General features: G+C 33.1%; 48 protein-coding genes (2 of these 48 running past the window's edge). 20 read left to right on the plus strand and 28 right to left on the minus strand.

All coding sequences use genetic code 11. The features are described from left to right. From C1X07_RS01035 to C1X07_RS01045, 3 genes are all read left to right on the plus strand, one after another. Positions 1 to 316 carry the 3' portion of a carboxypeptidase-like regulatory domain-containing protein gene (locus C1X07_RS01035; RefSeq protein WP_103068120.1) on the plus strand. It extends 2,522 nt beyond the left edge of the window, so 316 of the gene's 2,838 nt are visible here — the last part of the coding sequence; its start codon lies beyond the left edge, outside the window; it ends in the stop codon at positions 314 to 316. 4 nt (positions 317 to 320) lie between these two features. After that, positions 321 to 4,892 carry a TonB-dependent receptor plug domain-containing protein gene (locus tag C1X07_RS01040; protein WP_103068121.1) on the plus strand — a complete coding sequence of 1,524 codons (4,572 nt, stop codon included), beginning with the start codon at positions 321 to 323 and terminating at the stop codon, positions 4,890 to 4,892. Between the two features lie 180 nt (positions 4,893 to 5,072). Further along, a complete protein-coding gene (locus C1X07_RS01045; protein ID WP_103068122.1) occupies positions 5,073 to 5,318 on the plus strand; it encodes a hypothetical protein in 246 nt (81 codons plus the stop codon). Positions 5,319 to 5,390: 72 nt separating this feature from the next. Here the strand turns inward: C1X07_RS01045 and C1X07_RS01050 are convergent, their stop codons facing one another. The 4 genes from C1X07_RS01050 to rlmF form a co-directional block, all read right to left on the minus strand. After that, entirely contained in the window at positions 5,391 to 6,137 is a 747-nt protein-coding gene (locus C1X07_RS01050) for a hypothetical protein (RefSeq protein WP_103068123.1), read from the minus strand. Next, on the minus strand, positions 6,137 to 6,910 hold the full coding sequence (locus tag C1X07_RS01055; protein WP_103068124.1) for a hypothetical protein: 774 nt from the start codon (positions 6,908 to 6,910) through the stop codon (positions 6,137 to 6,139). Before C1X07_RS01055 ends, C1X07_RS01050 begins: the two co-directional genes overlap by 1 nt. A 299-nt stretch (positions 6,911 to 7,209) precedes the next feature. Further along, the gene (locus C1X07_RS01060) at positions 7,210 to 7,695 is read right to left on the minus strand and encodes a YdcF family protein (RefSeq protein ID WP_103068125.1); all 486 of its coding nucleotides are present in this window, start codon (positions 7,693 to 7,695) and stop codon (positions 7,210 to 7,212) included. Beyond that, positions 7,683 to 8,537, minus strand: a complete 855-nt coding sequence (gene rlmF / locus C1X07_RS01065; RefSeq protein ID WP_103068126.1) for a 23S rRNA (adenine(1618)-N(6))-methyltransferase RlmF — start codon at positions 8,535 to 8,537, stop codon at positions 7,683 to 7,685. The genes C1X07_RS01060 and rlmF overlap by 13 nt, the downstream gene beginning before the upstream one ends. 308 nt (positions 8,538 to 8,845) lie before the next feature. Between rlmF and C1X07_RS01070 the strand changes: the two genes are divergently transcribed. Continuing rightward, positions 8,846 to 9,574, plus strand: a complete 729-nt coding sequence (locus C1X07_RS01070) for a hypothetical protein (protein ID WP_103068127.1) — start codon at positions 8,846 to 8,848, stop codon at positions 9,572 to 9,574. A gap of 278 nt (positions 9,575 to 9,852) precedes the next feature. Beyond that, entirely contained in the window at positions 9,853 to 10,302 is a 450-nt protein-coding gene (locus tag C1X07_RS01075; RefSeq protein ID WP_103068128.1) for a hypothetical protein, read from the plus strand. A 40-nt stretch (positions 10,303 to 10,342) separates the two neighbouring features. On the opposite strand, the gene C1X07_RS01080 is transcribed toward C1X07_RS01075, so the two are convergent. Next, positions 10,343 to 11,029, minus strand: coding sequence for a sterol desaturase family protein (locus tag C1X07_RS01080; protein ID WP_164914065.1), 687 nt, complete (start codon positions 11,027 to 11,029; stop codon positions 10,343 to 10,345). Between the two features lie 209 nt (positions 11,030 to 11,238). Here C1X07_RS01080 and C1X07_RS01085 point away from each other — a divergent pair, with 209 nt between their 5' ends. Genes C1X07_RS01085 through C1X07_RS01095 form a run of 3 tightly spaced genes read left to right on the plus strand, consistent with a single transcriptional unit; the run spans position 11,239 to position 14,758 of the window. Next, positions 11,239 to 11,631 carry a hypothetical protein gene (locus tag C1X07_RS01085; protein WP_103068130.1) on the plus strand — a complete coding sequence of 131 codons (393 nt, stop codon included), beginning with the start codon at positions 11,239 to 11,241 and terminating at the stop codon, positions 11,629 to 11,631. Positions 11,632 to 11,633: 2 nt separating this feature from the next. Continuing rightward, positions 11,634 to 14,240, plus strand: coding sequence for a DUF4132 domain-containing protein (locus C1X07_RS01090; RefSeq protein WP_103068131.1), 2,607 nt, complete (start codon positions 11,634 to 11,636; stop codon positions 14,238 to 14,240). Positions 14,241 to 14,251: 11 nt separating this feature from the next. Then, positions 14,252 to 14,758, plus strand: a complete 507-nt coding sequence (locus tag C1X07_RS01095; RefSeq protein WP_103068132.1) for a hypothetical protein — start codon at positions 14,252 to 14,254, stop codon at positions 14,756 to 14,758. Between the two features lie 261 nt (positions 14,759 to 15,019). Here C1X07_RS01095 and C1X07_RS01100 read toward each other — a convergent pair whose 3' ends face one another. The 4 genes from C1X07_RS01100 to C1X07_RS01115 form a co-directional block, all read right to left on the minus strand. After that, positions 15,020 to 15,550 (minus strand): hypothetical protein, encoded by a 531-nt coding sequence (locus C1X07_RS01100; protein WP_103068133.1) that lies wholly within the window; start codon positions 15,548 to 15,550, stop codon positions 15,020 to 15,022. 97 nt (positions 15,551 to 15,647) lie between these two features. Beyond that, positions 15,648 to 16,304: a CPBP family intramembrane glutamic endopeptidase gene (locus C1X07_RS01105; RefSeq protein WP_103068134.1), complete on the minus strand. Its 657-nt coding sequence runs from the start codon at positions 16,302 to 16,304 to the stop codon at positions 15,648 to 15,650. Between the two features lie 99 nt (positions 16,305 to 16,403). After that, positions 16,404 to 16,985: a leucine-rich repeat domain-containing protein gene (locus tag C1X07_RS01110; RefSeq protein WP_103068135.1), complete on the minus strand. Its 582-nt coding sequence runs from the start codon at positions 16,983 to 16,985 to the stop codon at positions 16,404 to 16,406. A 32-nt stretch (positions 16,986 to 17,017) separates the two neighbouring features. Next, positions 17,018 to 17,794: a hypothetical protein gene (locus C1X07_RS01115; protein ID WP_103068136.1), complete on the minus strand. Its 777-nt coding sequence runs from the start codon at positions 17,792 to 17,794 to the stop codon at positions 17,018 to 17,020. A gap of 466 nt (positions 17,795 to 18,260) precedes the next feature. Here C1X07_RS01115 and C1X07_RS01120 point away from each other — a divergent pair, with 466 nt between their 5' ends. Further along, the gene (locus C1X07_RS01120) at positions 18,261 to 18,794 is read left to right on the plus strand and encodes a hypothetical protein (RefSeq protein ID WP_103068137.1); all 534 of its coding nucleotides are present in this window, start codon (positions 18,261 to 18,263) and stop codon (positions 18,792 to 18,794) included. Positions 18,795 to 18,999: 205 nt separating this feature from the next. Here C1X07_RS01120 and C1X07_RS24735 read toward each other — a convergent pair whose 3' ends face one another. The 14 genes from C1X07_RS24735 to C1X07_RS24850 all read right to left on the minus strand — a co-directional run bounded on the left by C1X07_RS24735 (position 19,000) and on the right by C1X07_RS24850 (position 36,628). Further along, on the minus strand, positions 19,000 to 19,284 hold the full coding sequence (locus tag C1X07_RS24735; RefSeq protein ID WP_128755166.1) for a hypothetical protein: 285 nt from the start codon (positions 19,282 to 19,284) through the stop codon (positions 19,000 to 19,002). A 30-nt stretch (positions 19,285 to 19,314) separates the two neighbouring features. Beyond that, entirely contained in the window at positions 19,315 to 19,821 is a 507-nt protein-coding gene (locus C1X07_RS01125; RefSeq protein WP_103068138.1) for a thermonuclease family protein, read from the minus strand. A 41-nt stretch (positions 19,822 to 19,862) separates the two neighbouring features. Next, positions 19,863 to 20,258 carry a hypothetical protein gene (locus C1X07_RS01130; protein WP_103068139.1) on the minus strand — a complete coding sequence of 132 codons (396 nt, stop codon included), beginning with the start codon at positions 20,256 to 20,258 and terminating at the stop codon, positions 19,863 to 19,865. After that, positions 20,255 to 21,331 (minus strand): type I restriction endonuclease, encoded by a 1,077-nt coding sequence (locus tag C1X07_RS01135; RefSeq protein ID WP_103068140.1) that lies wholly within the window; start codon positions 21,329 to 21,331, stop codon positions 20,255 to 20,257. Before C1X07_RS01135 ends, C1X07_RS01130 begins: the two co-directional genes overlap by 4 nt. Before the next feature lie 23 nt (positions 21,332 to 21,354). Beyond that, positions 21,355 to 21,726, minus strand: a complete 372-nt coding sequence (locus C1X07_RS01140) for a GIY-YIG nuclease family protein (protein WP_103068141.1) — start codon at positions 21,724 to 21,726, stop codon at positions 21,355 to 21,357. 4 nt (positions 21,727 to 21,730) lie between these two features. Further along, positions 21,731 to 22,336, minus strand: a complete 606-nt coding sequence (locus C1X07_RS01145; RefSeq protein WP_103068142.1) for a PH domain-containing protein — start codon at positions 22,334 to 22,336, stop codon at positions 21,731 to 21,733. Between the two features lie 30 nt (positions 22,337 to 22,366). Beyond that, the gene (locus C1X07_RS01150; protein WP_103068143.1) at positions 22,367 to 22,591 is read right to left on the minus strand and encodes an NINE protein; all 225 of its coding nucleotides are present in this window, start codon (positions 22,589 to 22,591) and stop codon (positions 22,367 to 22,369) included. A 185-nt stretch (positions 22,592 to 22,776) separates the two neighbouring features. Further along, positions 22,777 to 23,022: a hypothetical protein gene (locus tag C1X07_RS01155; RefSeq protein ID WP_128755167.1), complete on the minus strand. Its 246-nt coding sequence runs from the start codon at positions 23,020 to 23,022 to the stop codon at positions 22,777 to 22,779. A 257-nt stretch (positions 23,023 to 23,279) separates the two neighbouring features. Continuing rightward, positions 23,280 to 23,819 (minus strand): hypothetical protein, encoded by a 540-nt coding sequence (locus C1X07_RS01160; RefSeq protein ID WP_103068145.1) that lies wholly within the window; start codon positions 23,817 to 23,819, stop codon positions 23,280 to 23,282. Further along, positions 23,812 to 29,847 (minus strand): DUF6443 domain-containing protein, encoded by a 6,036-nt coding sequence (locus C1X07_RS01165; RefSeq protein ID WP_164914066.1) that lies wholly within the window; start codon positions 29,845 to 29,847, stop codon positions 23,812 to 23,814. The genes C1X07_RS01160 and C1X07_RS01165 overlap by 8 nt, the downstream gene beginning before the upstream one ends. Before the next feature lie 4 nt (positions 29,848 to 29,851). Beyond that, the gene (locus tag C1X07_RS01170; RefSeq protein WP_128755168.1) at positions 29,852 to 33,256 is read right to left on the minus strand and encodes an RHS repeat domain-containing protein; all 3,405 of its coding nucleotides are present in this window, start codon (positions 33,254 to 33,256) and stop codon (positions 29,852 to 29,854) included. Positions 33,257 to 33,936: 680 nt separating this feature from the next. Further along, positions 33,937 to 34,605, minus strand: a complete 669-nt coding sequence (locus C1X07_RS01175) for a DNA-binding response regulator (protein WP_128755169.1) — start codon at positions 34,603 to 34,605, stop codon at positions 33,937 to 33,939. Between the two features lie 13 nt (positions 34,606 to 34,618). Continuing rightward, positions 34,619 to 36,433, minus strand: coding sequence for a tetratricopeptide repeat-containing sensor histidine kinase (locus C1X07_RS01180; RefSeq protein WP_103068149.1), 1,815 nt, complete (start codon positions 36,431 to 36,433; stop codon positions 34,619 to 34,621). Positions 36,434 to 36,475: 42 nt separating this feature from the next. Then, entirely contained in the window at positions 36,476 to 36,628 is a 153-nt protein-coding gene (locus C1X07_RS24850) for a hypothetical protein (protein ID WP_164914067.1), read from the minus strand. A gap of 381 nt (positions 36,629 to 37,009) precedes the next feature. Between C1X07_RS24850 and C1X07_RS01185 the strand changes: the two genes are divergently transcribed. Further along, entirely contained in the window at positions 37,010 to 37,675 is a 666-nt protein-coding gene (locus tag C1X07_RS01185; RefSeq protein ID WP_103068150.1) for a hypothetical protein, read from the plus strand. A 690-nt stretch (positions 37,676 to 38,365) separates the two neighbouring features. On the opposite strand, the gene C1X07_RS01190 is transcribed toward C1X07_RS01185, so the two are convergent. The 3 genes from C1X07_RS01190 to C1X07_RS01200 are packed head-to-tail and all read right to left on the minus strand — an operon-like array spanning position 38,366 to position 42,468. After that, a complete protein-coding gene (locus C1X07_RS01190; RefSeq protein ID WP_128755170.1) occupies positions 38,366 to 40,162 on the minus strand; it encodes an autotransporter outer membrane beta-barrel domain-containing protein in 1,797 nt (598 codons plus the stop codon). A 4-nt stretch (positions 40,163 to 40,166) separates the two neighbouring features. Beyond that, entirely contained in the window at positions 40,167 to 41,987 is a 1,821-nt protein-coding gene (locus C1X07_RS01195; protein ID WP_103068152.1) for a hypothetical protein, read from the minus strand. Positions 41,988 to 41,991: 4 nt separating this feature from the next. Continuing rightward, on the minus strand, positions 41,992 to 42,468 hold the full coding sequence (locus tag C1X07_RS01200) for a T9SS type A sorting domain-containing protein (RefSeq protein ID WP_103068153.1): 477 nt from the start codon (positions 42,466 to 42,468) through the stop codon (positions 41,992 to 41,994). A 258-nt stretch (positions 42,469 to 42,726) separates the two neighbouring features. Here C1X07_RS01200 and C1X07_RS01205 point away from each other — a divergent pair, with 258 nt between their 5' ends. From C1X07_RS01205 to C1X07_RS01240, 8 genes are all read left to right on the plus strand, one after another. Further along, positions 42,727 to 43,230 (plus strand): hypothetical protein, encoded by a 504-nt coding sequence (locus tag C1X07_RS01205; RefSeq protein WP_103068154.1) that lies wholly within the window; start codon positions 42,727 to 42,729, stop codon positions 43,228 to 43,230. A 16-nt stretch (positions 43,231 to 43,246) separates the two neighbouring features. Then, positions 43,247 to 44,845: a hypothetical protein gene (locus tag C1X07_RS01210; RefSeq protein ID WP_103068155.1), complete on the plus strand. Its 1,599-nt coding sequence runs from the start codon at positions 43,247 to 43,249 to the stop codon at positions 44,843 to 44,845. A 205-nt stretch (positions 44,846 to 45,050) separates the two neighbouring features. Next, the gene (locus C1X07_RS01215; protein ID WP_103068156.1) at positions 45,051 to 45,221 is read left to right on the plus strand and encodes a DUF1843 domain-containing protein; all 171 of its coding nucleotides are present in this window, start codon (positions 45,051 to 45,053) and stop codon (positions 45,219 to 45,221) included. Positions 45,222 to 45,283: 62 nt separating this feature from the next. After that, complete coding sequence (locus tag C1X07_RS01220) at positions 45,284 to 45,454, plus strand: DUF1843 domain-containing protein (RefSeq protein ID WP_103068157.1); 171 nt, start codon at positions 45,284 to 45,286, stop codon at positions 45,452 to 45,454. A gap of 21 nt (positions 45,455 to 45,475) precedes the next feature. Further along, entirely contained in the window at positions 45,476 to 45,655 is a 180-nt protein-coding gene (locus C1X07_RS01225) for a DUF1843 domain-containing protein (protein WP_103068158.1), read from the plus strand. A gap of 31 nt (positions 45,656 to 45,686) precedes the next feature. Further along, a complete protein-coding gene (locus C1X07_RS01230) occupies positions 45,687 to 45,857 on the plus strand; it encodes a DUF1843 domain-containing protein (RefSeq protein ID WP_103068159.1) in 171 nt (56 codons plus the stop codon). Between the two features lie 117 nt (positions 45,858 to 45,974). Next, the gene (locus tag C1X07_RS01235; protein ID WP_103068160.1) at positions 45,975 to 47,396 is read left to right on the plus strand and encodes a radical SAM/SPASM domain-containing protein; all 1,422 of its coding nucleotides are present in this window, start codon (positions 45,975 to 45,977) and stop codon (positions 47,394 to 47,396) included. Next, positions 47,393 to 47,974, plus strand: a complete 582-nt coding sequence (locus C1X07_RS01240) for a class I SAM-dependent methyltransferase (protein WP_103068161.1) — start codon at positions 47,393 to 47,395, stop codon at positions 47,972 to 47,974. Before C1X07_RS01235 ends, C1X07_RS01240 begins: the two co-directional genes overlap by 4 nt. 120 nt (positions 47,975 to 48,094) lie before the next feature. On the opposite strand, the gene C1X07_RS01245 is transcribed toward C1X07_RS01240, so the two are convergent. Beyond that, positions 48,095 to 49,246: a YCF48-related protein gene (locus tag C1X07_RS01245; protein WP_103068162.1), complete on the minus strand. Its 1,152-nt coding sequence runs from the start codon at positions 49,244 to 49,246 to the stop codon at positions 48,095 to 48,097. A 505-nt stretch (positions 49,247 to 49,751) separates the two neighbouring features. Between C1X07_RS01245 and C1X07_RS01250 the strand changes: the two genes are divergently transcribed. Then, positions 49,752 to 51,011 (plus strand): NADase-type glycan-binding domain-containing protein, encoded by a 1,260-nt coding sequence (locus C1X07_RS01250; RefSeq protein ID WP_103068163.1) that lies wholly within the window; start codon positions 49,752 to 49,754, stop codon positions 51,009 to 51,011. A 324-nt stretch (positions 51,012 to 51,335) separates the two neighbouring features. Further along, positions 51,336 to 55,592 carry a P-loop NTPase family protein gene (locus tag C1X07_RS01255; RefSeq protein WP_103068164.1) on the plus strand — a complete coding sequence of 1,419 codons (4,257 nt, stop codon included), beginning with the start codon at positions 51,336 to 51,338 and terminating at the stop codon, positions 55,590 to 55,592. Positions 55,593 to 56,091: 499 nt separating this feature from the next. Here the strand turns inward: C1X07_RS01255 and C1X07_RS01260 are convergent, their stop codons facing one another. Further along, positions 56,092 to 57,671: the 3' portion of a transthyretin-like family protein gene (locus tag C1X07_RS01260; protein ID WP_103068165.1), read on the minus strand. The gene runs 289 nt beyond the window's last position; 1,580 of the gene's 1,869 nt are visible here — the last part of the coding sequence; its start codon lies beyond the right edge, outside the window; the stop codon is at positions 56,092 to 56,094.

Genomic DNA, 57,671 nt, shown 5'->3' on the forward strand with positions numbered 1-57,671 from the left:
TCCAAACAATGGAATATCAGGTAACCGATTTGTTCGTTATGGGTTTGAAGGTGTTGCAGAAGAAGCGATAGTAGATGGAAGTTATATTAATCTAAAATCGATTAACCTTTCATACTCGATGAGACAATATGACGAAAATAATTTTATAAGAAAAATTGATGTAGGAGTGTATGCAAATAACTTGTTTACGTTCACCAAATATAAAGGAGCATCACCGTATAGCAGTATGTTTGATCAAGCATCAGGACAAGGGCTCCATTTTTTTAATACTCCAATTACCAGTGAAGTAGGATTACAAATTAAAGTAAAAATATAAGATTATGGCAACATATATTCATAAAACCAGCACGATACTATTCATAGTAACCTTAGGTATTATCTCGATTTCATTTACAGTGTCTACTATGAATCAAAAGATTATCGAGGATATCTATACTCAAACTGACAGACCCTTTTATTTTCCTGGAGAAACGATTTGGTTTAAATCTTATATTGTAGATGAGACACATAAGATTACAACGGTAAGTGATCTTATGTATGCAGAACTTATTTCGCCCAAAGGAACTGTAGTAAAGAAGTTAAAAATAGGAATACATCATGGATATGCCTATGGTAATTTTGATACCAAGAGCGATTGGGTCGGGGGTATCTACACCATAAAAATGTATACTCATTGGATGCATAACTACGGCGAAGAAGCATATTTTACCAAAAAAATTGTTATTCAAAAGGTTATACAACCAAAAGTGTTACTCAAATTAAAGTTTGAAAAAGAAGGATATGGAAAATCTTCTACGGTTACAGCTAATTTTGAAGCCAAAGATTTAAAAAATAATCCATTATCTGGTAGAGAAATATCTTATAACGTAGCGGTAAAAGGTAAAATAGTACATACAGAAAAAATAACAACAGATACTGAAGGAATAGCAAATCCAACTTTTATACTACCAAAGGATTTATCAACTATAGATGCCGTACTTACCGTTTTAATCCCTTATAATGGATCTACAGAATCTATATCAAGAAGTATTCCTATAGTATTGGATACCGTAGATCTTCAGTTTTTTCCTGAGAGCGGAAAGGTGATTGCAGGAACAGTCAATACAATCGCATTCAAAGCTCTAAATGAATTTGGAAAACCAGTAGATATTGCTGGAGATGTATTAGATGAAGAAGGAAAAATTATTACTAGTTATACTAGTTACCATGATGGTATGGGAGACTTTAAACTTTATGCAAAACCTGGAATGACCTATTATACCAGAATAACAGCACCTTTTACTTCAGAAAAAAGAATACAATTACCAAAAGTTTATGATCAAGGGGTAAATTTTTCTGCAACCATCGATAGTTCACACGTTACTATAGGGGTATTTTCTACTTTAAACCAAAAGCTCCAACTGGAAGTAGCAAATGCATCAACAATCCTTTTGAAAAAAGAAGTGGATAAGGACCAAAAAGTGTTGGTAATTCCTACCACTAATTTTCCTATTGGGATTACTCGCTTTACAATTTTTGATAGTCTCCACATACCATTAGCAGAACGATTAGTATTTCTAAATAACCATAAACAACTAAACATTCATATATCCACTGATAAAGAGAGTTATGAAACACGAGAAAAAGTAACAGTACATATCAAAACTACCGATGCGAATAAACAATCGATTCCTGCTAATCTTTCTATGGCAGTTGTAGACAATAAATTACTGTCATTTGCGGATGATAAGCAAGATGATATTCTTTCATATTTTTTAATGTCATCAGAGTTACAAGGAAAAATACATAAACCAGTATTCTATTTTGATCAAAAAGAACCAAAGGCAGCAAAAGCTTTGGATTATGTAATGCTTACACATGGATGGCGAACCTATCTAGATACCGATTTAATAACAAAGAATAATGCGGTATTTCTGCCAGAACAAAGGGTAATTCAAAAAGGTAAAGTGGTCGATAAAAAAGGAAGACCAGTTAAAGCGCATTTGATGTTATTTGATAAGGATGGAAATAAAGTATTAGTCTTTGATACAAACGATAATGGTGAATATGTTTATAAACTAGGGGAAAGAAGAAATTACATATTGATAGCCTATACGGATGATGACCAATCATTACATATTGTAGACACGTCAGATAAAAACAGATCAAGTGTAAACAATACGATAGGAAATGCTAGTGCTGATGATACTAAAGTAGAAGGTTTTAGAGGGATACAGCAGCCTTTAAAAAAAATAATTAAGAAAAAAGCCACAGCGTCTGTAACGTTAGATGAAAGTAGTGCACAATTAGAAGAATGTGTGGTAATGGCTTATGGTATACAAGAAAGAAAGATTAAATCGGGATCTGTTACATATCTTACAGAAAAAGAAATAAATACATCTACTGATATCGCTCAAATATTACAAGGAAGAGTAGGGGGAGTAAACATTATCAATGCTGACGGTATATATGGAAATACGGCTAAGATCAATATAAGAGGTAGTGCTAGTATATCAGGAGATAGTCAACCTCTTTATATCATCGATGGTATTCCTATATCTAGTGAAATTATGCAAAATATAGATACTGCTCGAATTGAATCAGTAACTGTCTTAAAGGGAGCTACAGCTACTTCGCTTTATGGTAGTCAGGGGCATAATGGAGTTGTTGTAATTGCCACTAAACAAAGGAAATATTTTAATGACTGGGGGATGAAAAAATTGAATAATGCCAAGTTTAATAACTATGCATACTATTTAATAGATAACTCCATACCACTAACTAATTACATTCAAAAGAGATTTTATACTCCCGTATATGATAGTAAAAGTATACCCGAAGAACGTATAGATTTTAGAAAAACAATCTATTGGAACCCTGTAGTACAAACAGATGGAAATGGAGAAGCAGCAGTTTCCTTTTATAACTCTGATGCAATAACTTCTTTTAAAATCACAACAGAAGGGGTAGGCTATAATGGGTTGATAGGACGTATGGATAAAGAGTATAGTACAAAAAAATCACTCCATATTGATTTTAAAGCACCAAACTATATGGCACTTAATGATACAGTAGTGCTACCGATCACAATACAAAATGAATCCAAAAAAACATTGGAAGTAGCGCTAGATGTTGAACTGCCAGAAGAAATACTATTATTAGAAAAAACAGCAAAAAAGATTAAGATAAACCCCAATGCTACGATATTAAAACATATCACAATTGTGCCTATAAATAAAGGAGAAAACAAAAGGATTATAGCCTCTGTTAATGCTGGGGCATATAGTGATACAGTAAATAAAGAAGTAGTAATAGTAAGCCCTTATTTTCCTACCCAAGTTTCAATTTCTGAGTGTAAAAATGAATCCTTTGATTTTGATGTGAATTCTGTAGTAAAACAAAGCCTAAAGGCTAATTTTACTGTATATACTGATATAATTGGGGATGTAATGAATGGTATTGAATCCCTAATTAGTCAACCGCATGGATGTTTTGAGCAGACTTCCTCCAGTACATATCCAAATATATTAGTGTTAAAATACCTTAATGAAACAGGTAAGATCAATCCTGAGGTAAGGTCCAAGGCTATGAAATATATAAAAGATGGGTACAAGAGACTAATTAGTTTTGAAACCAAAGAAAATGGTTTTGAGTGGTTTGGATCAACACCTCCTCATGAAACATTAACAGCTTATGGGATACTCGAATTTACAGAAATGAAAGAAATCTATTCCAAAGTAGATCAAGAAATGATCAATAGGAGTGTAACATGGCTAATGAACCGTAAAGATGGAAAAGGAGGGTTCAAAAAAAGTAAAGAAGGATATGATAGTTTTACCAGTTCTCCAAAAGATGTTGCCGATGCATATATCGTTTATGCAATTAGTGAATCTGGTATTAAAGTGGCTATAGAAAAAGAATATTTAGCTACTTATACTAAAGCATTAAAAAGTTATGATACCTATAGAATGGCATTATTGGCTGCGGCAAGCTTTAATTTTAATAAACCAGAAAAAGGGTATCGTTTATTGAGAGAAATTGAAAAAAATATTGAGAAATATGGCTTTAAAGGACTACCAGTTACCAGTACCATTACACGTTCATATGGAAACGCCAAAAATATTGAAACAGTTGCATTTACCCTTTTAGCTCTAATGAAAGTAACCGATAGAAATGAAACGTTGATATCGAAAGGTATAGAGCATCTTGTAAGCCAGCGTAAAGGGGGAAGGTTTGGATCTACACAGTCTACAGCGATGGCTCTTAAAGCTTTGATCACATATACGCAGTCTCAAAAAAGAAAACTGATTGATCAAAATCAAATGGTAAAACTTATCATTAATGGGAAAGAGTTGAAGAAGGGATTAAAAGTCAATGAAAAAGGAAAGGTTGTTATAAATGATTTAAATACTCATATAAGAGAAGGAAAACAAACAATTGAAGTTCGATTTGCTAACCCCAAAAGCACTTTCTCGTATGAAATGAATGTTGGATGGGATAGCTCCTTACCAGATACATCACCTCAGTGCCAGTTACAACTTAAGACAACTATTGAGGAGGGGCAATATAAAGTTGGCGATAATATAAGAATGACTATCGAGGTCAATAATAAATCTGTAAAAGGAATTGGTATGCCAATGGCAATAGTAGGTATACCATCAGGTACAACTACACAACCATGGCAGCTCAAAGAACTATTAGAAAGAAAAGAAGTTGCTTTTCTTGAGATTTCAGAAAATTATTTGATACTGTACTGGAGAGAATTTTCTGCTTCTGAGCATAAAACAATCACCTTGGATCTTAAAGCTGATATTGCAGGAAGTTATCAGGCACCTGCAAGTACTGCGTATCAATACTATGCAGATGAGTATAAGCATTGGATTCCTGGTAATCGGGTTGAAATAGAGAAGTAGATATTAGCTTGCGAGTTTTTTAAGAGTGGATAATATACTGTTTTGTCTTAAGAGCATAATTATATGGACTATTAGAGTAATATGGTGAAGTAATCCATTAATAACTTACTTATACAAGCTGATGATTCTATATCGCGCAAATACAGAATAATTCACTAACCCACCAAAGCATAGAAATATATGGATGTTATTATCAAACATATAGAAATTATAGAACGTATGGATCAACTTATTCGTTTACAAGCTACGGGATCACCTGATGAGTTTGCATTACGATTAGGAATTTCAAGAACAAAACTCTATCGCATGCTTAAAATCATAAAAAGATTAAACGCTCCGATTGCTTATGACACGCCAATGCAAAGCTATATATATACAGAAACTGTAAAGTTTAGTTTTGGATTTTATACACAAAGCATTAGTTGAAAGAATAAAAATATAGGCTCTATTGTCTTTATAGGAGCAATAGAGCCAATATTTTAAATGGTATAGATAATTTTAAATGTTAAACCCAGGATTGGTATTAAATGCATTATTATGAACTGATCTGGCACGATTACGAGCCATATTTCTAATAGCACTTGTAGTGCGTGTACCATCTACGGCAAACCACCATAAGTATAATACTTCATACATATTGGCACCTTCAAAAGCCCAGTTGGTATCACATGATGCTGCTCTCGGGCAGCCACTACCACCATTGTGACTTTTACCACCATTATGACGAGCTTCATGTAGTAAAGTTCCTGCTCTGGTAACGACATCAAAACTGTAGAAATACGGGATATACAATTCTACTCTGCTTCCATAGGCCCAACCAGCCCAATCTCCAGGATTAGAACCAGGTTTATAACATAGTGCCTGCAAACGACCTATATTGTTAGCAGTATATGGATATCCCCATCGTAAAGCGTTTCCGCTATAATCACCGGTATTAGTCGCATAATCTTCAGCAGAATAGGTGAGAAGGTATAATGCGGCAAATGTACGTGCCAAAGGACGATCCAGATTACATGGATCATAATAACCAAAACCACTATCCCAATCCTTTCTTCGCATATTAAGAACATCCCACCAATGGTCTACACGTGCTTGATTACATAAACCACTGGCGTATACAGAGCTCCCATCGGCTACATTATCATGAGGGGGTATTGTACAGGTCTGCTGTGAATGTACAGTAGTAAGTGTACAAAAAATAAAGATTCCGATTATTAGATTTATTTTTTGATATATTGTTTTCATTATTGTTCAATTTTTGGTGATTCGGTATTGTTATTTCTAGGAAAATCGAATTTATCAGGCATTTCGGGATGTTTTACCTTTTTTATATCCGTAGTACTTGTCGTTACATACCAGTGTTCTTCTTTTGGTAACCGCTCTAGTAGTTTTTTTGTTTTTTCTTCTTGATTTCCAAAAGGAGAATGTAAATAGCCTCGAGTTGCCATTTGGCGAACTGTTAAATCATTATGACCGATGAGTTTAGTAAGTAGTTTTTCTGCACTTGCAATACTATCTTTGGCTAAAAGAGAAATACCTTCGACTGCTGTGATACGAATTACGATTTCATCCTGTTGCGTATTGATCTCTGCATTTTCAGGAAATTGATCTTTTGGAATCCTTTCGCTTGCTATCATATTAAGATAATCCAATGAAGCTTCAGAACGTATCTGTTTTATTGCTTCAACGATCATAGTACGATACAAATAATGTTCGAGAGCAATTTCTTTGTATCCCTTATATAAGATTTGTGCAACTTCGGGATTCGCCCGTAAATGGGTTAATGAATTTTGATACTTTTCTTCAGCATCTTTTCCAAATCCCATAGATACTTTAAGGTGTTCTTTTATGAGTTTGCCATCTGGTGTATTTGGAAAAACTGCATCTACTCTTGTCGTAGAAGAACTATCAACTGATAAGCTTGAAGAAGGTTCCTGATCACTACTTTGACAACCAGTAATACCAAAGGTACATATGGCTAGTACAAACCCTAGAATGGGTTTAAAAAAATAATTCATAGTGTAAAAATTAGTTAGATGTATGAGTTTACAGGGGGATATATCAAGGGCAATGCCCAGGTGAACCGACGATAGGGTATCGCTAAGAATGATATAAAGATATAGAATGTAGTTTGTAAATATAAGGGGTGAATACCCTGTTTTATATAGTTAAATGACTAATTTATGAACCCCAAGCTTTGGGTATTAAGCCTTTAATAGTACTCATGCTAGATCAAGAAGAGGTACAAAAGATGAATACTTAATAGCAAACAATAGAAGGTCAGGCTTTCTTTTATCCTATGAATTACGAATTCATACTAATAATACAATCCATTATCCAATATAGATTGTATTGCTTTTTTTTCGTGCTCAATTAATAAGTTATATTTTTTAGCATCTGTAGTACTCTCTACACCCGTAAAATTCATGTTATAATCCTTTAATATTTCTTTAAATATTAATTTTACTCTTTCCAGATGATAGTCTGAGGTGATTATGGTTAATTTTTTATTTTGATGATTTGATAGTATTGGTTTTATTTTTACTGCGTCATCTACGGTGTTCTGTGACAGCGCAGATTCTAGAAAATCATTTTCGTATAGTCCACAACCAATTAGATATTCTTTGGCATAAAAAGCATGAGGTTTCTTTGCAGTATTAAAATGAGAACCCCAACCTCCTGTGCATAATACCAATTTACCTTTGGAGAATATTTTTTTACAATGGTCTAATCTATTTTTTGAGATATCGCTTAACTCTCCACTAGGTGAATTTGGAGATCCCAGAACAATCAAAATTTCCATGCTATAAATCTACTTTTTTTATTTCCTTGTGTCATTTCTATGGTCTTATGAGTAGCTTTCAGTTTATTCAATTGTTTGTAGATTTTTGGCAGGTTTTCTTTTTTGGATACTAAAGAAGTAAACCAACCTACTTGAGTTTTAAAAGCTATGCTTTGTTTGATCATTCGCTTAATAAATAAAGCTTCTCCGCCGTTGCACCATAATTCATTGGCTTGTCCACCAAAGTTTAGTTCTAATGATTTTGATACTTCGAGGTTTCTTAGTTTTCTAAGTGTTCCTTTTGTAGCCATTTCTTTAGAGCTATGAAATGGAGGATTACACATAGTAAAATGGTAATATTCTGTAGGTGCAATAATACCATCAAATATTTGTGCATTATCTTTTTGGTGTCTTATTTCAATTTTGTTTTGAAGGGTAGGAGATGCCTTTACATTTGTTTTGGCTGAGGCTACAGAAGTAGCATTTATATCTGTGCCAACCATTTGCCAATCATAGATCTGAGCTCCTAGTATGGGATAGATACAATTAGCGCCAACACCTATGTCTAACCCAATAATATTTGTTTGGAGATTATCATTATTTAATAAATCAGCTATATGATGTATATAATCTGCTCTCCCTGGTATAGGTGGGCATAAATAATTTTCGGGGATATTCCAATCTACGATATGATAGTGATGTTTTAGGATTGCTTTGTTTAATTGTACGATAGCAGTATTATCTGCAAAATTAATGCTTTTAGTACCATAAGAATTTACAAAAACATGTTTTGTTAGTTCTGGGTGGGTAGTGCACAAAGCTTCAAAATTATAAGGTTTGTTATGAATGTTTTTTGGATGCAAAATATGATCTCTGAATTAAACTTAAATAGAGTTGTAAAGATACAGACACTTTTTTGGTTTTAACTGATTAAACTACAAACGAAAAAAATACTGATGGAATGATTTTTGGTATGGACTATCCAATAGACTCCAAATTACATAAATGTATAGAAAGTTATACCTAAACAGATAAAAAATGTTAAACAATTTTGCCCGATTTCAAAAAATGAAACTCCCTTAGTCTATTATTGCAGATAACTCTATTTACTAATAAAGATTTATTGTGTTTGATAATAGAAATACGATAGATAACAAAATAATATGTTGCAATGTCAAAAGAAAACTACGACACAAAATTATCGTCTATAGAAGCCTTATCAAAAAGGGAAATAAGGTTTCCTAAAAAACCTATCGACATTTATTTACAAGAATCAGAAAACTTGTTTATCTGGATACAAAAGGATAAAAGAGAACTTATTAAAAGAGGATTGGATTGGAATACTTATGTTTTGGATTTACCTATTCGATATGAAGCATGTAGATATGCCCAAGCACTTTGGGTAAAAGAAGATCATGATAGAAAAGAAGCAGTAGAGGTATGGAAAGAAGAAGCCCCAAAAGCATATAGCTATAGAAGTGATTTATTGGCTGATTTGGTTTTTGTTTTTCGTAATAATCCCGATTTATTGGCTAAAGTATGCACTATAAATAATAGGTGCAGAAGTATTGATATTGTACAAGATTTGAGAGATATAAGTGTATTGGGTAAAGCATGTGCAGTAGAGTTGGCTAGAGTTAAATACGATTTAAGAAATTTTAATATTGCAGAGCAAAAATCTGAAAACCTTACAGAGTTACTAATAAGATCTAATGGAGATATCTCATCCACTTCTAGAACCAAAGAATTAAGAGATAGAGCCTATACCCATCTTAAGGAAGCTGTTGACGAAATTAGAGAAACAGGTAAATACATATTTAGAAAAAAAACAGAACGACATAAAGGGTACTGTCAATACAAAAATCAGGAGGAATCCTTGGAACCACAATGGATTATGTAAAGTATTATGGTAATTGCAAGAAATGACAGATATTAAAAAGACAATAGCTTCGCTAAATTATGAAAGAGGTTGATTTCTGTTAATAACTTAATAGTTCTCTATGAGATAATATCAATAATCATAATATATTAGCACCCATTTTGCGACGAGTAGCCCCTTGAGTAAAAACATTTTTTTAATTTCGATAACCAAGGTTACAAAATTAATCTGTATATTATAAAGGTTAACAAAAAAAGTACATTTTAAAAGGGGTTTAGAATAGCATATGTGTACATATTATGGGATATATAAAAGATTCTCCTTTCTACAAAGATGCAATACATGAATTTGAATATTCTTGTGGCACCTATTATTTGTTTGATACTTTTGTGGTAGCAGAGATTAAAGAAGGCATAACATATACATGGGATGATCACGCTAAACCAATTGTTGAAGAGTTAACTCATCTCTATGATCAAAATGGAGAGAATATTGTATATATATCTAATCGAGTTCATTTGTATTCTGTAAAACCCAGTGATTGGATTAAGTTTTTTAGTAACAACTATAAACTTAAAGCATATGCTATCGTTAGTTATACGCAGAGGGGGTTTCTAAATTCGTTAATCGAAAAACTTTTTATGAGGAATAATTTTAAGAGCTTTGATAATCTAGAAGATGCCATTATTTGGGCAAAAAGCCTTACTCAAAAACCTGAAATAGATAGCAAAGATGAGAGAAGTGCTTAAAACATTCTCTTATTTATCAAATATTAGAATACATTAAGTACTAAGAATCAACTTTTTCTGCATTGTAGTAAGTACCAAAAATTTTATCCCAGATTATAGTATAAAAGCCAAAATTGTATTTTGAATGTTCATGATGATCTCTATGAAAGATATTATTACCAAATAATAATACCTGCTTATTTGATGATGTGTTTAAGTGAGCAAGTACACCAATAAACCAATTGAATAACAAAAAGAAAGTAAAACTGTAGAAGTTAAGAGAAACCAAGAACGGGAGTATCGTTAAAATAAGACCAAAAGATAATGCTTCTATAGGGTGCATAACATAGAGACTGATTTCATTAAAGCTATAATGTCGGTGATGCTCTTCATGAATAAGTCTAAATGGCCATACATAATGAGAAGCGTAGTGAAAGACATACATTACAAAATCTACTACCACAAAAAGCAATACAAAATCTCTTACAACATGATCTTGAGTAAAGATAATTTTAGAATTGACAAAAAGTAAATATCCCGGGATAGCAACAATCACATTGATTAACATAATACCAATAGCAAGTATCACATCTTTCTTTTCAATGGGAAGCTTTTTATGTTTGTAAAAAGAAGACCAAAAATAGCTGATTAGAATAGTGCATAAAAACATAGCTACATTTGCAAATAATAGCATACCCCAAAAAATAAATGGGTTTTGTAAATCATTAAGAAAGTCTTGCACCATCATTATTATCAGCATTATGCATACAACATACAAAGCTACTAGAATTTTTGCGTACTTAAAATTATTTATTTCCAAAGAAAACGTCATTGTGGTGGGGTAATATTAGAGAATATGTAGGCCAGGAAAAGTAAGTGATTTGTTATCGATTGTATCTATAAAAACTATATAAAAAAGCTAAAATAACCTTACATTTGAGAATAGATAGTTATGATATGACAACATTTACAATAAAGGATGAAACCGTTACTGGAGATATCTTAAATGAATTAAGAATAAAAGTCGCCAATGAACGGATAACCATAAAAGATATTATTACTGCCAGAGTAGAATCTGAGGTAGAATCATATAATAATAAGTTACCAGAATATTTTAAAGGATTAATACAGCCCTCTGAAGCTGAAAAAACACTTAATGGATTTAAAATAAAGGACAAAAAGAAAATCGATGTAGAAAAACAGGTGTTTGTAGCCTTGGATGCTTTTCAAAAAAACGGATATTTTGTGCTGGTCGATAACCAACAGGCAGAAACCTTAGAAGAAGAAGTGCTATTAAGTAAGACAACTACAGTGAGTTTTGTGAAACTAACGCCATTAGTAGGGGGGTAAATATGGGAATTAAAGAAAGTTTAGGTAAACTCTTTAGAAAAAATGAAGAAGAGTACCCTGTAAATGAAAGTTTTGAGAAACTACTAAAAGACTTAATGAATGAAGCATACGGTGGAAATAAAACGTCATACTGGCATGTATCATCCTTAGGTAAGCTAGAGGCATATAAAACAATAAAAGCTAAAGATTCTGAAACTAAAAGAGCACTAGTTTTTTATTTGTTAAGCCCTATTAATGTATACGAAACCAAATCAAAAAAAAGTGGAACGTATAAGGGGAGAGAAGATATCTATAGAATTAAAAACACCTATTCAGAGCTACTTGGTTTATTAATGCGAAGTAATCTTGGATTTTCAGTAACCGAAATAATAGAACTACTCAATAGATTTAAAGTATCTGATGAAGCTAATGTAAAAAGGTTTGTCGACTGGCCAATTGGCTTTACCTTACAACAAATAGAAAGAATCATCAAAAAAGATGGTATTTCAGAAGACTTAACAATTTTCTTAAAAGAAATGTTAGGATGGTCTCAATTACAGCAAACAAAATATTACTGGGGTACAGATTTGGAAAAAGTAAAGGTAAAGATCGAAAAGATACTCTTTGAAAGTGAAAATGAAGAAGGACGAACACCCCCTTACACATTGCCAGATGATCGATTGGCAGAAGTTGTTAATAAAGAAGTATCTTCACTTGCTATAGAGGATCAAGATCATTGGTATGCTCTTTTTCATTTGTTTATGAAAGCAACAGCATCAAAACCAACTCAAAAGGCAGGTAAAGCCTTAGGAGATCTTATAGATCAAATTGGTAGTGCTCGCTATAAATCAAAAGTACAATCTTGGATTGATTTTGTTGCTAATTTAAAAGAAGTAGAAACACCACATTCTTATACTTATGAAAATGGACAAGTCTATAATTATACCAGCTATGATTATTTGCATGAAAAAAACTTGATTTTTCTTAAAGGATTGATATGGAGTTTAACAAAATTTCATGATTCAAAAACACTGGGATTGGTTGCCAAATTAGCTGAGAGGTCGTTTAAAAAGATACCGGGAGTAGGACCTACTGCAGCTGGTGTTGGAAATGCTTGTATATATGTGTTGGGAAATACAAGAGGACTAGAAGGAATTAGTCATTTATCCAGATTAAAACTTAAAATAAAACAAAATAATACAAAGAAGTTAATCGAAAAGTATATAGAAACTTCTTCGACCAAACTTGGAGTATCACCTTCTGAAATCGAAGAGCTATCTATTCCTGATTTTGGATTAGTAAATGGAAGTAAGACCTATAATTTTGATGATTATAACCTAAAATTATCAATTGAAGGCTTGGGAAAAGTATCACTAGTCTGGTATAAACCCAATGACGATACGCAAAAATCTATACCATCGTTTGTAAAAGATTCTGCAAAACATAAACAAACCCTTAAAAAAGCAAAAGATGATGTTGCACAAATAAAGAAATATAGTTCTGCGCAGCGGGATAGGATAGATCGTTTATATCTTAATAATAGAGTATGGGAATATGAAGATTTTACAAAAAAATACCTACACCACGGATTAGTAAGCTTTATTGCAAAAGATTTAATCTGGCAGGTCGAAAAAGATGGAATGTTTGTTTCGATTTTGTATCATAATAACCTCTGGGAAGATAGTAAAGGAAATAAAATAGATTGGATAAAAAATGAGACTTCAATAAGATTGTGGCATCCCATATTTGTACAAATTGATGAGGTATTAGAGTGGAGAAAAAGGCTTGAAGAGCTGCAAATAAAACAAACGCTAAAACAGGTATATAGAGAAGTGTATATATTAACTGATGCAGAGGTCAATACCAAAACATACAGTAATCGTATGGCAGCGCATTTATTGAAGCAACATCAATTTAATGCACTTACTGGGGTTAGAGGATGGCGGTATTCTTTATTAGGAGCTTATGATGACGGTCGTGATGGAGAAATAGCAAAAATTGCTATCAAAGAATATTCATTAGAAGCCCAATTTTGGATTAATGAAATCTATGCCGAAGATGCATTCAATGATGCAGGGATATGGAACTATGTAGCAACAGATCAGGTACGATTTGTTAATGACAAAGAAGAGGTTGTTGATTTAATAGAAGTACCCAAAATTATATTTTCAGAAATCATGAGAGATGTTGATCTCTTTGTTGGGGTTTGTAGTGTAGGGAATGACCCCGAGTGGCGTGATAATGGAGGATTACCACAATATCGTGATTACTGGACGAGCTATTCTTTTGGAGAATTAACAGAAGTAGCAAAAACAAGAAAAGAGATCTTAGAAAAGCTGGTTCCCAGATTAAAAATTAATAAAGTAGCTAGTATCGAAGGCAAATTTTTGCATATCAAAGGAAAGAAAAGAACCTATAAAATACACATTGGTAGTACTAATATATTGATGGAACCAAATGATCAATATCTGTGTATAGTTCCCGCTAGAGGAAAAGACAAAAACACAGATAATATCTTTCTGCCTTTTGAAGGAGATCGTGGACTATCATTAGTACTAAGTAAAGCATTCTTATTAGCTGAAGATGATAAAATAACAGATACGACTATTTTAAGCCAAATTAATCGATAATCACTTTTTTAATGTCTAAAACATTAATTATCCCAATTATTATTGGTGCTCTGATAACTCTTATCGGTTTATGCATGGGGTATTCTACCCATACAGAAAATAGTGAATTCTTAACCCATTTGGGATTATGGATTGTAGAAACTGCGGGATTCTTTTTGTTACTTCTGAATGGAACATTTATTAAAACTCGATATTTTAAAATGGTAAAAGGCATAGTAGCTCTTATGTTGCTCGGTGCCTTGTTTAGTATTATGAAATGGCCTTTTCATAGAATTGTTATTGTAATTGATTTTGTAGCGATCATAGTAGTATACATTATTAGTTTCTTTAAAAAACCAATATATAAAAAGCTGGATTGTTTAAAATTAGGATGGGTAATCGTTTGGTATTCTGGAGCAATACTAGATTATCTACATATCATCAATGATGATTACAGGATTTTGACTACGGTTTTAATGATACTAGCAGTTTTGGATTTTGTAAAGATAAAATTACAAAATAAGACCTTGTTTGATTAGTGCTGAATTTTAGGAATTCCCAGACTTTGGCTCCGCTAAGACCTAGGAGTAAGAGCATCTAAACAAAAATTTAGGACAGCGGTCACTGAGCATAGCCCATGTAAAAGTGAGATTGTAGTGTACAGATTACTCTATTGTCTTTTTTACCATACTGACAACAGCAAATTTCTTATTCTTCTTTATATATAGGAATTGAGGTAGACCTGTGCAACGCAAAGATATAAAGCCAAATAGGAGCATATTTTTATTATCTAGTACTATTCATACTTTATTAAAATTCAAAATCATCTCTTTTACAGTACCAATTTGGATCACATTTGGTAATTGAACAACCCCCAAATGATATTCGGTTTCATCTTTATTTATATTTATAATCAATCCGTAAACAATAGGAATAGTATTATCTTCCTTTTTACAAATGGGGCAAGTCTTATTGTTCTTTGATTTATCATATTTACAAGTCAAAGAATATGGTATTTTTAAAACTAAAGTTTCGTCTGGTTTCAAAAAGCCAATTATGATTCGGTTTTGTGAAAAAGATGGTGGTTCTGTTCTAATTTGTATTGTGTCAGAACTGAGATTTTGAAAAGAAAACTTTAAGTTCTTGTCAATTGAAACTGTTTTTTCATCACCTCTAATATTTAAGATTACTTTTGTTTTTTCCATAATTTGTTGCTTCTCTGAAGGAGTTTCTGCAATTAATGCCCCATTAATTACTCCGCTTTGAGCAAGAGATGATAAAAAACAAAATACGATTATTATAAAGTTAAAAACTTGTTTTATTCTGGGCATAATGTCATTAATATATTATCAAAGGTAAAATCATTATAGTGCTACTAACAGATTTCTCCAGCCTAAACTTGGTGAAACTTCATAAGTTTTAAAATTTTTAAATCAAAATAACCATTAAATTCCACATACAATGAAAAACTATAGAAGGTCCTATTGATTTTGATCTGTAATATACTATTCCGGATATTAATCCTCCAAAAAAAGCTATGTAAGCATGGTGCCCATTAAATTGTATGCCATTTAAAAAGATTACTTGATAGGGCAAGTGAATTAAAGCAAATAATATAGTGGAAAATATTATAGCTATAATAGGTTTATAATCGATAAGAAGTTTTCTTAAAAGATATCCACGAAAAAATAGTTCTTCTGCAATAGGAATTATGAATATGAATGCAATTGAATTCCATGTAAGTAATCCTTCCATACCATAATCATAAGAGATTTTATATGAGGTGTCAAAAATAATATTATAGAATCCATTTAGAGGTGTTTGTAGAAATGGATAGCTTATTCCGGCTATAATTGCTAAAAAGTAGTACTTAATATTCGTTTCTAAAGAAGTTGTAATATTTCCAAAAGTAATTTTTAGTACTGAAAAGACTAAGATTAACTCAATGATTGCATTAATAAGATGATATAGTTCAGTAGTAAAAATATTTTCTTGTTCTACATCAAAGATAAAGATCCATGCAGCTGCTAACTCAAGGAAAACAATAAACAATAACGTATAGATAAGTGATTTGAATAATGTCATACTGGTACTATAATAGTATAAGTATATGTCATCACAAAGTAAAATGTTACCTAGCCATATACTATTTTACCGGGTTATCTTATTTAGTGATATAGACTATTAAATTTTGATATTTACATTAGGTAAATTTTTATCAAGATTTTGGAATTCATTTTCTTTCAGGTTGTTAATTCCGAATAAATTAAGAGTTTTTAAATTAGGTGGCAACGATTTAGTATCCACATGAGCTATCTCTGTAATGGCAAATGATAGTTCAGTTAATTTGTACAATTTATCCAAACCTTTAGGAACTTGTGAAAGTCTACAATTTTCAATTTTAAGTGTTTTTAAATTAGTTAATATTTCAAATGAGCAATTGATTTGAGTGATTTCATTTCCTCTCACCGATAGGTATTGTAGTTTTTTTAGGTTAGTAATCCAACAAGGAAAAATTTCTATAGGAATATTCAATACACTTAACTTTTTTAAGTTACTAAGTTCACTTATTCTTTCAGGTATTTCAGAATCGTAGTTTGGATGGGTATGGATATGTAAATGTTCTAAATTTTTAAATGCGCTAAAGCTAGATTTGTTAGCTCTAAGATCATTATTGTCAGGTAATAGACTCAGTCTTTTTACTTTAAGTGGGTTTATAAGAGCTTTGCTTAAATTTTTATATTCTTTAGTAAACAACTTAAACATATATCATATTTTTTGTACAAGACTTTATTTCCTTATTCATTGGCTTGTTTTAATCCTATTACCTCTATACCGTCCTTTGTAAAAGAATAAAGTAAAGGATCTTCTGAAATCATTTCTAGATACTTATTATTTACTAGAAAATCTAGATACTCTTGAACTTCTTTTCTTTTTTTGTTTGTAGATTTAGACACTTCGGATATAGAAAACCATATGTGGTCAATTGATGTAGAACCATTATCTGATTGAAGCCAAAGTTCATCCAAAAGTCTCTTCATTACAGCGGGGTCAAACTTTCTTTGTTTTCTATATTTCCAATTAAATTTTAACCGATGCCAAAACATACTTGATTTGTATTTAATACCACCTAACTCCCAATTCACATCATATTTTTTAGTCTTATCATTTTGATATAGAGGAGTTGCAATTTTGCAATGTACCATTGGGGCATTTTCCTTCACGATTTTATAAAATTCGGGATCAAGAGAGGATTTAGGAAAGTATTGAATTTCGACGATCGTTCTATCTTTTTCGCTTTTATAAACATATAGGTTTATGTCGTATAAGTTTTCATAAATAAGTTCTAATTCAGTAGCAACTTGATGAAGTGGCTTTGGTATTTTTTTATCATTTATCTTTTTTCGTTCAATGTGCATTTTACGAAGTTCTTCTACATCATTCGGTATTTCTGAAATTATAAAGCTTGTATGATTAGAAATTGTATTCCAACAAGTATTACGTGCCATGTCTAATAGAGTCGTAGTGGCTTCTTTTAGATATTGTTGAAGTGTGTTTTTTGTGATTGTTTTCAAATTACATTCAATATCAATAAATAAGTAAATTGGATTAGTTTAACGCCCAAATCTTCAATAACAAATATACAAGAACTATAAGACCAATCAATAGTCATGATTTGATGTGCAAAAACATTTTAGATCCCTCTGCCATTACGCCATTTTTGATAACTCGCTAAGTATAAGCATGTCAGTAGCATTTTAATGAGTAAGTGTATTGTATAAAAAAATAAGTGTAGTCCTTTGATGAGAATACGTAGATGTAGTGTAAGATATTGATTTTTAAAATGATAGACAGCTTGTCAGTTTAGTTTATTATCACCAAATACAGATGATTCTAAAGAGTATGTGTTTGCGAATTAATTAGTTATAGTTGGAAATTAACAAATAATTATTAGTTAAATAGTTAAAAAACAAAAGAATCGGCATTATAGTTGATTTTATACTGACTCAAACAATTGTTGAATTTAAAACAAAAAAACGTATGAGTAATGTATTAAACAACCGATTATCGGTGACCGTAGATCCACAAGTGATCACAGAAGTAAAGAGTAAAATCGCAGAGATTAATGGGTTATTACCTTTTTTGACTGGATTGACTACAAATGAACGTAAGACACAACCAAAAATTAACAGAAGTAACAAGCTATTTGTAGAAGATACGCTAGATAGTATGCGGCAAAATCAAGGTATTGTCCCGGATTATATCAAGTTGGAGGAGTTAGAAAAAGATTATGCCTTATACAATGAGTTAAAGGTATTGGCATTAGAGCTAGCTGAGTTATCAGAGAAAGTAAATGATACTCGTATTCTGGCGGGATCAGAAGCGTATAGTACTTCGCTACTAGCCTATAAAATGTTTGGTGTTGCCGCCAACAGTGGAGTAGCAGGAGCAGAGGCACTATATGCAAGGTTAAAGGAACGTTTTACTAATGCAAGTAATCCCATTGATGATACCGTAACCGATGAAGGAGATCAGGATACAGATCCAGATAGCACTGCAGGCGAAGCTGCATAAAAACTGAATATTCAGCTGACTAGTTACACGGAACATCTCAAAGTGTAAAAGTGTAATCGAAGTGCCGTTTTAAAGTCTTCTAAGCATGATTATGCCATGAAGAAGACACCCCCGATAGTAGCATACTACTATCGGGGGTGTTTTTTGTAGCTGTATGGGTAATAAACGATCAGTTTCTTTTCGTTAACATTATTTGATTTAAATTTTAATTGTTTTTGATAGAAGCGCTCTCGAGATGTACCTCAAAACCACATAAAATTCTACCATGACTACTTTTGGCAATCCTAATAGAAATTCTCCTAATAGTATCTTTGCATTTTTTTAGTCCAGTACAGTCACTTTTATAGTGATAACGTTTACTGTTCGTACTATTGCAGATAAATACTTTTTGTATATCGGTTTTCCTTTTATTGTTTTTTTCCTTTTTCTCCTGACTATATAATGTGGAGCAGGAGAGAAGTATTGAGGTGATTAGTATTGTTATTTTCATGGCAGTGTAGTTTTATAATCATATAATTTATCAATGAGTTTTCTTTTTTTGTTGTGTTTTTCTCTTTCGGAATAACCAGGGCTCTATAAGCTCTTTTTGCGACCACATTCCTTTCTTATATAAGCGAGCCTGCTCTTCTAGAGTAGAATAACTAGTGTCTTTTGAGTATTTTTTAAAATGTAAAGCATATCCATTGGCAACTAACCGTTTGTTAAGTGTTTTATTTTTATACTGTATTACAGCAATAAGTCTTCGATATCTATCAAACTTTCCTTTTGAAATAACCTTTACTTTTTGACCAAAACAGAAGTCTGTAACGAACTGTTTAGCTTTTTGCCCAAAGGGTTGCTTTTTCTCAGGGCAATCAATATGTTCTAGTCTAATGATTATAGGTTCTTTTTTATATAGTACTTCTATGGTATCACCATCTTTTACTCCAATGACTTTAGCAAAGAATTCATTAGGAATTTTTTCTTTTGCAGTAAATAATAAGAAGCATGCTAAGATTAATATGTATTTAGAATAATGTATAGCCATTTTTTTTATTTTCAATGAATTAGATGTGATATTGTATGTTGTTAGTTACACATATTTCTAGCCACATATGTCTTGTTACCATTAGAGTTGATATAATAGCAACCTCCTCTTGGACCACGACGATAAGCCCTTGTTTTTTTTGATCTATATTGTTTCTGTTCTCGAATATTAGTACTACTTTTTAATGAATTGGAGTAATTGGTATTACTATAGTTAACAGTCTTGTTGAGGTACTGAGTATTTGAACTGGAACGACTTTTATTCCCTAGTTTTTGATCAATAGCATCAATTCTTGCTTGTATTTCTTGTACTTTACTTATTAATTCATTTCGTTGTTTAACAAGTTCCTCTCTTAGATAAAGAGAAGTTTCTACACTTTGAGAGTAACAAGGGTAATAGGCAAGGAGTAGTAGGAATATGATTAAAGTTTTTTTCATACCATAGGAGTTTTAATGGATTCCTGTTCATAATGTCCTATAGTCTGTAACAATTGTGTTTCAAAATTGTAAATATCATCTATAGAATGAATTTGCTCTTTCTGAATATCTTTATTTTGATCAAATAGGCTGATATATTTTTTATTGCCATCAAGGTGAAGTCTACAAATTGGTTTTCTATTGTTATCATCCAGTAGAATTCCAAAATATGATTGCGTATCTCTATGTACAATTCTATTTACAGGTATTTTTCGCCTAAGTATTGCTACAACAATTCGATATGCTTCAAGCTCTTCTTCGGTTGTGATTATTTTGCTAATTTCTTCTTCATTTTCCATTTTTTCTTCTTGCTGTTTTTCTACTTCTTGGCTAAGCGCTGAGTTTAGACGATCACTTACCCTCTCACTGATAGTTTGGTTAAAGGCTTTTTGAACCAATTCTGTAAATTCCTCCATTACACGTTCAGTCAGTCTACCAGAATAAACGCGATTGGCAAATAATCGTATAAAATCATAAGAAGGGGTTTGCAACTCGAGATTAATTAATTTTCTAATTTCTTTGGTATATTTTAAGGAGCTGGCATTATCAACAATTTTATTGATATCAAAATTTGATTTATGAAACTTAGCAATTTCACTGATAGTACTTTCCTTAAGAAGAGTAATGTCAAATTCTAAAAATGGTTTTTCATCCATAATATTTGCCTCATCGAGATCTGTATAAAATCGATATTCGATGCCATTGGTTAACAAAGCAAAACGGGTATGGGTAACATGAAAGTATCGTGCTAATTGTGAGTTGTGCACATTAAGGTCTTCTTTCCAATTTTTACATTCAATGATTATTACTGGTTTATCATTTTGAAAGATAGCATAATCTACTTTTTCGCCTTTTTTTAATCCCAGATCGGCTGTAAATTCTGGTACGACCTCTGTTGGGTTAAAGCTATCATACCCTAATAGATTTATAAAAGGTAATACAAAAGCGTGCTTGGTAGATTCTTCGTTTTCTATTTTATCTTTTAATTGCTCGATCTTATCGGCAAGGGCTTTAAGTTGGTTGTTTAGTTCCATTGGTTTAGCAGAATTATTTAATATTAAGGTAGATTAACCTCTTGAGGAGTTAAACTTGGAGGAGAAATTTGATTACATTCAGGTAAATATTGATTATAAATGTATTTTTCAATATTATCTCTATTTTTACTATTTGAAACTAGTGCATATTCAAATCCACAAATAAAAGATGATATATTATTTTTGATGCATTCGTTGTCTTCATTATCAGATAGATGTTCAAATAATCTTTTCCTTATATCTATGGTTTGTCCTACATAAATACATTTCCAATTATTACCGTTTTTTAGCTTGACCCATATTAAATAGATTCCAGGTTGGTTGGGTACCTGTTCAATATTTTCTTTGTTATATGGAGTATTAAAATTTCTCCATTTTAATATCATTTTTGACATACCTTTATATTTTCATTAGTATTTCTGCCTTTTTTGAATTAAATTCTTCTTGATTAATCAGTTTACTTTCTAATAAATCTTTTAATATTTTTAGGCTCTCTATAGAATCTTCTGTGTTATCATTATTAGAATTCCTAATTTGGTCACTTGTAGTATTCACTATAATACCACCTCCAGCAGCGGCACGAGCATTTTCTAATTCTCGCTGTCTTCTATATTCAGACATTTCTTCTTCTCTTTCCTGTCCATATCTGTATAATTTTCGTGCTTGTGCTTTTGGGATATAATCAATTCTATTTGCCCCTCGATTTGTAAGTCGAATAGTGAATGTAGCTCCCATAATGCCTTCTTTCATGTGACAATCTGCAATATCTTTCCATAAATAATCTTGAAAGTTCATTGAAACCCCGAAGTTTTTAGGGCGACAAAAAATAATTCTTTTATTAGTTAAAGCTATACTGCTTGGAGATAAAGTAATAAGAGGTTTTTTTTGAACGGCTATATATTCAATAACTTCGTCTGAAGTTAAGAGTTCCTTCACTTTACCTAATACTTTTTCAACTTCTTTTGACTTTTGGCTTTCATTCAGGTATTTTTTAATATTTTCCATTTTTAAGAATTAATGTTATACTTCGTTTATCTATCTATTATATTGGTTTGTTAATTTTAGATTGTAATTATCAACTTTAGTTGGAATATGAAACAGATCTATTAACATCCATATTCCTATACCGCCTAAAGTAATCCAGTAAAGGATTTGGTATCCCCATTTACCGAGATATGCATAATGGCAGCCTAAAAAGAACCAGCATAGGTATGCAGTTCCAGATGATTTCATTTTAGATTGTAGATAGATTTGATTCATGATTTCTAAATTTTAAGATTAATACACTCCAAACTTACCAACCTTGAAAACCAATCCCTTGTGGTTTTCCACAGAGGGAAAAAATTGTTAAAAAATGAAAAAAGAGGCTATCTGAAAAGCAACCCCTTTTGTCAAACTAAGCCTGTTTATGACTAAGGTCTTGAAACCTTAATCAACATAAAATGCTAAAAATTGTCACAGATATTGCTTATCTGTTTGTAATAGTGGTAATATGTAAGTTGTATATCTGAAAGTGCATCAAATTTTTTTCTGACAAAAAACTCTACTTGTGTGGCTCCATTGATTTCTTTAAGGTGTAGTTTCTCTATGGCACTACTCTGAAAACTGGCAAGAGGTAATGTATCGCAAAACGTCATATATCTTTGAGGACAATGGAATATTAATGAATCCTTCTTTGGAATTGTTCGCATGATAATTATAAAAAAAGAACTTCGTTATATTATTCTGGAAAACACTATTAATGGCTATTAGTCACAGATTAATAAGAGTGAGAAAAGACATATATCTTAAACATTTATTTTTTTTGCATTTTTGTATTATAAAAAAGCAGCCACCTATTTCTAGATGACTGCCTGTTAATTTATAATTTCTCACTCTTACCACTCACTCAGAACGCCACTAGTTGAAGACGTATCGGGAACGCAATATTAGGGAACAGAGAGGGTGTCTAACCAAAAATCACAGAGTTTTCAAAAACATTAATAATATTTCCAGAGTTGTTAAATTCAAAGAGAAAAAAATAGTATTCATTAGAATTAAACTTATATTTCTTCTCTAATATTTCATCAATTGAAATATTTCTACCTTCTTCAGACAAATAGCACATCACATATGTTTCACTCATACGGGAAAAACTAAGTACATATTTACTTTCTGAACAAGATGAAAACTTAATACTTAAATCATTATGTTTCTCAATTCTATTATTATTTAAATCATTTTCAATATTTTTTAATTTTTTCTGGTAACCTACACCAAATTTCTTTTCAAAATCCACATTTTTTGAATTAAAAAAAAAATCAAATTGCATAGGAGATATTTTAGAATCAACTAAATAACAACTTTTCATTCCTATCGTGTTATTTTTCCTTATATAGTTTATGGAATTATTAATTATTGATTGTTTGTGAGTAGATGATAACTCTTTATTATTTGAACATCCTAATGAAATAAAGGTTATTATTAGTATTAACATTGTTTTATTCATTGTATAACATATTATAGTTTATTATTGGGACTTCAACACGGTTTCCATCTTTTTCTATAACAAGGCTTCCAGGATTGTTAGGATTCCAATTCGAATAAGATCTACGTAAAGGAAGACCAATCTCACTTCGGAATTTGTTTATCCTGTCAACCGTTGGACCTGCAAAAACGGCTTTCGCAAAAACTCCTGTTGGATCTCTAAATCTACCTCCTTCTTTTTCTCTATTATCTCTTTCACTATTAAAATAAGAAGCACCGAATCTAGTATGAAGTGATTCATGAAGAAAAACAAAACCAGTATCCATTGTTCTTGGATCAATATCCTTTGATTTTAACGAATATTGGATATTACTTATTTGCATCGCATCTAAATATATTTCTCCATTAGGATTGGCTTGTGAACCAAATTGCTTGAATTGCCTTCCATCAGGTGTTTGTTTAGTATTTCTATCATTGTTTTTCACAGTAATAGTACCACTATCATCACTTAATAAATGAGAAACATAACCACCTGCTTTATTACTTTTCTTACAATTAGATTTGCATTCCCCCTCTGTAAGTGTTGTAACTCCATCTCTTGAAGTACTTTTTTCAATTACTGATCCAGTCGTTTCTGATAAATTAGCCATTAAACTAACTAATAACCAAGTATCTGATTCTGTTCCTCCATTAACTAAATCTGTTACATCAACAGTTCTACCATCTGGATCAACAAAAAATACAGGGTTATTAAGCGAATAGTTATAAGATGACTTATCATAATACTTTTCCGTCAAAGGATCAATATTCATCCAACGACCTATAGTAGCATCATAATTTCTTGCTCCATAACCATGCCAGTTAAGTCCTAAGTCTTCTTCAAGTTCTTTTCCATTATAACCATACTTCTGCGCCGTAGAGTTACCAAGAGATGATATGATATTATTATACCCTTTATGTTTAAATCCAAAAGGATAATAATTATTCTCTGAAATAATCTCAAGATTACCTGCATCATTTTTGGTATAACTTAGACGGATATTTCCAAGGTGGTCTTTATAATTGTACACATACCTATATGAACTACCATTTGGAGTAACATATCCTTCGGGGGTGTTAAAATATTGGAGTTGGTCATTTTTATAGACGAAGTTACCAGCATACTCTGTTTCTATTAAAGAACCTCCCTCTGTAACGATCTTTTTAAGTTTCGCTCCAGTGGCATCATAAATATAGCTAATATTTCCGTTATTAGAAGTATTATTTATAGTTACGGTTTTGGGTAGATTTAAATGATTGTAGGTAATCTCTGTAATGCCTTTGTTTTGATCCAAAGTCATATTACCATTAACATCATAACTAAAATCATTATTAGTATTGATACCATCTTTAAATCCAAAGGTTTTATTGGCTGTATCTGTCACTTTTAACAGTTTGTTACCACTGTCATAAGTATAGGATAGGATATCCATAGTACCAAAAGTAGCTGCATTGGTATCCAGATGTCCTTTTCTATTAAGTGTTAAGATATTCCCTACCTTATCATAGGTAACATTACTTAGATTATAGTTACCATCACTACTATTTCCATTGGTGATTCTATTTAAGGCATCATACTGGTATCCATAGGCTCTTTTTACATTGTCATTGGCAGTTTTCCACAGGGTTTCACTAATGTTTCCGTTGTACAATGAGGCAGCACTTAGATTCTCTGTGGTGGTGTTATAATTAATCCCAAAAGCAAAGAGATCATTCCCCAGGCTATTTACATCATTAATCTCTTTTAACCACCCTCTTACATTATAGTTATAGTCCACCTGTTGTAATGGTGTGACTGTCATATGCTCACTGGCAATAATGGTGCCTCCTACATTTTTGGTTACCAGTTGTCCTAGGGCATTATACTCATTGCTAACAATCATTTCCTTATTTCCTCCATTAATGGATTGGGTTTGTGTTAGTAATCTTCCTGTATGATCATAGGTAAAGGTATCTATCATTACAATCGTAGCATTGGTTCCTTTGGTATGCCTGGTGGTGGTTTGTTCTACCTTTCCTGTAAAATCTAACTTACTCTCTATAATATCAGTTGCATTTAGATATTCATTTATACTAGCGACATAGATCGGTCTTGATTTTGCATCATACCAGCTTACCGTAGTAATCCAGCTATTGGTATCCAGCACCTTAACTTTTGTTCCTGTAGCTAATGAGGTAGTTTGATTGGTGATTGCCTGTCCATAGCTGGTCGTCGGAGTGGTGATCCCTGCCATATCAAAACCATAGGTATCATAGTAGTTGATGGTAAGTACCTCTGCAGCGGTTACCTTCGGGTATCCTCCATCATTATAATACAAGGTAGTCCCCCCAATGGTAGTCGCGGCTTGTCGCTCTACCCATAACTTGTTGTTATAGGCTTTGGCTTCCTCTTGTATTACTGTTCGGGTTCTGTTATCGGTGATCTTACCGGTATAGGCTACCCTGCCATAGACATCATACTTGGTAAACAACCACTCACCAAGTGTCTTTTGGTTACTATCCTGAGTTAATATAGGTTGATCATAGCCATTATAGATGATATATTCCCATCCTTTACCTGGGATTTTCTTTTCTACCAATCGGTTTCTGTAATCGTATTTGTACTGGTAACATAATTCGTTAAGCTCTGTAGTGCTTACTCCATCACTAGTGGTCACCTTAGGCGGGATCACATAGGTAAGGTTCCCAAAATCATCATATACATAATGGGTATCATGTGCTACCCCTTGGTTATAGGTTCTTTTAAGGATCACTCTTCCTAGTTTGTCTTTATACTCTTTGGTGGTATGATCATCTGTATAGGTTTGACCAGGCTGCCAGTTTTCATCTTTGATGATGCTGATATACAGCTGCCCTGCGATATATGCTGTATTTGCTTTTTGTAGCTGTGGGCTTTCGGTATCATTACCGGCAAAGCTTATATAAAAGTAAGGCACTTCACCTGCAGTGTTGGTTTTCCAGTCAAACTTAATGGTATGATCGCTATCACTATCGGGATTTGCTTTCCAGGCATTCCCCGGAGCACCCTGTTCCAGAACACGATTAAGAGGGGAGGGCTCGAAGATACTTTCTGAATAGGCATTAACATTTTCTGCTACTACTCCAGTAAAATCATCGGCATAAGTGTTTTTGTAATAACTGTTGATAGTATTGGTAACATCTACAGTCTGATAACTACCATAGGCTTTATCATACTCAAAGGGGAGATACTCTTTGCCTTGTCTGCCATACTGGTCATATACAGTATGGGTTACAATATCTTTTTCATCTTTTGAGGCTCTGATGGCACTTTGCTGCATGGGTCTGCCTATACCATCAAAGTAGGTAATACTCTCGATGATATCTTTATTGTATTGTATCCCTTGTGGGGTAGTCATCGCTTTTTGATATACCTGGGTATAGATGTAGTTCTCATTAGAGAAGGTCAATGCATCATAAGGTGTGTTAATACACCCTTGTTTTTGTCCTTCTTCACCTGGGCATCTATCATTATTATTGGCAACATACCCTGCTGGTTGATTACAATCCATTTTTACATCTGCCGGATCACCAAATCCATCAAGGTCACCATCTCCATACCAAGCAACGGGTTGATCTACCGTATAGTCTACTCTTCTGGCAACTCCCCAGCATCCAGCATTGCTAAGCCCTCTTAAGTATTTGGTGCCGCTAATGGTATGGGTGATCGTAGTTGCTGCATTTGTAGTGACTGTATCTGCAGGACCGTCTTGCCAGTAGTAGATAATATCACCAGATGAGTTGTTGATAGTTACTACCGTATTACCACAATTCTTTTGTATAGTTGGTGGTTCAGGTATGGCTGGTATTTGATTAACAGTATAATCAATTTGTAAGGCATCACTCCAACATCCATTTTGAGTGTCGTATGAGCGTAAGTAATATACAGTACCATCTGTGCGGATTATTGTTTGCGACTCATTGGTAGTATTGGTAGCTGTTGGAGTACTTTGCCAGTACCACTTATATCGTACTAAATGCGGATTTTGCTTTAGAACTGTTTGCCCACACTCATTGGTAATAGACTGTAAAACTGGGATTGGTGGTACCGATTTTACACTATAGGTAACAGCACGTGCAGTACTCCAGCAATTTGTGTTATCATTTTTTGCTCGCAAATAATATGTACTACCACTTGTTAATGTAATAGACTGTGTTGCATTAGTAGTATCTGTAGCTGTTTCGGTATTTTGCCAATACCAGGTCACTCCACCGGGAGGAGTTCCTCGGGTCAATGTACTACTTCCGCAATTATTAATCACTGTAGGAGCATCAGGTTCTACGGGTGGATATGTTATGCTATAATCAATCTGTAATGCATCACTCCAACATCCTGTAGTGTTATTTTTGGCTAATAAGTAATATACAGTACCTTCCAATCGTTCATTTGTTTTGGCAGAACTAAGAGACACATTTTCTAAGGGTTGTAGTGGCACACTATTCCAGTACCAAGTCACCCCTGTTGGTGGGTCATTTCTGGTGAGGACAGTTTTTCCGCAATGATTAGTAATACTGCTTATTGTGGGTTTTGCTGGTTTTGATTTTATTGCGTAATTTATTGTTTTAGCAGGACCCCAACATCCAGAAGTATTATTTTTTGCCCTCAAGTAATGCACATTACCACTAGTAAGACTAACGGATGTTGCTGAGTTGCTTGTGCTTGTTCCGGTAGAGGTACTTTGCCAATACCAGGTCTCACCACTTGGAGGTGTTTTACGAATAATAGAGCTACTTCCACAACTATTAGACACGCTTTGAATCAAGGGAACAGCAGGAGTAGCTTGAATACTATAATTCACTGTTTTTACCGCACTCCAACATCCTGCAGCATTATTCCTTGCTCGCAGGTAGTAAGAACTACCACTGGTACGGGTAATAGAAGTGGATGAATTAGAAGTACTTGTACCTGTGACACTATCCTGCCAATACCAGGTAACCCCAACAGGAGGGTTACCTCTTGTTAAAGTGCTACTTCCGCAGTTATTACTTACAGTTGCTGTTGGTATTGCTGGTGTTGTATTTATACTATAATTTATAGTTCTTACTGCACTCCAACATCCGGTAGCATTTTTTCTGGCACGCAGATAATAAGTGCTACCACTGGTACGGGTAATAGAAGTTGATGAATTAGAAGTGCTGGTTCCCGTAGGACTACTTTGCCAGTACCAGGTTTCTAGATTTATTAGATGTGGACTCTGCGTAAGTGTTACTGATCCGCAATTGTTTGTAACTGTAGCAGTTGGTGTATTGGGTACTTCTTTAATACTATAATTAACAGTTCTTACTGCACTCCAACATCCATTGGTATTATTACGTGCTCTTAAATAGTAAGTACTTCCACTAGTTCTAACTATGGTTTTTGCCGAGTTAGATCTACTTGTTCCTGTAGACGAGCTTTGCCAATACCATGTGATGCCACTTGGTGGATTACCTCTGGTAAGTGTACTACTTCCACAATTATTAGAAACAGACGGTCCGCTAGGAGTAGAAGGTCTGCTTCTTACAGTGTAGTTTATCGTTAGAGGTAAACTCCATTGTTTTGTGGTATTATTTCGAGCTAACAAATAATATTTGGTACCTGAAGTAAGATGAATGGATTTTGCAGAACTCAAGGTAACTCCTCCTAATGGTTGCAAAGGAACACTATTCCAATACCATGTTATCCCACTTGGTGGGTCATTTCTGGTCAGTTTGGTACTTCCGCAATTATTAGTAATACTATGTAATGTTGGTCTGGGAACAATTGCATTGACATCCTTTTTGCTTACTACATTTATATTTATTGTATTTGATGGTTGATTATTAATATTGTCATCAATACATGCGTTGTCTTTGGTTGTATTGTATGAATTATCAATATCTGAGTAAATTACGGTGCTTTTTTCAGTGTATTCTGTAGAACATTTTGTATTTGTATTAGCTTCTAATAGCCAATTTTTGCCCATACCTAATATGGGCAAGCATAGTATTAGGTATATTATATATCTTTTCATCATTTTAGTTTTTGTAGTGATAGGTATTTTTTGAAACCAGATTGCCATCGGCATCTTTTACAGACTCCAGACGTTGCAGATCATCATACTGATAGGTGCTGGTATATCCCCTGGGGTCGGTGGTACTAATTACACCCACCAATGGATCATAGGTATAAGTGGTGATCATAGCCCCGGGCATGGTGCTTCTTAGATTATCTATAGCCGTTAGCGAAGTTTCATCATATCCCAACAGGGCTGCTTCTGTCACTCCCAAGGCACTGGCAAGTTGCGCAAAGGTGGTGTTCTCAATCTTGGCAATAGGGTATTGTTTATTATACCCCCAGATAATACTGGTATATCGATGGGCACTAGCAGGAGCATCATCCTTGGCAATACTATGGTATTCTACAATATTCCCCTTATCATCATACCTGTCGATATGTAGTCTGGCTTCTAATGGATTAGCCCCTTTTGAAGATAAACGGGCTTTGGGTTTAAACAAGAGCCCTCCCATATTATAAAACTCGGTTTTAGAGGAGCTTAAAAGAGTTCCTTCACGTTTGGTAGTAGTAGATATAGGGATTGCAATTACATTTTGCTGCACCATAGCAGTAGACACCGCATCAGTACTATTGTAAGGATATTTGGTTTCTGATTTATGGATTTTTCCCTGGCTATCGACTACCTCTGTACTAGAGAGCTGATCATACTGATCATAGGTATTGGTCTCTGTGGTTTTTAACTGCTCGGGGTAGTACTGGATGGTTTCTTTGACTCTGGGTAGAAACATATTATCATATTCCATATAGGTCTTAAAATGAAAATAATCATAGGGATTAGTACTCCAGCTAATGGATCCCTCTTTTTTGATTCGATATCCTATTTTCAATCCTTTAGGATGTAAGGGATTATTATCATTTCCGTTCTGATCTATCTGCCCTCTGATTTGGATATAACTTTGATTTGTAGTGGTTATCGCAGGATGTAAAGAATCAGTTTTGTTGAACTTATACACCGATGTGTTTGTAACCCTTCCCATTGATTTATCTACTCCATTAGGAGCAAAAGGATAGTGGATATCGTAAAAAAACGTGGGATTTTCATAGGTTGTACTGGTGTATCCCTTGGTATAAAAATGTTTTTTGGTGGCATAAGGATCTGATAGGAATCGTAATCGTTTTGACCCATCATAGTTGGTAGGTGCCATAGGATTTTCTACATAACTGGGGATGACCTCGGTATATCTATCCTGAAATTCTTTTACCTGTTTGTAGTATACCGGAACTCCACTATTAAGATTCACCGGGTTATAAGTTTTATAGTTGTAATTAAGGCGATCATATCGGTATGTCAGTTCATGGGTTCCATTGGTACAGGTAAGTTCAATCTTATAATCCATCTCTGAGATTCCTTTTTGCAATTCTACCCCAGAGGAGTATCCATCTGTTGCCGAATAATCAAAAAAGCGTTCTTGTACCGGGTTGGTACTACTACCATCATATTCTTTAATACTTTTTACTCGTATCCCTCCTACAATAGTATTAACATAAAGCTGCTGCCCGGGGGCTACCTCGGGTAACTCATGAAACTTGACATTAATATGCCCTGAAACATCTTTGTTTTTATTGCTATTGGTATATATTTTAAAGACATAGGTTCCTTTGGGGATAACAATATAGCCCCCGCTGGTACCACTTAAGGTTTTTGATGATCCCGAATAGTTGTCATCCAGCTGTATACCCAATGCGGGACAAAAGAAGGGCACTTCGGTGTTTTCTACAGATCTGTAATATTCGGCTACTGTTGGATAATCTCCCCCTCCCGGTGCAGTATGCGATACAGGGCAGTTATCGGTTCTGTTTATAGAAGCTACAATAGTACCGTTATTGTTAGAGGTAATGCTATGGGTTATTTTGGCAAATACATTGGTCTTAAACTCATAGGTGATAGCAGTCTCTTTATAGGCATTACTGTTGATGTTATTATCAGATTTAAACAACATATTAAGCTCTCTGTTAGGAGGTAATACCTGCTGGCTATCGGCAGTATATTTACTCTTGATCTGATTGGCTTCATAATCGATTAGAGAATATCCTCCTGTAGGATAGATGATTTTGGTTAATGCTCCAATCTTTGTTTTATCAGGATTTGGTGTTTTATTGGCATAATATGGTGTAAAAGGTACATTGATCGCATGGGTATTACCAATACCGTTATAGAATCCCCATTTGTCCTGTGCATAGGGTCTGGTGGTAGTAGAGGTATGAAAATCAGGAATCAGATCTCTTTGATGATATTCGAATCCATAAAAGGGTTTTGTGTTTTTGGTAATCTTTGTGAGCAAATCACGATTTCCATAGTATTCAAAACCATAAGTGTTAACTGTTTTATTTTCAGAATTATTAATAATCAACGCATTGTATTTGATACGGGTAGCATTAGGATCAACTGGCAAAAAGATATTACCTGCTGCAGAGGTGATACTGGTTAACAATTTACGTTTGATCATGGTTTTTGAAAAGCCGTCAGAGTAGGAATGAAGAGGAGCATTAGACAGATCTCCTCCTGTACATTGAATCACAGGGATATTATAACTGTAAAACCCTGAGGCATAAAAATCCAGGCTGACATAAGAATTCTCTATATAGTTAAACGATAACTGCTCGTTATTAGGAAAAATCACCGAAGAGAGCATCCAGCTGGAGGTATATCCTGTAAAGGAATCATTAAAAACCGCTTCATTACCCTGCAGGGGTTCATTACGCTCTTTAACATCAAAGATATAGGTATATCCCTTGTCATCAATAAGGGTTACTTTATCAATAACATGATTGACACCACTAGCCCAGCTAAGAGTTACTTTATAATTGTGCTTGGAGATATATACCGGATTTTTATCCTTATCTATTTTAAAGGAAAAATTAATTCCGTTAACACTCACATTGTATTTATCGGGTTCAGAGTCTATAGCTCCTGCCATAATATAATTGGCAGTATTCTCGGAAATCTCCCCAGTATTAAAATAAGGATTAAGATGGGTGATTCTATAGTTTTGAGTACCATAATATCCTTTGGGATGTTCATCTGGTAATCCACGTACTTCTCGCACTACGGTTCCTCCGGCAGAAAGATTCCAGTTCATACCACTAAGTGAAGGTTTGTCTTCCAATAATAAGCCCCCGGAGCCATAGTGTAATGATATAGGCCAGGAGTACCCATTGACCTGGATGGTATGTAGCGGAATCTGATAGTTCATCTGTCCTGCACTAAGATTGACAGGGATATTTCCGAAAACTCCAAATTTCCCAGCCTCGGGAGAGGTAGGAAAAGGAATCAGATCGGCATCTGTTTGTGTCCCCGGACTGGATGTCTGTCCAAAGGAGAAGGCAGTAAACAATAATACTGCCATCAATAGAATATGTCTCATAAAAAAGTAATTATAAAATTAAGAGTGACTAATTTAGTTTTGTATATTTTTCTTGTTTTCTGATGCAATAATAAGGGGAGTCAGTTTCATTTTTTGGGAGTGGGATTTTTTTGAGGACCGGTGTGTGAAGTCTGGGTGTTTTTTTTGGATATCAATCATAAAATTCTGTTTTATATATTTGCTGTTTTGTAGCTCGGTAGCTATTTGGATACTACTGTTTATGTCACAAGTCATTCATTTGTTACCCTGTTTTTTTGGATTTAGTATTTTTTAATGTATCACATGGTGATACCTCTCTTTTTTTGAAGAGAATAGTGAGATCTGTTTTTGTAGAATTAGATGTATGCACCATAGATTAGATAATTTTTCTGGTGCAATAATAAGGGTAAGAAGTTTCATTTTTTGAAACTCTCAAAAAAAAGCTTATTTTTTTTAAAATTTTATTTTAGAGCGGATAATTTGGTTTTTCTATTGAAGAAGGATAGGGATAAAACCCATAGATAAACCCCACAGAATTTACATACCGATAGCTTCGTATAAGAGTATCGAAGGTAACAGGAGCATTCATTTACTTCATTATCTGTAATATGCGAAATAGTTTGGTTCTCGAAATTCCTAATAGGGCGGTAAGTTCTTCTTATGATCTTGTAACCTGAAGATGAATCAATGTATCAATTCGTTTATGAAATCAGACCTAGTTGATTTACCATATATACCAACTGTATATTCGTTTTGGCATTAAAATACTCTCTTAGTTTTCGTATTCTATCTTCTATTGAGCGTTTGCTGTTGGGGGATATTTCTTTTTTAACAAGGTATTGTCTGATTTCTTCTTGCTTATATCCTTGTACTAGTAAGGTTAGTAGTTGTATTTCGTATGGATCTAATTGTAAAATGTTATTTTGATGCATGGCATTTTTAGAAACAGGGCAGGTGTATGGTTTGCCATCATATACCTGTTGTATTGCTTTATTTAACTCTGATAATCCATAAAGACCTTTGCAGACATATCCATTAATTTGATAGTTTTCAAAAAGTGATTTTATAATAGCGGGCTTATCCTCTCCAGAAAAGACAATAATCTTTATATTGGGTTGTATTTTTTTAACTTCTCCGATTAGCTGTTTTCCCGAAGTGATTTGATGTTTTTTGTAATCCAGTGTAAAAGACAGATCACTAATGAGTAATTGGTAAGGAGTACCTTCCTGTATAGCTCTTTCGATTTTGAGTTTTGTTTTATCACAAAACTGAGCAGTATCTACTTGTGCATTGGTAAGCTCATTAACAGAAGAAACAATTCCAAGATTCTCATTATCTATATCTTCAGCTATAATAATTTTTGTAAACATATATGTAGTCTGGTTAAGAGGTAAAAACAATTTTTGCTTTAAAACCCTGTTCTGGTTCTGATTCAAAAGTAATTGTTCCTCCGATCTCCTCCATGCGGTTTTCCACATTGAGGAGCCCATTTTTGGTAATAGGTTGTTTACTACTAATACCTACACCATTGTCGATATAGGAAACAACTATCAGTTGTTTTTCTTTAGTGAATGTAATAGAGGCAAAATTAGCTTTACTATGTTTTTTCATATTGGTGAGTAACTCTTTGATTATATGATATAACTCTACTTTTTTATATGCAGTTACAGAAGACCAAAAATCATTGTCCAGGGTATTGGTAATAACTTTGGTTGTTTGATCTCCATAAGAGTTTAATAAAGATAATAATTCATCTCCGTATTCATCCCCGGTTTCAACTTTATGGTCTCTAGAAATATTTCTCACCTTATGATATACATTGTCGAAACCTTTTAATATTTTTAATTTATCGGGGTCGGTAATAAAATGGGGATCTTGTTGTAATTGATTTGCTAAATAAAAAATATCATTCCCTACCTCATCATGTAGTTTTTTGGATAATCTATTTTCGGTTGAGTGGCGTTCTTTTATTCGCTCTACTTTATTACGTTGCTTCAAATAATTAAATACAAATCCAATTCCTATACATAGTAATAATACCAATGATACTAGAATGACTCTTTGGTATTTTTGTTTTTGAAGAATTACCTGTTGTTGAGCGTTTTTAGCTTTCATAATTAAATTCTCCTCTCGATATTGATCTGTCTCATATTTTATTTTGGCGAATTGATTTTTGGCTCGTTGTCTTGCTATATTAATACTATCATTTAATCTTTCGAATTCAATCGCTTCTGTCTTAGGATTATCCTTAAGTTTAATAAGATAGGAAAGCGCTTCGACCTTAGAAGTTCCACTTTGTAATGTTTTTGCAATTTGATAAGCATTATTGGCATAAATCAACGCTTTTCCATATTGTTTTCTATCTTGGTAATGTTCTGTAAGGTGGATGTTACTAGCGAATTGTCCAGAAACATCATTGATTTTTTTTCTATATCGAAAAGCCTGTATTAATTCTTTTTCTGCTTCGGAGTCATTTAATTTAGATTTGGCGTAAGCAAGGTTGTCCATTGCTCTAGCTTTTTGTTTAGTTTTTTCACCAAATCCATTATTTGTTAATACCTTATTCAGAATATTAATTGCTTTTTCAAAATTCCCTTGTTTAATATTAACTACTGCAATATTACTCTTGACAGCAGCTATTTTTATAGAATCTTTTTTTAGCAAAAACAACGCTTTTTTATACCAATTTTTGGCATCTGAGTAATTGTGTTGATTCTTTGTTATAATACCTAAATGATTATATAACGCTAACCGATGTTTAGAATCTATAGAATCATTAAGTAACTCACTTAACATTAATGCTTCAATTGCTGTATTTTCACTTGAGTAATAGTCTCCTAATCTTTTTTGAATACTTGCTATATACCTTAATTTATTAATAGCATTGGTAGTATCTCCAAGTAATATATTTAACTCTTTAGATTTTGTATAATATCTTACGGCTTCAAAAGGAGAATTATTCTTTTTATGATAATAGGCTAATTTGTTATACGCCTTTAATTCAAAATACCTATTATTAGCAACCTTGGCTTTCTGTAATAGTGTATTTGCATAATATATTGCACTATCTAGTTTTACGTTATTATTTAGCTCTATGATTTTTTCATAAATATTCTCTAGATATAATGAATCTATTTTTTGAGCATAAGAAGAAACAGATAAGAGTAAAAAGAGGAATGTAACAAAAGTATGTTTCATTCCTCTAAAATAATAAAGTATTAGGAATTATCCTTTCAAATGTTAATTACCATCTTCGTCTGGAAGAATCTCTTCATCTTCTCCTTCGGTAGCGACTTCTTCAATTCCGATTTCATCTACGATTTTTGGAGTGGAACAAGAAAATAAAGTTACATTCGATATAATTATTGTTAAAATTAAAAGTATCCTTTTCATGATATTACAGATTAAAAATTAGTAATAGCGTGAGCTGTCTGGGCTTCGAACCCAGAGGATAAATTGCCATTCAGCAACACGCAAAATGAAAAGAGGCGCCTCTTTAGTTTTTAGGAAGTAGATTGGAAATAGTCAGACAGAATAAGTTTATTGTACTTCCAAGATCAATGCGCTGATCCTGTCTTATATTTCCGGTTTCGAATTAGTTTTGTACATTGATCCAGATTGTACAGAAATGGATCATTACCAATTCGATACCACAAATAAAGCAGTTACTTGGAAAAGGAAAGGGAGAGAATAAGGAAAAGAGTTTCCGGAATTATATTTCCATGGAACATCCAAGAGATTATTAGTTTTAAGTGTTGTAAATAAGAAGTTTATATGTCAAAAGAAATCTTATTAGCGGCTTTTTTAAAAGCAAAAAATGATAGTAATTCATCAAAGAAAACACATCAGTCTCAATACATTTCTGATGTACTTTGGAGTAAGTATAAATTTAAGATTGATGAAAGAACATTAAGAGATTATTATAATTCATATATTAAGGGTGAAGAACATAAAGAACTGAAACCCATAGTAACAAAACATTTGTGTAAATTTTTGGGTTATGATGATTATGAAGATTTTTTAAAAAATAAAGGTGATGAAAAGCCTCTTTATAGTCCTCCTAAACGACCTAAGAAAATCAATTTTGTAGTACTTTTTTTAATTGGTATTTTGTGTATAGTATTATACCTTGGGGTTGATTGGAAGAGAAAGGAATGCATGACTTGGTCAGAAGATCATTATGAACTGGCAATTTGCCCTAAAAGTTTCAACCCTAGTTTTATTCCTATAGATAATGAACGATTAAAAGAATTTAAAAAAATAAAGGTAGATACGAACTATACATTTTTTAATGATAAAGGAAAAGCTATTGTTTGGTATGATAAAAAAGAAGGGAAGATTGAATTTTTTAATAAGAGCGGTACTCATCCAACTAATGGAAACTCGTTAAAACCTGTTACACAGGCTATTGTTCGTAAATATGTGTTTGGAGAAGAATAATATATGCAAGAAAATTCGGGAAATTTTTTGGTATATGGAAATATATACAAACCAAAAAAAGCTCCTACTAATTTTAACAAATTCTGTTAAAAAACAGCTTAAGAATACATCAAACGCATAAATACCCACTTGACTAAGTAGGGTGAGGTACTTGTATAAGTAGGTATTTGGGCTATTTACTATCCAAGTGGGTACTTACCGAAGTGGGTGTAACCACATTGGGAGTAAGCAAGGGGTACTAGGTGAAGTAGGGAGGAGGGACTTCTTATAGTGGCGTACCCTACTTAAAACGGAGAAACCACCGAGTAAAAACACAAGTGACACCGAGTAAAAACACAGGACAAGGGTCTTATGGAAGTGGAGTACCCCACTTGGGTAAGTACTCCTAAGGTACATTTTTTTGTTAAAAAATTATGATTCTATAGGACTTCGACTGCGTTCAGCTCTGACGCAAGATAGTTGATAGTAAGACAAAGCACAGCGGTCACTGAGCCCTTCGACTAGGCTCAGGGAACACGTAGTCGAAGTGAGAGCGGTATAGTTTAAAAATAAGAACCTCACACCCCGAGGTTTTCGAAGGATATGAATCTGTTGGTATTGTCATAAAAAGACAAAAAAATACCTCTTTTACCATCAACGATGAGTAAAAGAGGTATAACTACTTTAAAAATAATTAAATTATAGTTTTATTTAAGGACCAGATACATAATCTGTCATTACCCAACCTTCATTATGATATACCAATGTCATACTATCATTTTGATTTAATACAGTATTGCTAGTCGCAGGAGAAATGACCTGACCAAAAAATACTGTAATGGTTGTAGTAGGATGTATATTGATCAAATGTACTTTTTGACCAATCTTACCAGCAATAAATCCAGCAAATAGTACATTAGTCGCATTATTAAACAGTACTATAGATCTATCGGTAAGATCATAGGTCGAAAAATTGACAGCACTTGTTTCAGTAAAAATAGGTTTACGTATTGATTTACCAACGGATAGTGCCTTTGCAGTTAGGGCATTAAATTTAGCATCACCATTTAGACTTAATAGCTTTGTAGGGTCAGCAACTCCATCATTTATAGTTCCATCACTTTTTATTTCTAGACGAGTACTATGTGCTGTTTCTAGGAAAATCCCACCGTTATCATTATCATCGGTATCTGCTCCTATGGTAGTACTACCCGTATTAGAGGTATTAGCAGTTCCCATACCTACCAGATTGGTAAGGTTATTTGGACTACCAATAAAAGCAGTAGCTTTTACTGACCCGTCTACTTCTAGTGTCTCAGTAGTGGTACCATTTCCAATGTTTACTTTGCCATTTGGTGCTACTCCAATACTATTATCTGTTGCACCCGCTCTAATCGTAAAAGGTGTTCTATTGCTTGTTGAATCTTTTACTGCAAAATAACTCTGCCCACTAGCTAATCCCTCATTAATTTTTATAACCCAATCATTTCTAGGAAAACTGGCAGAAACACTGGTATCATCAAAAAAGATATTCATTGTATTATCACGTAGTACCATATGATTGGTTCCAAAATCCATTCCTGGGGTAGCATCCTCACCAATTCCTAATCGATTTTTTACGAGCGCATCCTGAAAAAAGAGGTGATTTCTGGTGTTAAAAGTGATATTATCAGTTCCTAGTGATTTTAAGGTTCCTGTATTATCATAGTAGAAGAGGAACCCTTTGGCATTTTGCTCATAAAATAAGGTTCCGGGAGTTTTTGTACTAGTACCATTGATATTTCCACTACTTAGTACCATACCATTTTTAACACCTAAAACAGCACTGCCAAATGTTGAAGCATCAGTAAATCCAATACCTACTTTTCCAGTTTTATAATAGACATCATCACTAATTTTGGACCATACGATATCAAAAGCAGTTCCTGTAGTAGTACCAAACCCAGGAAATGATACCTTGGTAGAGTTCAGCGCTACATCACTAGCCATCTGATCGAGGTTTGTAGCTGCTGTGATATTTAGTAAGTCTAATTTATCAGACTGTTCTGTAGTTATCGTTATAGGTCTATTACTTAGGGTAGTGTACTCAGCACTTAGCGCTTTACTTGTTGTAGAGCTACCCATAGCATAAGGCATACTGTGCAATACAGCCGTACCTACTATATCATACTCAGTGCCCCCAGTGGGATCAGTTTCTGTTTTTATATAATGCACATCATTGCCCCAATTAATATCAGCTAATGAACCTGAAACAACATCTCCTTCACCAACTAACACAGTTAACAGACCCGCAAAATTTGTGGTAGTCTCATGTGTCTCACTATATACCGTAGTACCTGTGCTGCTACCTTGTAGTATACTAATACGTAGAGATACAGGAGTATTGATCACTAATACATCTGAAGCATTGCGTACAATTGCTTGATAGCTAAAATGCTCAGGTGATTGCGCATGCATACCCGCTATAGTAGCAAGGAAGCATATAACTATTAATAATTTCTTCATCATCCTATTAATTATTAAGTCCTATACAATACCAGTTTGTTCCATCGTAGATAAATGTGACGCTCCCATTGGCTGCTAAAACAATGTTAGTATTTCCTGCTAGTTGAAAATTCTGTGCCGCAGTAGCTGCATTATGTACAAAAGTAATTGCCGATGTTAAAGCAGTAATAGTCACTGATTGTCCTGCTACACCACCATCAAATGCCTGAATACTAGAAGCTACTTGACCGTTAAGGATAATAAAACTTTTATCTGCTACTGTATACGTGGTAGGAAATGCCGTTGCCGAAGCTTCAGTAGTTGCGGCAAGTGTCATAGTTTGTAAGTCTGCATTTCCTCCCAAAGTTAAATCTTCTACTTTTACATCTCCGATTACTTCGAGAGCTACTGTTGGGGTAGATGTTCCTATTCCTACAGCACCTGTATTGGTAATTGTCATACGGGTGGTATTTTGTGTTTGGAACGAAATTTCTCCTACACTATTAGCATCTGTATCGGCGGCAATAATAGTGTTCCCAGCATTTGCAATTCCTCCTGTACCCGATGTAATTCCTGTTAATCCAGAGCCATCTCCTATAAAAGAATCAGCTTTTATAGCACCAATAACCTCTAATTTGGAAGAAGGAACATTAGTACCCATTCCTACATTACCATCAGGAGCCACATATAATGAATGATCAGGGGCTCCGGCTCTAATCTTAAATGGTGTCGTTCCACCAGTAATATCCAATATAGCAAAGTGAGAAGTCCCTCCATTAGCAGATTCATTTGCCTCGATCTGCCAGTCATTGGCAGGCATGGTTCCCGAAACATCATCAGAATCATCAAATAATATCCTTAGGTTATTTTCTTTAAGGATGATAGTACTAAAACCAAAATCCTGACCATTTACCATGTCTTGACCAACACCTAGACTACTCTGTATAATGACATCAGAGTTAATAATGGCATCGCCACTTTCCATAGTCCATAATCCACCTGCATACGTAACTCCTCCAGAATTAATAGTAACATCGGTATTGGTATTATCTATATAATGAAAGCTTCCACTACCAGTATTGTCATAGTATAAACTTCCGGGTGTTGTTGCTGCAGGAGTGCCATCAAACAGGATAGGACCACCTACATGTAATTTGGAATCTCCAAAACTACTATTCTCATCTACCCCAATCCCTACATTACCAGTGGTATAAAATATGTCATTGGTAGTATCAGATTTTGCCCATATCACATTGTCTCCTTCGAGAGCTGTCCCTGGTACCGTTCCAAATCCAGGGAATGTCGTTTTAGTATTATTCGCAGTAACTTCAGTTTGCAGTTGATTGATATCAACAGGAGAAGTAATTGTAATAAAGTCAATTTTGGCAGACTGTGCAGTAGTAATCGTTGTTGGAGTATTGGTCAAAGTATTATAATCGGCCGTTTCTGCAAAATCAGCTGTAGCCGCATGTAAGGCATAGGGTACACTTAGTAATTGATTCACAGTAGACATAATGTAGTTTGTAGCACCACTTGGGTCGATTTCTACTTTTATAAAATAAGGACCATCTGTCCAATCTATGTTTTCAAAATCAGATCCAGAACCAATAATAATATTGGCAAGACCATTAATATTGGTAGTTACATTCTGAGTTTCAGAATATATCGAAGATCCCGTGGCAGAGGATTGTAGAATAGTAATTTGTACTCCGACATCAGTATTGGCAAGTACAGTGTTACTTACATCTCTTATAATGGCCTGGTAGCTGATCCTTTTAGAAGAATCCTGCGCGAGGGATGATAGAGGTATGGATAATAAGCATAGTAATAAAGTAATTATTCTCTTCATAGGTTTATTTTTTTATTATTTTAAAAGTCTTTAGGGTATTGCTTCTATCTTTTAAGGATAGGATGTACGTTCCTTTTGCATACGTTCCCATTAGGATAGTGGATATATTACCTTTTACAGGACTTTTTGTAATTAATTTTCCGTGAATATCATGTATATAATAACTGATATGCACTAAGTCAACAAGATTAATTAATAGTGTTAATCTGTCTGTGGTAGGATTTGGATATGTACTTACGTTTAATTGAATCCCGTCTAATTCTGGATTACTCAAGACTTCAATTTCAAAAGCTTGTTGTGTTCCTTCAATTATCGAACCGACCTCATTTAATGTAGTGTTATAAAAAACTTGCCCTACAGTAAAACTTGATGTTCCACCAGTTCCAGTAGCATTTCCGCCAGAGGATACTGCACTTTCTTGAGATAGTACCCGAGTGCCAGAAAGAATCAAAACAATAAAGAATAGTAATTTTATTTTCATACAGTAGTGATTTTATTTGATGCGAAATTACATAAATTATATCCATTCTGAGAGGATAGTGTGATATACTTTTTATTCATAATAAACTTATTATCAGTTATTAATGAGTGTTAGTAATGCCTGGGTAATCAAAAAGTTATTCTATTAAGCCTTAGCATATTGATAGAGTGGTAATTTTCAAAAATACCACGTATTGGGTATATACAAATCAATTTCTTTTTAAGATTTTTACGTTAGATACATAAAAAATCTATTCACATGTCTAATACAAATACATATGCTTTAGGGTCAAAAAGATTAGCTACTATCGAGATGGAAATGTTTAACCATCTTGAAAATAAGACTATACCTCCTAAAGAGCTAAAGAAAAAATTCAACCGCAGAGCCAGTCAGAAAACAATCGATACTATTATTGAGAAATCAGTATTTTTTAATATTAATCATACTGGTGATGCAGAGATTAAGGTATCTTCTCATGATGCCACGATAACTTATGATTTTACCTATCAGGGAGCAGATCATAACGTCTCTATCAAAATTGATGGTAAATCGGGCAGTGTGGGGTCTGGAAAAGTACTTAAAGGAATTAGATTGTATGGTCCCCGCTATAGATTGAAAGCTTATGTAACTGCTAGTGAACCTGGTAGGATATGGACTTTTACACCAACCTCAATAGAGGTCGAAGGAGATCAAAGAGTTATGAACCCTAGGGAAGAAAAAGGGAACAGAAATAAGCATATTGATAACCCTACAAACTTATAACCTAAAGCGTACAACTATGAAAAAAACAGTATACTTTTTCGCACTTCTTATTACTATAACAATACAGGCGCAGGTAATCAATCAGGATGCTAATGGGTTTAGTACTATTGTTCTAAAAAGTACTAATCTAAACTTTGATATTGCTAATGATATTGCAACATTTACATATTATGATTATATACATAAGAATGGAAAAATACCGGGAGTAGAGCAGAAAGCCATAATGCTAGGGGGGGATATTAAAGCCACTGCCGAAAACGGATCTGGAGTGTTGTTTAGTGATGAAAAACTTGTTGCTAATGCAGGTATTGGTGGATTTATTGGATTAAAATGGTACCGACAGGGTTGTTCTGGATCTTCATCAAGGTTGAATCAGCTTGGAGTGGATAGGGATAATATCGAAAACCTACTAGAAGGTAAACTGCAAGCATACAGAGATTATCTAGATCAATTAAAAAGTGAGCCAAGGATAACACAACTAGTAATTGATAGTTTGAGAAGAGATATTAAGGACCCGAATACAAATCGATGGACTGCTTCTAAAAATGCCTTGACAGCAATCAAAGAATTAGATTCGAAGAAAGTAAAGCAGCAGGTAGATATACTTCAAAAAGTAGATGATATCTATTCTGAAATAAATCTTATTTTATTATTAAATGGTGATAAAAGTGATTTTAAGAACCAAATTGATGCTTTGGATCAAGCAAGAAGTAGTGATATTTTGGATCAGAGTGTATTGAAAGTTATTAATTCTAATATTACAAATGCCTATGATACTAAGTTATGGCAAATAAATAAAAAGACAATTTCAAAAAAACTGGCAAAGGTAGCGTTTCAGCATGAAATTATTGAAGCAGATATTGTCGATGAATTACTTAGCTACTATGACGATGAGATTTTTATGATTATGAACCAAAATGAAGATATTACAACTAAGCTCGAAAATCTAGAAAACAAAAAGGATCGTTATTCTTTTCATAAACTATTTACTCGAGGAGGATTCAATGGAGTATCTTTTAAGTATGATCTGGCTAATGGAGCAAGCGCAATTGATGATAGATTTGTGGACAAAACTTTTAATGGTTGGGATATTGAATTGGGATATAACATAAATTATAAAGGGTATAATCTATTCGGATTGAGTAGTAAGGTTGCTTATGACAATAATCTATCTGGTCTCGAGGATACAGAGTATTCTTTTGCTACAGTGGATACTACTATTACTACCGGACAATTAAGTAGTGGAACAAAAGTAAATGCTTTTGCAGGTGATTTTGACACTTTTCATAAATTCTCTTTCAATTTTGATTATGTACGATTGATACCACTGCGGGATAGTAAAAAGGGAATTTCTGATATGTATCTAACTATCAACCCTTATATACGACATCATATATATGATAATAGTGAGATACTAAAAAATAATACAGTCACCGGGCTTGGGTTAAATTTTGTAAATAGCGAAAAACAAGCAATTATGGGAGGCTTGTTTGTACAGACCAATGACGTATTTGGTGTTCATGCTAATGAAGATAGTACATTGGGAGAAAGAATAAGTGTTGGTGTAGTAGCAAAATTTGCATTTTCGGGATTGGATAAAGAAGCAAATAAATAGGAGTTCTATAAACTCATAATAATATTTAAAAATAGTAGCATGTAGGTGCTGCTATTTTTTTTATATAGTCAGATTGGGATAGGTAATGAAAAATTATGTTATACCGGTTATACTTTTATCGAAAATGAAATAAGATGAAATATTTTACTCAAAAACATTTAATTAGCTTAGCTAAGTATTTGATTATTAATTAAATAATAAAATTATGAGTGGATTATCAGTTTTATATGGAGTAGGGATTAGAGATGCAATCGCATCCAGTGATCTTTCAAAAATGAAAGCAGTAGCAGAACAAGCCAAAAAAGCAATTAAGGAGCAAGGAGATATCCATGCTGCTTTTATAGAACTACAAGAAGCGATTAAAAAACTTGAGTAGGGTTATAAAGCCAATTAATATATCACATAAACATCAATAATTAACTTTAAAATTTTAAAACCATGGGATTTGTACCATTATATGCGGTAGGAATTAGAGAAGCATTAGCCTCTAATGACCTCACAAAAATGAAAGCGATTGCAGAACAGGCAAAAAAAACGATCAAAGAGCATGGAGACATTTCTGCTGCTTTAATAGAACTCAGCGAAGCCATCGAAAAACTAGAGAAGTAAAACTTTCTAATTCTTGATATTATGGGGATTATGACACCATACGGAGCTGCAATTAGAGAGGCAATCGCTTCTAATGATCTTGCAAAAATGAAAGCCACAGCAGAACAGGCAAAGAATGTCATCAAGGAACAGGGAGATATTTCATGTGCCCTGATAGACCTTCAAGAAGCCATCGATAAACTCGAAGGAAAGCTTAAGTAATGCCTATATAAAATATTAAAACTTATGTATCATGGGAGTAGTAGTACTTTATGCTGCAGGAATTAGAAAAGCAGCAGCCACAAACGACCTTTCAAAAATGAAAGCCATTGCCGAGCAGGCAAAAAAGACAATCAAAGAGCATGGAGATATTCATGTTGCACTTATAGAACTTCAAGAAGCCATTCAAAAATTAGAATCTTAAAAAAGATTGCAAATAGTATTGCAAAACGAATATTACTTGGCTAGATGTTAATCCAAAAAGGTAAGTAATACCGAGATAATTCACTTTTAGGAACAAATTCTTTACCACCAATTCATTATGATTGATCAAGTTTCACAAAGGTATAGGATACAAGATGATTATGAACAGACAAAACCTGTGCATGTTGTTTGGGAAATCACTCTTGCCTGTAACCTAAAATGTAGTCATTGTGGCTCAAGAGCTGGTAAAGTAAGACCAGGAGAATTAACCACAGAGCAGTGTTTTGATATTATCGATAAACTACAAGAACTTGGTACCAGAGAGATCACTATTATTGGTGGAGAAGCTTTTCTAAGAAAAGACTGGTTAGAGATAATATCCAGAATAAATAATGCTGGCATAGAATGCTCTATGCAAACAGGAGCATATAATCTTAATGAAAAGAGAATTGTAGCTGCAAAAAATGCAGGAATTAAAAATATAGGAGTATCCATAGACGGATTGCCTGATGTACATAATAAAATTAGAGGAAGAAGTGATTCTTACCAGCACGTTATGAGGTGTTTGGAGCTTTTGAAAAAGCATACTATTGTTTCGAGTGTAAACACAGTTATTACCAAAACCAATCAATTTCAATTAGAAGAATTACTTGATGAGTTTATAGAAAAAGGGATCAAAAACTGGCAAATACAGTTAATGGTGGCTATGGGAAATGCTGTAGAAAATGAACATCTGATCATACAACCCTATGAGTTGATAGATTTGTATGATAGACTAATAAAAGTATATAAAAGAGCGCTAAGCCATAATATAATTGTACAGGCAGGAAATAATATTGGATATTATGGTCCGTATGAACATATATGGAGACAGGGTAATGATGCTTATTGGACAGGATGTTCTGCTGGTCATACCACTATAGGAATAGAAGCAGATGGTGTGATCAAAGGATGCCCTTCTTTGCCAACCAGTGATTATACCGGTGGTAATATAAAAGAAATGAGCCTGGAAGATATATGGCATCATGGCGAACAAATGAAATTTACGAGATATAGAAATGAAGAAGAGTTGTGGGGAAATTGTAAATCTTGCTACTATGCCTCATCCTGTATGGCAGGATGCACCTGGACAAGCCATGTACTCTTTGGGAAAAGAGGAAACAATCCATATTGCCATCACAGAGCACTAAAACTTCATAAGGAAGGGAAGAAAGAGAGAATTAGAAAAATAAAAGAAGCAGATGGAGTACCCTTTGATTATGGTTTGTTTGAAATAATTGTAGAAGATTTTAATGGAAATGTACTAGAGGTTCAAAACCCGCTAGAAATACAAATATCATTGGTACCACAGAAAAAGGATCTACGGGTACCTATGAAAATGGAAATATGCCGCGGCTGCAATCATCATGTTTTTGAAGGAACAGAAACATGTCCACATTGTAATGAAAATATTGAAGAAGCAAAACAAGAATATGAATTGAACATTATAGCAGCAAAAAAGGCATATCAGAATCTATTAACCCTCATGGAAAGTAAATGATTATGTTAAAACAAAACAACTCTTTTCTAACCAAAGAAACTCAGAAAATTGAAGATCGATTAGATTTATCCGAAATCACAATCAGACATGGTGTCCATTCATATAGATACGGGACATCAAATTTTCTTAGTGTGATTTTTGATGTTTTGGAACCAAAAGAAAATGATATATTCTACGACTTAGGTAGTGGGTATGGATTGGTGCTAAAATACGCTTCGCAAAAATTTCCAAACGTTAGATTTAAGGGAATAGAAATCCTTAAAGAACGCTATGATTTTAGCATGAAGCTAAAGGCAAAGTATCCACTTAAAAATGTAGAATTTTATAACTGCGATATGTTTTCTCATGATTTTTCTGACGGAACCATTTTTTATCTATTCAACCCTTTATTTGGTTCTCAATATGCTCAATTGCTTGATCGATTAAAAGCCATAGCAGTAAAGCATCAAATAACTATCGTTGCAGAATCAAAACATGATGTCTTTGACGCTCAAGACTGGTTACAAAATTACTGCACAATACACGAAGATGTACTTAGAAACATACAATTCTTTAGATCTACATGTCTTCAAGATTAGCTATTACATAATAATTACTGTTAAGGCTATCCTTAGATTTTTTTCACTTTAAAGACTTTAAAAATAAAATTTAGTTTCTAGATGGTATTTTCAAAGCTAAGATGTTTTTTGTTATCGGGTTTAATCTATGACAGTTAGGTACAAATTATTTCTATCCAAAATATAAATATGATCATTCAATATTTGAATGTTATAAGATTCTGATTTAAACACTACTGAACGATCTTCTTTTGTTAAAAAAGGCTTAATACTTTTCCCTTCCTCATCAATTCTAAAAACAAATGATTTATCTTCTTCAAAAGTTAGAGAGGTGGTTATAAAAGCAGAATTTTCATGAATAACGATATCAGAAATCTCTCCATAAGGCATGCTTATATTCCTCCAGGTCTTTCCTGAATCATTCGTATATAATAATATTCCGTCTAAACCTCCAATAAAACCAATTCTAGAGTTAAAAAAAGCAATAGATGATAATGAACTATTTTTATTTGAATAGAGTAATTCCCAATTAATTCCTCCATCAATACTTTTATAACATTTTCCTGATAAAGTGGTTATTATTATTTCATCAGAGGAAAGTATGGCTAAATCTGATATACCTTTTTCATTTTTTAAATTGCTTTTAATCATTTCCCAGTTATCGCCACCGTCTATTGTTTTCAAAATAACGGAACGACTTTGATGTTCTCCAACAATAAAGCCTATTTTTTCTGTAAAAAAACGAATTTTATAAAATTTGAATTTTTGATACCTGCTATGATCTTCTTGAAAAAAATATTGTGTATCAAATACACTCCAATTTTTTCCTAAATCTTCACTTTTATAGATATAATTACTAGAACCAACTATAAAAATAGTATTTCCAGAAAAATCTACGGATTGAAATGAGTTAGAAAATCTAGAAAAACTAACTTCCCGCCAGTTTTTTCCACCGTTTTGGGTGATTCTAGCTCTTAATCTAGTTCCTCCAACTATTACGCCAATATTATTATCCATAAATTTTACACCTGAATAAAAATGAAATCCAGTTTCATCTAAATGATGTAATATCGAAACTTCTCGATTTGAAGTTATATTGGTAAACTTATGTTGATCTTGGATAATATTATCAAACGTATTATATCTTATTTCAGGAGCTTGATTTATCGGTATAAAGTTTTTACTAACCTGATATTCTTCTGGCATAAGGTCATTTTCGTTTCTCTTATTATTAGTACAAGAATTAAAAAAAACAATTATAAGGAATAGAAAGGTAAATTGATTTGTTTCCATAATAGTGAGTAATGCTTTAGGCTTTTTTAGTAAATAAGGGGAAATGTCTTGTTCTGAAATATGGTTACAGTTAAATTAGTTTTTAAGCTAACAAGCTATATCCATATTTATTGTTTTAAGGTGTAAATAATTGTAATATTATTCCGCTATATAATTTTATTACATTTTTGGTATGTTGTATTCTTAAACTTTTAATCTAAGTAAAATTTATCTTTGAGTATTCTGTTAACCATCAAACGAGTGCATTTTCCTACTAATTTCTATGTTATCAACATTTCCTTTGGTTATTGGTCTCTCCCAGACCCTTTTTTAAAGATTATGATAACATTGTAAGGAATGATTTTCTATGAATACAAGTCTAAAGGACAAGCTCATTTTAACACCAAAACAATAGAAAATAAAACTTTTGGTTGCTCGTGATATTTTTTAGGTTTTCTTTTTTCACTGTAAATGGGGGATCGACCTTATGTAATATTTGATACATTTGTTGGTATAATATTGTTATATGAAAAAAGTACTAGTTTATATCTTATTTGTATCAAATTGGGTTGCTACTGCTCAGGAAATTAAAACTTTAACACCAAGTGTTGAAATGTTGGATTTTAATGTAGCCGACGAAAAAGAGTTTTATAGAAATAGAGAAATCTGCGAAAAGATATGGGAGAGAATGAGCAATGGACTAGAGTATGATGACCTCACCGATATAGAAAAAGCCGAATTAGAAAAAGTAGATGAGACCAAATCTAATTATTGGAGTGTAGAAGGTGATGGATGTAGCTGGTACTGTGGAGGCGGACCTAGTGAAGTAAAGGCTTCGTCCAGTTTAGCTTCTCAAGGATCTATCAATTATAAACCAGCAAATGCTCATGATCTAAATTATAAAAACGTTTGGGTAGAAGGAGTTAAAGGGCATGGAGTAGGAGAATATTTAGAATATGGGTTCCCACAGTCAAGCCCAAGAATAACAGAAATTATAGTTGTTAATGGTCATGTGAAAAGCGAAAGAGCTTGGCGTAGTAATAGTCGGGTGAAAAAGCTGAAAATTTATATTAAAGATAAGCCCTATGCCATATTAAATCTTAAAGATCAGCGAGCAGCACAACATTTTAAAGTAGATACCATAGGTTTCCTGGATAAGAACATAGATTTTATAGCCGCAAAAAAACTACCCCTCTGGAAAATGAAATTTGAGATTCTCGAAGTATATCCTGGTGATAAGTACGATGATACGGTGATCTCTGAAATTTATTTTGACGGAATCGATGTGCATTGCTTTGCAAAAGGGACATTAATCACCATGGCAGACCATAGTAAAAAAGTTATCGAATCTCTTAAAATAGGAGATCAGGTACTTTCTTACAATCAAGATACCAAAACTTATGAAGCATCTACAATAGAAAAGCTTGCTAGCCCTATTCATGATCACTTGATTAAGATTATAATGGTAGACGGAACCTCAATTCGTTGTACACAAGACCATCCTTTTCTATCGGCTACTGGGAATTGGATATCTTATGATCCGCAAAAAACAAAATCTGACTACCTGTATACTGCGGTTGATCAGTTAAAAATTGGCTCTATAGTAAAAACCAGTACTGGTGAGGGTGAAATATCCAATATAGAACTGCTACAAGAACCACAACAAACTTATACTATTGTAGAGCTAGATAAAGGAATAACATATTTGGCGAATGATATAGTTGTGGGTACAGAACCTATCAGAAAAGACATTTTTTGTAAAAAACACAATATAGCAGAAGATTAATCTTTTATCTTTTTAGAACCCTTACAAAGATTTATTTACCAAAGACTATATCAATGTTTTTCAGGCAAAAAACAAAATATAAATGCTTTTGATATAGCTAATTGTTTAGTAATGAGCTATATTTATACATTGCAAAACGTCATTAAGAGTATTGTACTACTATAATTTGCAATAAAAATCCCCATCCAGATTATTTGATTTTGAAAATCTGTTTTTAAAACAGATAGGTATTTAATCGTGTCGAAAAACAGATGTTCATTCTAGGTAGTCGACACAGATACTGTATACGAGTAAGTTTGTTAATGCAATTATAGAAAAGTAGGGATGAGCGCAATCATAAGAAATATTCATATTCCAATACAAAAATATAACCTTTCTACACATTGTGATGAGAATAGCATATTTATTGGAAGAGAGGTAGCACGCGAAAAGTTGAGAAGAAGGATCACACCTAATGATGCTTCCAAAATATATAAAGGAGCTTACTTGGTTGCCGGTTATCGAGGTATGGGTAAATCAACCTTAGTAGATACTGTAATAAAAGAAGAGGTTAACCATATAGAAAATCACAAAGTAATACCTGTAGAGATATTTTTATCTCAGGGCGAATTAACAGACTATGATTTACTAAGACAAATATTTATTCAGTTCTCTGAAAAAGTAGGTCTAATACACAAAAACCCTTTTGATGATATAGTAATACAAAGAGTTTTGGCAGGGATATTATCTCTTTTAGTATGTTTTTTTATTGTTTTTGGATTGCTATATAGTGTGGCTTCAGGAGTTATTAATATCGAGAATCAAACACTGATCACCGATAACCATTTATTAATGGTATTGTTGTTTTCTTTACTATTTATACTTACTTTTTTTATCTTAAATGGCATACTTAGTTGGTTTTATTTGGAGGTTTATCATAAAGAAAAGAGCAGATTGTTTTCAAAAATTGATCAGGTATACAAACGAATCAATTCTAATTTGGAGATTCAGAGTCAAACTAATGAAACAGAAACTTTTAAAGGATTCTCTGGGGGACCGATATTGAGTAAAACCATATCATTTGTTCAAAATTCTGAAGCACAACCTTATAAACAATCCTTTAATAAGTATACTGCCAAAGAATTAGAATTCGAAATCAAAGAAGTATTAAGACTATATCAGAAATTTAGAAAAAAGAAAACTCCTGATATAGGATATGTTCTTTTTATAATTGATGAATTGGATAAACTGGAACCAGAATTTGTAGAAGGGAATACCAATCATTTTGCCTTAGGGAAATCTAGGTTGGATGTTAGAAAAGAAACATTATCCAGGCTTTTGGCAAACCTGAAAAGCTTTATTCATACCGCTGACGCCAAATTTATTTTTATAGGAGGAGCCGAAATGTATGATGCCAGTCTTGCAGATATAGCCGATAGAGAGTCCTTTTATAGTAGCATTTTTCATGAAGTTATTTATGTAAATAGTTTTTTTAAAGATTATGAAAACCGAAAAACCGGGATTACACAAATGGCAGAAAACTATTTGGTTAGAATTATAATGGGAAATGATGTTGTAGATGATATCCTTAGAAAAAAGAGAGAGAGTATTAGTGATAATACATCAAAAGAAGGTATGGGGATAGACCCTTATGACTACTTGAAAATATTCTACGACAGCTTGAAGGAAGTAGAAGAAAAAGATTTAATTTTTCAACAAATACATAAGTTTATTGTTTATCTGACTTATCGAAGCAATGGAAGTCCTAAAAAATTAAAAGAGCTTATAGAAAACTACCTTAATGTATTAAACCCCAAAGAGAGTGATGAAAAAAGAAATTTGTTTCTTGATAGAAAAGATACTGATTTTAAAAATAGAGATAACAGGCTAATACCAGAACAATTGTTTTTATCTCTTAGGTATAAAGAACAGCACAAAATAGGAGTATTGTCATCTATATTTTTTCCATATTTGATTGATAACGAAAAATACCTCAAAGATCTTAATGATAAGAACTTATATCTTTCTGCTTTCTTAATGGATCATATTCTCAAGTTTCATAGATCTGCATTCTCGTGGAGAGAGCTAGAACTGATGCCTGACATTATTATTGGTAGTAAAGGACCTAACTTAAGAACAACACTAAAGGACCTTATTTCTTATCTATCGGTAAAACATATTAGGAGAACTACAAATGCCATGTTTCAGTTTAAATTTAGAAGCAGATCAGCAATGGAACTTAAGTATATCTCTAAAGTATCAGATGAAAGTGCCGCAGCGTTTAACTTTACTTTGGACGAATCCTATCATATTAAAGCTTTTTTTAAAAGGAAACTGAAACAAAAAATGGAATTGTATAAAAATGGAGAGATAAGTTATAATAACTCGTCTTTTATACATACGCTAGGGTATTTGAACTCTACCATTGCCGATATTCATTTTTATGACGAAGATTATGATTCTGCAATTCGATATTATGCAGATGCTATACAACCACTAAGGGATAGAGAACACTTAAACCAACACCAAATGATGCTCTATACCCGAAATCGATTATTACTGAGTTTGTGTCTAGAAAAATCAAATCGTTATGATTCTACATACTCAATACTAAGAAGTATAACATTGGATACCAGAGAGTGGAATTTTGACATCGATAAAGAGATATTGTACTATAAGGAAGACACAGAATGGGAAAGCCCATACAAGAGAATGCAATTATTTCTGAGACCACATTTAGCCTTATTAATGATTCTAGAAAAAGATCGTTCTGATGGGATAACAGAAAGTAATTTGGAGCGTAACATCCAGGAATATGCAAAGTTTATGAATATAAAAAAACTATTCCCTTTTGCTCCATATGACTGTAACTTAAAATATAGAGATTTTTTTCAGGATAATATTATAGGAGATCATAAACGGGTACAAACTCTATTAGCAGATTACTATCAAAGTGTGGGGACACTATTATTCTATAAAAATAGAAATTACAAATCTCTATATGAAAAAGGAGCCCATGGTATACTTTATGGATTTCTTGGGTTAAAAGGGTTAAAAGAACGTACCATAAAAAACAGAGAAGTGTTTGTTTTTGATAAAAAAATAAAAAATCCTATGAATTACGTAAGCTTAGATAATGTAAGAACTCACTATGGAAGAAAGAATGCCAAACACTACTATCCATCATTTAGTGCTTTCTTTTATTACACTACTTCTCTCGGGCATCTATTAAGCCCTTATGTTGAAAATATCAGATCCATTTTTATTAATGATAAAGGAATTAAAAATCTTAATTCTAAAAATCAAATTTTAATATTACAAAAATTGGTTTTCGAAAATAGGAGTAAACATATTCTCAATGGAAAACAAAAACAATTTTTGGGATTAGTTTTAGGTAAATTATCAGACAGCATTTTATCCTGCCTAGGGAAAATTAAACTGAACTCAAACAAAATAGGAGATATAATAAAATCAAAAGATGTTACTAAAGTCGAGTTAAGAGATCTAAATGCTCAATTTTGGGGGTTACAAAAAAGTAATAACAAATTAGATTTTGATACCTTTTTCTCTGTCGAAAATGTATTTTACTTTAATATTTTGAGCTATAGATTATATTATCAAGCAGGCAAATATCACGATGCACTATTTTACATCAAAAAATGCTTATATATTATCAAAACAAATTTGCTTAAAAATAAAAGTAATAGTAAGATTAAACTCAATTTTATGACCATTTTGAATAATGAGTCTGATAAAGTATTGAGTAATTATACATCTTGGATAAAACGACAGGAAATATTCTATAAGCAAATAACCAACACAGAAAATTTGAGTGATGATATTATGACTCAACAAGGCTTAATTGTAGAAGACAAAGGGGAAATAAATTTGATATGTCAAAAAATTGATTTCCATCTAAGACCATCTGACACTAAACAAAATTTGAATACTATACTTGAGGAGTCTACAATTGATAGTATATTTTCTAGACTACAATTCTTAAGACACAAAATTGATAGCCACTTTGTAAAAAGAATGAAGTTCCTAAAATTAATGTTGGCACATAATGGAGAGTTTAATAGTGATGTAGTTAACAAATACATTAAAACATGTATTCAAGAGTTTACTGAAAACACAACTGTCGAAAAGGAACATATAGAAGTATATAAAAACGAGCTCAAAGGTGAATTGATTAATGTTGATTTTTGTGGTCGAAACCTTATTAATATCATTAAAACTTATGGTTTTAACTATATCATGAGTTATTCATATATAGGTAGCTTATATTATAATCTTATTTATTGGAGCTATGCTGTAGTAAAATTAAAAGAGATAGATTCTTCTTTTGAAGAAGCATATGATCACTGGGGATTCAAAGATGTTTCCCACTTAAAAAATGAAGGGATAAAATATTATAAAAAAGCAATCCGGATGCACTCTGAAGGGAGTGAGTATAAATCATCAATAAAAGAAATGTATATATTAGAAGATGACCTTAATGACTCTCTGGTTCACTTTTGCGGGGCTTTAGAAAGAAGTTTGATAAATACTGGAGTAATTGAAATGAATATCAAAAAAATACAAGATTTGAAATCTTTCTAATGAGAGTAAATATAGTATGAATGATTTTTTGAGATTATTAATACCCAAAAAAAACCCTATGCGTTGTTGGTAAACACATAGGGTTGTATGGATTGGTAATGGCAAGATTTTCAATCCTGATGTTCTGAAAAGAAAATTCATTTAACGTTGCCTCCGTTACATGAACTCGTACTAAATAACAACATTTGCACTTAATTGTACAACGTTTTAAGAGTAATGGTCGTTGATGACTCAAAGCTATCAAAAATCATTGATGCTTATCCTTGTTTTTTAATTGTTTACTTAAAAATAAGATTGATTAAAAAAAAGTAACTGAAAAATGATTCTGTATACTTGTGTATCAATAATTTGTTATGTAGTACTAGTCAAAAAATACCAATACATACTTTGCCATCATTTGATTGTGAAAAGGGAATCTTAAAAATTTATTTTTCCGGCTGTGAATAGTATTATTTCTAAGATGTCCCTTTTCTTGGTTTAGCATTGGCTAATTCAAATATTATACTTTACAAAATGATATAAAATCATGGATTGTTCCTGGTTCTCCATCTCCTGTTGTTAGTTTTACCGTAGTGGATAAGGTAACTGTATATGCACAAGGCAAAAGATCATTAACCGTATCTGTAGGAGGTGTGAATACCAATTGTGATGTTCCAAAGGTTTCTGGAGCGGGCATAAGCGCAATAGCTGGAAAACTGAAACTTTGCCCAGGTTTGTTAGGACCTACTATCGATAAACTTACAGAAGATAAGTTTTCGTTACGAGCGCTATACTTTACATGTAGTGCATCTGTGATTTTATTACATCCACTGGTTCCAGACACAATTTCTTGTATATCTACAGAAACAGCAGCAAGTCGATTGTTAACTGTTTTTGGAGCCCAACTTCCGTGTTTGTTTACATTGTCATATTCTACATTATATATGGCAATAGGTTTTGAGGTTCCGGCTACTATTTCTGTGGCAGGATTATTCTCTTCTCGCTGTTTCATTCTAATAGCAAAGTAACGATTGCGTGTATGCGGTTTTGATGGTGATACACTAGCACTTCCAATGGCTGAGGTAGGTGAACTCATGTCAATGGATACCATATTTGCTATCGCAAGAGTATTGAGTTTTAATATTTCTGCATCCTGATGAGGTTCAAAATTTGCATTTTGTGGTACCGGAATCCAGTTTCCATTAAAAACAATAGACTGATTGGGGGCTATACTATTGATATAGTATGGTTCTTTATCAATAGGATTCATTGGATCTCCAGTAAGAGTAAATAGGTTGCCAATTACGGTTGTAGGAATCATGTTGGGCAATACTGGTTGCCATCCTCCAGGAGCTGGTAAATCCGTTGGGTTAATCACCTCTTGGTATTCAAACATATACTCCATAGGGTTACCGTTTAAGGTCTTAGTGATGGTTCCGATTAGATTAATGGTTCTATAAAACGCATAGTCTACAAATCCTGGACGTTGCGTTTTGCCATTAGCAGTATTAATTTCATCCTGTATCTTAATTCTACGTAATAGCCCAAAATTGGTGAATGAAGCAGGAATCGGAAGCGGAGGTATGACAATATCTTCTACACAGAGTGTTACGCAAAGACAAGCCCCCACATTATTTCTCTTATCTGATGGTTTTTCAAATTCTACGGGAGTTCCATTTATCTCTAGCTTGAAATACACATCGGGTCCACTGTTAAATGGTGGAAAAGGTGTTTCGATATTGATATGAGGAGAAAGAAAGGTTTGTTTAAAATCTTTACTACTATAATCTATCCTGAAATGCCCCGTATTATCAGTAATATCTGATCCCAATTCATCATCAGTAATCCAGTCATCATCCATAGCAATTACCTTGGCACCAGGAATTGGGGTATTATTGTTTTTGCAATCTAATAGACGTCCACAAATCACCCATGCATCAAATAATTCTCGTATGCCACACCAAAAACGATGATGAAGACAGTATTTCCAATAAAACAAAAGACCATCATTAGTTTCTCTCCATCTCGGTTGTAAGGTAGTGATGGTAAATTGTAATGGATCGCGATCTTTGCTTTTTTGATTAACTACTCTTTTAGTAA

It is taken from the genome of Aquimarina sediminis (assembly GCF_002895435.1).
GTDB lineage: Bacteria > Bacteroidota > Bacteroidia > Flavobacteriales > Flavobacteriaceae > Aquimarina > Aquimarina sediminis.

What these genes read in the sequence shown, in the direction of transcription:
- C1X07_RS01040 (WP_103068121.1), top strand. Translation starts at nt 321, where the DNA reads ATGGCAACATATATTCATAAAACCAGCACGATACTATTCATAGTAACC.
- C1X07_RS01045 (WP_103068122.1), top strand. Translation starts at nt 5,073, where the DNA reads ATGGATGTTATTATCAAACATATAGAAATTATAGAACGTATGGATCAA.
- C1X07_RS01050 (WP_103068123.1), bottom strand. Translation starts at nt 6,137, where the DNA reads ATGAAAACAATATATCAAAAAATAAATCTAATAATCGGAATCTTTATT.
- C1X07_RS01055 (WP_103068124.1), bottom strand. Translation starts at nt 6,910, where the DNA reads ATGAATTATTTTTTTAAACCCATTCTAGGGTTTGTACTAGCCATATGT.
- C1X07_RS01060 (WP_103068125.1), bottom strand. Translation starts at nt 7,695, where the DNA reads ATGGAAATTTTGATTGTTCTGGGATCTCCAAATTCACCTAGTGGAGAG.
- C1X07_RS01070 (WP_103068127.1), top strand. Translation starts at nt 8,846, where the DNA reads ATGTCAAAAGAAAACTACGACACAAAATTATCGTCTATAGAAGCCTTA.
- C1X07_RS01075 (WP_103068128.1), top strand. Translation starts at nt 9,853, where the DNA reads ATGGGATATATAAAAGATTCTCCTTTCTACAAAGATGCAATACATGAA.
- C1X07_RS01080 (WP_164914065.1), bottom strand. Translation starts at nt 11,029, where the DNA reads ATGATGGTGCAAGACTTTCTTAATGATTTACAAAACCCATTTATTTTT.
- C1X07_RS01085 (WP_103068130.1), top strand. Translation starts at nt 11,239, where the DNA reads ATGACAACATTTACAATAAAGGATGAAACCGTTACTGGAGATATCTTA.
- C1X07_RS01090 (WP_103068131.1), top strand. Translation starts at nt 11,634, where the DNA reads ATGGGAATTAAAGAAAGTTTAGGTAAACTCTTTAGAAAAAATGAAGAA.
- C1X07_RS01095 (WP_103068132.1), top strand. Translation starts at nt 14,252, where the DNA reads ATGTCTAAAACATTAATTATCCCAATTATTATTGGTGCTCTGATAACT.
- C1X07_RS01100 (WP_103068133.1), bottom strand. Translation starts at nt 15,550, where the DNA reads ATGCCCAGAATAAAACAAGTTTTTAACTTTATAATAATCGTATTTTGT.
- C1X07_RS01105 (WP_103068134.1), bottom strand. Translation starts at nt 16,304, where the DNA reads ATGACATTATTCAAATCACTTATCTATACGTTATTGTTTATTGTTTTC.
- C1X07_RS01110 (WP_103068135.1), bottom strand. Translation starts at nt 16,985, where the DNA reads ATGTTTAAGTTGTTTACTAAAGAATATAAAAATTTAAGCAAAGCTCTT.
- C1X07_RS01120 (WP_103068137.1), top strand. Translation starts at nt 18,261, where the DNA reads ATGAGTAATGTATTAAACAACCGATTATCGGTGACCGTAGATCCACAA.
- C1X07_RS24735 (WP_128755166.1), bottom strand. Translation starts at nt 19,284, where the DNA reads ATGAAAATAACAATACTAATCACCTCAATACTTCTCTCCTGCTCCACA.
- C1X07_RS01125 (WP_103068138.1), bottom strand. Translation starts at nt 19,821, where the DNA reads ATGGCTATACATTATTCTAAATACATATTAATCTTAGCATGCTTCTTA.
- C1X07_RS01130 (WP_103068139.1), bottom strand. Translation starts at nt 20,258, where the DNA reads ATGAAAAAAACTTTAATCATATTCCTACTACTCCTTGCCTATTACCCT.
- C1X07_RS01135 (WP_103068140.1), bottom strand. Translation starts at nt 21,331, where the DNA reads ATGGAACTAAACAACCAACTTAAAGCCCTTGCCGATAAGATCGAGCAA.
- C1X07_RS01140 (WP_103068141.1), bottom strand. Translation starts at nt 21,726, where the DNA reads ATGTCAAAAATGATATTAAAATGGAGAAATTTTAATACTCCATATAAC.
- C1X07_RS01145 (WP_103068142.1), bottom strand. Translation starts at nt 22,336, where the DNA reads ATGGAAAATATTAAAAAATACCTGAATGAAAGCCAAAAGTCAAAAGAA.
- C1X07_RS01150 (WP_103068143.1), bottom strand. Translation starts at nt 22,591, where the DNA reads ATGAATCAAATCTATCTACAATCTAAAATGAAATCATCTGGAACTGCA.
- C1X07_RS01155 (WP_128755167.1), bottom strand. Translation starts at nt 23,022, where the DNA reads ATGCGAACAATTCCAAAGAAGGATTCATTAATATTCCATTGTCCTCAA.
- C1X07_RS01160 (WP_103068145.1), bottom strand. Translation starts at nt 23,819, where the DNA reads ATGAATAAAACAATGTTAATACTAATAATAACCTTTATTTCATTAGGA.
- C1X07_RS01165 (WP_164914066.1), bottom strand. Translation starts at nt 29,847, where the DNA reads ATGAAAAGATATATAATATACCTAATACTATGCTTGCCCATATTAGGT.
- C1X07_RS01170 (WP_128755168.1), bottom strand. Translation starts at nt 33,256, where the DNA reads ATGAGACATATTCTATTGATGGCAGTATTATTGTTTACTGCCTTCTCC.
- C1X07_RS01175 (WP_128755169.1), bottom strand. Translation starts at nt 34,605, where the DNA reads ATGTTTACAAAAATTATTATAGCTGAAGATATAGATAATGAGAATCTT.
- C1X07_RS01180 (WP_103068149.1), bottom strand. Translation starts at nt 36,433, where the DNA reads ATGAAACATACTTTTGTTACATTCCTCTTTTTACTCTTATCTGTTTCT.
- C1X07_RS24850 (WP_164914067.1), bottom strand. Translation starts at nt 36,628, where the DNA reads ATGAAAAGGATACTTTTAATTTTAACAATAATTATATCGAATGTAACT.
- C1X07_RS01185 (WP_103068150.1), top strand. Translation starts at nt 37,010, where the DNA reads ATGTCAAAAGAAATCTTATTAGCGGCTTTTTTAAAAGCAAAAAATGAT.
- C1X07_RS01190 (WP_128755170.1), bottom strand. Translation starts at nt 40,162, where the DNA reads ATGATGAAGAAATTATTAATAGTTATATGCTTCCTTGCTACTATAGCG.
- C1X07_RS01195 (WP_103068152.1), bottom strand. Translation starts at nt 41,987, where the DNA reads ATGAAGAGAATAATTACTTTATTACTATGCTTATTATCCATACCTCTA.
- C1X07_RS01200 (WP_103068153.1), bottom strand. Translation starts at nt 42,468, where the DNA reads ATGAAAATAAAATTACTATTCTTTATTGTTTTGATTCTTTCTGGCACT.
- C1X07_RS01205 (WP_103068154.1), top strand. Translation starts at nt 42,727, where the DNA reads ATGTCTAATACAAATACATATGCTTTAGGGTCAAAAAGATTAGCTACT.
- C1X07_RS01210 (WP_103068155.1), top strand. Translation starts at nt 43,247, where the DNA reads ATGAAAAAAACAGTATACTTTTTCGCACTTCTTATTACTATAACAATA.
- C1X07_RS01215 (WP_103068156.1), top strand. Translation starts at nt 45,051, where the DNA reads ATGAGTGGATTATCAGTTTTATATGGAGTAGGGATTAGAGATGCAATC.
- C1X07_RS01220 (WP_103068157.1), top strand. Translation starts at nt 45,284, where the DNA reads ATGGGATTTGTACCATTATATGCGGTAGGAATTAGAGAAGCATTAGCC.
- C1X07_RS01225 (WP_103068158.1), top strand. Translation starts at nt 45,476, where the DNA reads ATGGGGATTATGACACCATACGGAGCTGCAATTAGAGAGGCAATCGCT.
- C1X07_RS01230 (WP_103068159.1), top strand. Translation starts at nt 45,687, where the DNA reads ATGGGAGTAGTAGTACTTTATGCTGCAGGAATTAGAAAAGCAGCAGCC.
- C1X07_RS01235 (WP_103068160.1), top strand. Translation starts at nt 45,975, where the DNA reads ATGATTGATCAAGTTTCACAAAGGTATAGGATACAAGATGATTATGAA.
- C1X07_RS01240 (WP_103068161.1), top strand. Translation starts at nt 47,393, where the DNA reads ATGATTATGTTAAAACAAAACAACTCTTTTCTAACCAAAGAAACTCAG.
- C1X07_RS01245 (WP_103068162.1), bottom strand. Translation starts at nt 49,246, where the DNA reads ATGGAAACAAATCAATTTACCTTTCTATTCCTTATAATTGTTTTTTTT.
- C1X07_RS01250 (WP_103068163.1), top strand. Translation starts at nt 49,752, where the DNA reads ATGAAAAAAGTACTAGTTTATATCTTATTTGTATCAAATTGGGTTGCT.
- C1X07_RS01255 (WP_103068164.1), top strand. Translation starts at nt 51,336, where the DNA reads ATGAGCGCAATCATAAGAAATATTCATATTCCAATACAAAAATATAAC.